We start from the raw sequence: 57,671 nt of genomic DNA on the forward strand, positions 1-57,671 counted from the left end.
GATGTAGTCGAGGTTCGCCACCAGGAACGGCGCCTGATCGGGATAGGCGCTGGGCCAATAGGGCACGATCCCGATGATGACGAATTCGACCAATTGGTCCTGCAGCACGGTCTGGACCGTATCCCCTTGCTTCAAATCGAACTTCTTGGCGATGTTCGACGAGATGAGCGCTCCCTCCGGCACTTTGCCCATCCATTCCAAATACCGGTAGGGGGACGTCGGATACATGTCCTTGCGAAGCCAGGCGACCCGGGCGAAATCGACGTTGTCGATGCCCATCACGATGCCTTGGCCAGCGGTTCTCCCCGATACCGTGATGCTCGTTCTCGCTTGCAGCACGCGGGCCGCATGCTCCACGCCGGGCAGCGTGCGGAAAATCTCGAACGGAGGCTCGCTGTAAATGATCCGCGACGGCGCGGGCCGGTTCGGCTGCCCGCCGCCTCCGCCGCTGCCGCCTCCGTTCCCTCCGTTCCCTCCTCCGTTGCCGCCGTTACCCCCGCCGTTACCGCCTCCGTTGCCGCTGCCTCCGCCTTGCTGCGGGGGCTGCTGCACTTCGGCCTGCCCTTCCCACACGGTTTTCACGACGACGTCGGAGCCGTACTTGTACAGGATCCGCTCCTCGGAGTTCAGACCGATCGTGCGGGCGGCGGACGAATTGTAGACGCCGAGGCCGAGCGTCAGGATCAGCAGGATCATGAGCGGATAATACGATTTCGCCGATCGGGACAGCTGGGTCAGGGTCAGGTAAAGAGGCACCGGCAGCAGCTGTTTCCAGATCAGGTTGAACAGCCTCAGCAGCAGCGGGAACAAGCGCAGGAACACGAGTCCTCCCGCGAAGATGCTCAGCGCCGGCACGAAAAACAGGAACGGCTGCACGTTGAGCTGGTCCGTCGTCATGCCGGTTTTGAACGAGACCATCTGGCGCTCGTTGAACAAATACCAGCCGTAGGCGGCCACGCCGACGAGCGCGATGTCGAGAAACCATTTCTGCCAGAAGGGCGTCTGCCCCGTTCTCGCGATTTTGCGTTTGTAGTCGACGATGGTCGTGCGGGTGAAAACGAGCGCCGGGATGACCGCAGCCAGAATCGCGACGATGACCGCGGCGAGTCCCGCGAGCGCTCCGTCCGTCGAGAAACCGACGGGGATCGCCTTCCGGTTCACGAACTCCAGGAATCCGTTCGCCGAGCCGATGCTCTTGGCCATGAACCAGCCGAGGAACGGACCGATCACCAAGGATACCGCGCCCAGAAGAATCCCTTCCAGGAGGAACAGCACGAAAATTTGCCGGGTGCTGGCACCGCGGCTGCGCAGGACCGCGATGTCGGACCGCTGTTTCTCCAGCGCCTGCCGGGAATTCATGGTAATGAAGTAAAACACCATGGCGATCATAGGCGCGGCCAAGGTGAACAGCAGCGTCTGCAGCTGGATGCTGCTGCGGCGGAATTCGCTCAGCATGTCGGCGAACGAAATCTCCAGCCGCGTATCGTTCGACCGTTTGTACACCTCGATGTCGATGCGGCTCAGCGTTCTGGCGAGCGGCGACAACTGGCTCGTCTTGATCTCGCGCAAATCGTACGCGGTGTACCATTTGACCGATTGGAGCGGAATGCCGCGTTTCTCCGCGAGGTCCTGAAGCAAGGCCGGCTCCGCGATGAACAGGTTGTTCATCAAAGCGTCCAGTCCTTGGTACCAGTAAGGGCTCGCGGGATTTTTGGGCTTGAAGGATCCGACGATCTGGACGCGCAGCGTCTCGTTCGAGCCGCCGTAGAGCGGGTACAGCAACACGTCGCCGACGTGCAGGTCGTTCCGGAACAGGGCTTCTTCCATCATGACGGCCTTGATCGTTCCGTCTGAGTCCGGATGGTCGGGATACCACTGGCCGCCCACCTGTTCCGCCTGCTCCTGCAGACCGGCAAACGAGGCGAGCGTCATTTTGCGGGTGCGGCTGGCGTCCACCTTCGTCGGGTCTTCCGGAATGACTTCCGTGCTGCGCAGCATCGCGCTCTTCTGGGAAGCTTCCGCAGGAAAGCCGATGTTCCGCGGAACGTCCGTTTGGATGTACTGCTCCGCGCTCCGGAAGGAAGTCCAATCCGTCTTGCCTCCGGTCGCCTGGTACGTAATGAGCAAAGCGCCTGCCGGCAAGCCTTCGCTGTTCTCCTTGAGCGATTGGCCGACGACCCGCTTGAGGGCGCCGTCGGCGTACATCGGAATGCTCGTCGTGAAGGCGACCGCCACGAGCAGCCCCGCCAGCGTGCTGAGCGTGAGCCAGCGGGTGTTCCACATTTTGCGGAAGAGAAACCGGATCAGCGCGTTCATCGATTAACGACCTACCACTTTCTGCCCCGGCGTCAGTCCTTGGAGGATTTCTGCGTCCGTGGACGTCTGCTGTCCGACCTCCACGTCGACCTCCCGCTTCGTGCCGTCGGCTTCGACGACTTGCACGTAGGTTCGGCCGCCGATCGAGCGCAGGGCCGATAGCGGTATGACGACCGCGTCCTTCCGGCGGTCCAGGATGACGGACACGGACAGCGGCGTTCCCCGCTGGACCGTCTTCGGCAGCTTCGGCACGTCCACGAGCAAATACTGGTCGAGCGTCGGCGGCGGGGTGCCGCCTCCGTTGCCGTTCCCGTTGCCATTGCCGTTCTCTTTTTCCACGGGAAGCTGTTTGATCTTGCCTTGCAGTTGCCCGACGTTGCCGATGTCGACCTGAACTTCCATGCCAAGCGCGACTTTCGCCAGATCGTCCTTCGACAGCGTGGCGGCTACGGTCAGCTTGCTTGGATCGGCGATGACGCAGATCGGATCGTATGCCTTGACCGATGCCCCCTCCTGCACCGAAACGGAGACGACGGTACCGTCGAACTCGGCGGTCAGCGTCGCCTTCGCGATATCCGCTTCCAGGTCGGCAAGCTGCTGGCGCTGCTCCTCGAACCCGAGCATCTGCGTTTCGAAATCGATCGGATCCATTTCATCCTTCTTGCGGAGCAAATCCTTGATCGTGAGCTCTTGCTTCTTCAGGGCCAGCTGCTGGGTCCTAAACTGTTTGCGCAGATCCTCGACATCCAGCTCGGCGATCGGCTGTCCCGCTTTCACTTGGTCGCCGGACTGTATGTACAACTTCTTGAGCCTTTTGTTGTCCAAGGTGAAATACATCGTTTTCTCTTTGGTCGACAGGACCCTCCCGGAGCCGGACACTTTGGTTTCCAGGGTCTTGGTCGTCACCTCGTACTCCGGCTTCTTGGAGATTTGGGGCAGCTGGATCGCCGACAAATCCTCCTCCTGCGGCTCGCTGGGCAGCAGTCCGCATCCGGCGATCGCCGTCGAAAGCATGAGGACCGCAAGCGTCCCCGCCGCTCGGCGTCCAGCCGATCCCCCCTTCAGCGTATCAGCCGCTTCCGACGAATACGCCGTCCACCATTTCATAGACATGGTCCGCTACCTCCATAATCGTTGGATCGTGTGTCGTCATGCAGATCGTGACGTTCTCTCTGGCCACGATCTCCCGGAAGACGTTCATGATTTGGGCCGCCATCTGGCTGTCCAATTCCGCCGTCGGCTCATCCGCGAGCAGCAGGCTGGGACGGTGGGCGATTGCCTTGGCGATCGCTACCCGCTGCTGCTCCCCGCCGGACAGCTCGAACGGACGGTGGTGCATCCGCTTGCCGAGGCCGACCAGCTCCAGGCAGGACGTAACCCTGGCCTTCCATTCCGAGCGGGAAACGCCTGCCATCCGGAGAGACAGCTCGACGTTCTCGTACGCGGACAACAACGGCAAGAGCGCGTAAGCTTGAAAAATGAATCCGATATCGCGCCGGCGCACCTCGGTCCGCCGGTCGTCATTCCATTCGTGGAACGGGCGGCCGCGAAAATGGATCGTCCCCTTCGTCGGGGTGTCGAGGCCTCCCATCAGGTTCATCAGCGTCGTTTTCCCGGAACCCGAGCGTCCCCGGAGCATGATCAATTGCTTCGGATACAGGTCCAGGTCGATCCCTTTAAGAACCCTCAGCTTCGCGCCTCCGACGTCGAAGGAACGCTCCACGCTCCGGACGGACAACAACGGTTCGTCCGCCGCCGCTTCCGGCCCCGTCTTCTCCTCCCGCGGTCCTGAGACCCCGTCCGCTTCGGGAGCCGGCCTGCGCCGCATCCAAGCGAGCATGGCTTTTCCTCCTCTAATAGGGAGTTTGATGGAGTCAAACTCTCACCGCTTCGGGGAGTTTGATGGAGTCAAACTCTCCCATTTCAGTGCTTTCAACAGTATAAGACGGGATATCCGAAGGAAAAGTTACGCCGATTATTAAGGCTTTATCATTTTTTTAAGAATCCGATTGACAAAATTCGCCGGATCAGCCGCATCCCCTTTATAAGAAGCGCCCTTTTTGTGTATGATGAAAGGATATAAAGTCAAATCATTCATTCTGAGGCAGGTTGATCGGTATGGAAACGAAGTCGTCCTCATCCAATTTCATCAAAACCGTTGTCGTCGAAGATTTGGCCGCCGGCCGAGTGAAGGAAGTGGTCACCCGCTTTCCCCCGGAGCCGAACGGCTATCTGCATATCGGGCACGCCAAATCGATTTGCCTGAACTTCGAGCTGGCCGACGAATTCAAGGGCCGCACGAACCTGCGGTTCGACGACACGAACCCCGTCAAGGAGGACGCCGAATACGTCGAATCGATCAAGAACGACGTCAAATGGCTCGGCTTCGAGTGGGACGGTCTCTTCTTCGCTTCCGACTATTTCGGGGAGATGTACGAGCGGGCCGAACTGCTCATTCGGAAAGGCTTGGCCTATGTGGACGACCAATCCGCCGACGAAATCCGCGACACGCGCGGAACGCTGACCGAACCGGGCAAGGCCAGCCCCTGGAGGAACCGCTCCGCGGAAGAGAACCTGGACCTGTTCCGGCGCATGAAGGAAGGCGGGTTTAAGGACGGGGAGAAGGTGCTGCGGGCCAAAATCGACATGGCTTCCCCGAACATCAACTTGCGCGACCCGGTCATTTACCGGATTCTGCACGCCCATCACCACAACACGGGCGACGAATGGTGCATTTACCCGATGTACGCGTATGCCCATCCGCTGGAGGACGCGATCGAAGGCGTCACCCATTCCATCTGCACGTTGGAATTCGAGGACCAACGCCCTTTCTACGATTGGGTGGTTCGCGAATGCGAGATGCCTTCCGTGCCGAGGCAATACGAATTCGCGCGGCTGAACCTGACCAATACGGTCATGAGCAAGCGGAAGCTTAAACAGCTCGTGGATGAGAAAGCCGTCGACGGCTGGGACGATCCGCGCATGCCGACGATATCCGGTCTCCGCCGCAAGGGCTACACGCCGGAAGCGATCCGCGCCTTCTGCCGCGAGCTCGGGGTGAACAAAAGCTACGGCGTCGTGGACGAGCGCATGCTCGAGCACTTCATCCGGGAAGACTTGAAAATGAAGGCGCCGCGGACGATGGCGGTCATCGACCCGCTGAAGGTCGTCATCACGAACTACCCCGAGGGCCAAACGGAATGGCTAGAAGCGGAGAACAATTCGGAAAACCCGGAGATGGGACACCGGCAAATCCCGTTCTCCCGGGAAATCTATATCGAGCGGGACGACTTCATGGAGAACCCGCCGGCCAAATATTTCCGGCTTTTCCCCGGCAATGAAGTGCGCCTGAAGCACGCCTACTTCATCAAATGCGAGGAAGTCGTCAAGGACGCCGAAGGCAACGTCGTCGAGCTCCGCTGCACGTATGATCCCGAAACGAAAAGCGGCAGCGGGTTCACGGGCCGCAAAGTGAAGGGAACGATCCATTGGGTCGACTCTTCCGGGGCCGTTCCGGCCGAATTCCGCCTCTACGAGCCCTTGATTACGGAAGGCGAAGAGGACGACGGCGGTTCGTTCCTCGAGAAGCTGAACCCGAACTCGCTTCAAGTACTGCAAGGTTTCGTCGAGCCGGGCATGAAGGACGCCTCCGGCGGAGACAAGTTCCAATTTTTCCGCCACGGCTATTTCAACGTCGACCCGAAGGACACCGCTCCGGGACGACTCGTGTTCAACCGGATCGTGTCGCTCAAAAGCTCTTTCGAGCTGTAATCCTTCCCAAACGGATTTGCGCTCCCGCTTCCGCAACCTTGCGGCAAGCGGGGGCGCCTGTTTTATCAATCGAATTCGCAGGCTCCGTTCATGTCGTCATGACTTGTCCGGGGATGATCAAGGGAGGATGGACGATGAAACGAGCGAACTGGACCCTCGCCGGAACGCTGTTGTTGCTGCTGACCGGCGGCTGCGGGTGGCCCGCCCCCGCCGCATCGCCGTCTGCGCCGAATCCGGCAACCGGCCCGGAAACCGCCGCCCCGACACCTACGCTCACGCAGCCGCCGTCACTGCCGGCCCACTCCCCTTCGCCGTCTCCTTCCCCTTCGTCTGCTCCCTCTCCATCGCGAACTTCGACCGATCAAGATCAGATCACAACCCGCGTGCGTTCGATGACGCTCGAAGAGAAGGTCGGGCAAATGATCCTTGCGGGCGTGGAGGGAACCGAGGTCGACGCGAACGCGAAAAAGATGATCGCGCAGGATCATGTCGGCGGGATCATCTTGTTCAAAGACAATATGTCGGGCGGACTCCGGCAATCCGTCCTTCTGCTTAACGGCCTGAAAGCGGCCAATGCCGGCAACCCGGCGCCCCTGTTCTTAAGCGTGGACCAGGAGGGCGGCCGGGTCAGCCGGCTGCCGAAGGAATTCGAACCGATGCCGGCGAACGCGGTTGTCGGGCGAACGGGAGACACCCGGCTCGCCGAACGCATGGGAGCCCTGATCGCCCGCCAGCTCCGGCTGCTCGGATTCAATGTGGATTTCGCTCCGGTGATGGACGTAAACAGCAACCCCGAAAATCCGGTGATCGGCGAGCGGTCGTTCGGAGCGACGCCGGCACTGGTCGCCAAGATGGGCACGGCGGAAATGAAGGGGATCCGCGAAGGCGGCGTCATCCCGGTGATCAAGCACTTTCCCGGTCACGGGGACACGTCCGTCGATTCCCACGTGGACCTGCCGGTCGTGCGCAAGACATCGGCCCAACTGGCCGACTTGGAATGGATTCCGTTCCGGAAAGCGATCGCTTCCGGGGCGGACGCGGTGATGGCGGCACACATCCTGTTCCCGATAATCGATCCCGACGCGCCCGCCTCGTTCTCCAAAGTGATCATCGGCGACCAGCTCCGCGGCAAGCTCGGCTTCGAAGGCGTCGTCATCACCGACGATCTCACGATGGGAGCCATTGTCAAAAACTACGGAATCGCGGAAGCCGCGGTCAAGTCGGTCGAGGCGGGCAGCGATATTCTTCTCGCGGCTCACGGATACGACACTGAACACAAGATCCGGGAAGCTGTGCTGGACGCCGTTCGCAGCGGCCGGATCCCGGTGTCGCGGATCGACGAGAGCGTGATTCGCATCCTCAAGCTCAAACAGCGCTACGCCTTGTCCGACCGAGCCGTCCCCGTCCCGAAGCTGTCCGATCTGCCGAACGCCGAAATCCGCCGCTGGCGCCAAGAGGTCGATGCCGCCTCGGGCAAGCAGGCGCCGTTCTAACTCCGCATGGCCAGCGCGTTTCCCGAAGCGTAGCGCCTCAGTCCGGCCCGGAAAAGCCCGATTCCCGCGGCTCCGAACAGCAAGGTCATCCCGATCGCCCCCGCGGCGAACGCCGGATCGAAATCGCGAAGCAGACCGATCGGCATGTAGCTGATGAATCCGGCGGGTACAATCGTGAAGAGCATCAGCTTGGCGAACCCGCGGAAGATGCCGGAGGGGTACGTCGTCAGCGCGAGGAAGATGTTGAACAGCTGCTGGGAGAGCCCCTCGGAGTTGCCGACGAAGAAGGCCGCGCTTCCCGCGGCGACCATCACCGCCATGAACAGCAAGCCGGCGATGAGGAGCCCGAGGACAAACAACATCGCGCCCCGAAGCGACAGATCCCCCGCCAGGAAATAAATGACGACGCCGAAAACGAAATCCCCGGCGGCGGTCACGGACATTCGGCTCGCCAGGACGTTCAGCAGCACGGGCTTCGGCTGCGCCAAATAGACGTCGAGCTGTCCGGAAGAGACGATGGACGCGATCCGGTGGAAATTGCCGAACAGCACGCTGGCCCAACCGAAACCTCCCGCGCTGATTCCCCACAGCATCATGACGTCCCGCAGCTCCCAGCCCTGCACCGCCGGAAAACGTTCGAAAAACAAGTGCCAGAAGAACAGCCAAATGAAATTGTTGAGGAACATCATGCCGGCGAGCAGCACGAAGCTGAGCCGGTATTCCATCGCCGACGCCAAATTGACTTTCCAACAAGTTAGCAGAAACCGGAGCGCGGCGCCGGCGGAATGGCCCAAGCCGGTCCGGCGTTCATCTTCCCGTAACGAGCCGCTTGCGCACTCAGCCCCCGTTGACATGCAGTTTTTTCACTCCTCTCCGGTATACCCAGATCACGGCAGCCGACAAACCGGCGATCCAGCCCGCCTGCGTGCCCAACTGCTTTAGCCAAACCGCCGTTTGAAAGTGGACCGCCGTTCCCGCGGGAAAATACAGTGCCGCCTGGAACGGCAGCCACGCGCATACGCGCTGCAGCCACTCGGGCATCAGGTCGATCGGCAGCAGCATGCCCCCGATCGTGAATTGCAGTTTCTGCATCACGAACTCCATTCCTCGGGTTTCTTCTACCCAGAAGGCCAATAAAGCCACGACGGCACTCAGCAAAAAAGCAACGGTGACCGCTCCCAAGCTCAGCGTAAGCAGCCCCATCCATCCGAGACCGAACGCGGGCGCTCCGACGGTCGACCAGGCGATCGTGCTCCCGACGGCGAGATGCACCGCGAAACGGAACAGCGCCTCGGCCATGTAGGAAGAATAATGATACCCGACGTAGGAAAGCGGCTTGGTCAGTTTGACCGCGATGTCCCCGCTCTTCACTTCCTCCTCGATTCTCGGGCCCAGCGGCGGCCCCGCCATCGTCAACGCTTCGGTAAACGCCAGGTACCATACGATTTGCTTCAGCGTGAATCCGGCGATCGTCCGGCTCGAATCCCCGTCATAGGCCGCTGTCCAGAGTTGAACGAAGACATACAAGATAAACAGAAGGAAGACGGAGCGAAGCAGAAAATCCGTCTTGTAAGCCAGCTGCTGGCGGACGGTGACCCGCGCGATCGCATGCAGCTTCAGGGCCGCTGCCGTCCATCGAAATCCTCTCTCATTCATCCCGCTTCCCCCGTTTCCTTCTTCATACCGTAAATGTGCTTGATGATTTCCTCCAGGTCGGGGTCTTCTACGGTTACATCCTCGAGCCCGAACCTTCCGATAAGCTGCCCCAGCACCTCGTCGATGGCCGTCCGCTTCAAGTCGACGGACAGCTGGTACCGGCGGCCTTCCGCACGGACGATCCGCGTGCCGGCGATCGGGGGAAGCCGGGCGGCGCCGTTGGACTCGGACAACGTCAACTTGACGGTTTTCCGGCTCAGCACCTCCCGTTTCACCTTCTCGACCGGTTCGTCCAGCAGCACCCCTCCGTGATGGATGACGACGGCCCGGGAACAAAGCGACTCGACATCCCCGGCATCGTGCGAGGTCAGGAAAACGGTCGTCCCTTCGCTACGGTTCCTTTCCCGGATCAGATCCCGGATTCTCGCCTTGACGACGGGGTCCAGGCCGATCGTCGGCTCATCCAGGAACAGCAGCTGGGGCCGATGCAGCATCGAGGCCGCGATCTCGCATCGCATCCGCTCCCCGAGGGACAATTTGCGGACCGGAGTATGCAAGTAGGGTCCGAGCTCGAAGCGGTCAATGAGATCGTCGCGTCTGGCGAGGTAGTCGCTGCGCCGCATTTCGTACACCCGGCTGATCAAATCGAACGTGTCCATCGGCGGCAAATGGTACCATAGCTGCGACTTCTGGCCGAACACGGCCCCGATCCGGAAAGCCAGCCGGTTGCGGTCTTTCCAGGGGACGATTCCCAAGACCTCGGCGTCTCCGGACGTCGGATGCAGGATGCCCGTGAGCATTTTGATCGTCGTCGATTTGCCCGCCCCGTTCGGACCGAGGAACGCGACGGTTTCGCCGTGCGCGACCGACAGATCGATCCCCCTGACCGCTTCCTTCTCTTCCCACGCCGGCTTCAGCAACGAGCGGAAACTGCCGGCCAGTCCCGGCTGCTTGCGTTTCACCCTGAACGTTTTGGTCAACCCGTTGGTGCGCAATGCGAACAATGCGATCTCCCCCTATTTTACGCTCTGCCAAGGTAAAGCAAAAAAGACCTCGCGGCGTTCGCGCCCGGTAAGGCGGAACTTGCCGAAGGTCTTTTATCCCTACGGTGTAGCAAGGCGATCGCCCTGCCGGTTTCGCTCGGTTCGTCCGGCGCTGGCCGCGCCCCCGTATCCCTAGAAACCCTTCCCTTTGATGTTACATATTACACCCGTGATTCCCGGATGGCAAGCATAAAATGACGCGCCGGGAATCTTCGCGGTTACCGGACCGTCACGTTCGTCGTTTCGCCCAGCACTTCGATTCGCCATTCCCCGGGAGCGTCGAAATGGAGCGTACCGCTGTAATGCGTAATCGGCTGCACCGTTCCGTAGGTGTCCCCTTTCCGGAAGGGAATGACGTACGTCCGTCCCTCATGCCGCGCGGGTGAAACCCGCACTTCGATCGTCTCCTTGTCCCCCCGTCCCGGCACGACCAGTACGGTCTCCGTAGCGCCGGCCGCCGCATCGTCCTTGGACAGGAGAAATTTGGCCGTCTTTGTATGGATATACTCGTCCTTGACGAAAACGACGAATCGGCCGAACGGCTTGCCGTTCAAAGCCACGTCGATCCGCCACAAGCCCTTGTTCGGAAAAGGAGCAAAGCTCGTTAACGCGTGGGCGTCCGCCCCGTAGATCGGCCCGTTCAGCGTCGTCTCGTTCAGCAAGAACCGTTTCCCCGTATCCCGGCTGACCGCCGTCGCCGTCAGACGCGTTCCCGGCACCGCAGAATCGCCCCAGACGTACCAGAACATTTTCGCCACCGGCTCCTTCGCATTCGCGACGAGATCATAAGGCTCCAAAAAAGCGATTTTCCCTTCGATGCCGATCAACCGTTCCGGATAAACGACGCGTCCGTCCCGGTCCCGCAAATCGAACTTCGAGGCGACGTTCCAATCTTGCGGGGACCGGGTCGGAGGAAACAAGCGTCCGAACCAGGATTCCGACTGTCCCGCGATCGCGGCTACGAATGGCATCGCGAGAAGGATGAGGACCGCCGCCAGGGCGATCGCCGCTCCGCGAATTCTCCGGTTTCTTACGCTCCTTCGTGCTTCGTCTGCCGCGGCTTGGCGCAAACGAGAGAGGATGCGTGAGGATGCGGACGCTTCCAGATCCCTTCTCGGAAACCGTTTGATGATTAAACCTGCCATGTCATCGTTCGAATTCTCCATGGCCGATGCTCCTTTCTTCTCGCAGGTACAGCTCGCGCACTTTGATCAGCGCCCGGTGCAAGGTGACGTTCACCCTGTTCCGGGTCCAGCCCAGGATCGCCGCCGTTTCTTCCGGTGAGAAATCCTGCATCACCCGCAGCAGCAGCACGTCCCGGTAGCTCGTTTTCAAACGGCGAATGACGCGGTAGACCCCTTCCGTGTCCTCCCTTTGAAAGACGATTTCCTCTGCCGAGCGTGAAACGTCCGTTTCGGACCGGATGCGGGCAGAGAGCAGGGTATGCCATTTTTTCTTTCTCGCCTCGTCCAAGGCGACTCGCCGGGCGATCGAGAAAAGCCATGTTTTCGGAGAGGCTCTCCCCTCGTAGCGATCCATTCCCTTAAGCGCCTTAACGAACACGTCCTGCACAAGATCCTCCACGTTCGACCGACCGAGATAATAGACGAGAAAATGGTGAACGTCCGAGCCGTACGCCAGAAACCACTCCTCGATTTTGTCGATTTTCCCCATCCGTTCCCCCCGCTTCGTTTCGATTATCTATGAGACGGAGAAATCGCATTTTGATTACAATTTTTTTCTGCATTCGCCAGGTTGGAGCATAAAAGAGGGAAAGGTTCCCTTTATTTTGTACCTGTGAGGAAGTAGAGCGCGATTAGATGGAAATGTGCGACTAAAATCGCTTCCGAAAAGGGTATCCGGGTGATTAAGAATTTTCCCGGTAATCCTGCTCCGGCAGCGGCCCCTTCCAAAGAAAAAGCCTTCCGCGTCACACCCGGCAAGGCGTCCGCGAAAGGCGGAGGTCAAAGCTGCCCTCAGCTTCGCTCTCGTTATCGTTGAAGATTGTTCAAGCGCAGAAACCGTTACCGGACCTCGACTTTCGTACGACGGTACAGTGTCGCCCCGAGGAGATACGCAAGACCGCCCCATAGGGCGAGAACCCCCGCGCCGAGCCAGAAGTCCGACGTTCCGAGCCCGCTTCCGTACACCATGCCGTCCCGCAAGCCTTCCACGAAGTACGTCAAGGGGAGGACGTTCGTCACCGGCTGCAGCCAGTCCGGCAGGCTGTTCGTCGGGAAGAAGATGCCCGAGATGAACATCATCAGGAAGCTGGCGATATTGGCTACGCCCATGTAGGCTTCCAGCGATTTGCTGAACGAGGAGATCAGGTATCCGATCGCGTTGAAAGCAAGACTCCCGATGAAGAAAGCGACGATCAGCGTCGGAACGTCGATGTGAAGATTCGCGCCGAACCCGAACACCCCGATCGCCGCCAAACAGCAAATCTGGAATACGCCGAGGGCGAACCGAACCAGCATGCTGGCGAGGCCCAACAAACCCATGCGGACGGGCGTCATCCGCAGCCGTTTCAGCAAACCCTTGCGGCGCATTTCGACCAGGTCGACCATGCCGAACAGTCCGCCTTGCGCGATGGCGAGCGCGATCATGCCTGTCATCAGGAAATCTACGTAGCTGAGATCTTCGCTGCCGGCCGTCACCGAGCTCATCTCGAACCGGAACGCGGGCTGCTGGACGCCGGCGGCGGCCAGGTTCGCTTGCGCGACGATCTGGTCGAGAATGCCGCGCAGCGCCTGAGACGTGGCATTCCCTTCGTTCTCGGTGTTGACGATCAGCTTCAGGGAGGATAAGGCGCCGTCCGCCGGCAGCACGACAACCCCGTCGACGTCTTTGTCTTTGATCCACGTGTCCGCCTGTTCGGCCGATACGGGTTCCTCCGATTTCCACTCGAATACCGGAACCTGCTTGAGCATCCCGAGAACGGAATCGGCCGCCTGGCTTTGCGCGGGCTTCACGACGGCGATTTTCGCTTTGAAATCTTTGTCGTTCCCTCCGCCGAATATCAGCATGAAAATCGACATCAGAATGATCGGAAAGAAAATGTTCCAAAACCAAACCTGTTTCTCGCGGAACATCATTTTGAGGTTCGCCGAAAACAGCTTTCCGAACGTTTTGCCAGCGTTCACGTCAGTCCCTCCATTCCTTGCCGGTAAAGGCGATGAACACGTCTTCGAGACTCATCTCGCGGATCGATACCTGCTCCACGCGGTATCCCCGCTCCTTGGTGAATCCGAACAACCCGTACAGCGTCTCCTCCGGCTGAACCGACCAGAGCGCGAGGGAAGTCCCCTCCCGCGACGTGCGGACGACGGTCGGCTCGTCCTGCGCGACCGCTTCCGCCGCGGCCGCCGCCTCTTCCCCGTCCAGGAAAGAGAGACGGACTTCGCGCTCGCGGGTCAGCCTGCCGATGAGAGCGGCCGGCGTATCCAACGTGACGACGCGGCCCTGATCGACGATGCAGACCCGATCGCTCAGCTTTTCGGCTTCTTCCATATAGTGCGTAGTGAGGATCGTCGTTTTGCCCATGGACTTCAAGTTCAGGACGATGTCCCAGATATTGCGCCGGGCTTGGGGATCCAGTCCCGTGGTCGGTTCGTCCAGAAAAACGATGTCCGGATCGTTGATCATGGCGAGTCCGATCGCCAGACGCTGCCGCTGGCCGCCGGAGAGCGATTTGACTCGTTTGTTCCGGTGATCCGCCAGATTGATCATGCTCAGCACTTCATCCGCAGGCCGCGACTTCGGGTAGAATGAAGCGAACAGCTCCAGGTTCTCTTCCACGGTCAGAAGATCGAACATGGCGCTGGATTGCGGCTGGACCCCAATCCGGCTTTTGATCCGCTCGGCGTCTTTGGCCCATGTCAGGCCGTCGATCGATATCGTTCCCGCGTCGGGAGAGAGCAAGCCTTCGATCATTTCCAAGGTCGTCGTCTTCCCCGCTCCGTTCGGTCCGATGATCGTGAACACTTCTCCCGCCTGCACCTCGAAGCTGATATCCGCGACGGCGGTAACGGAACCGAACGATTTGCGCAAACCGATCACTTCCAAAGTCGGCATCGTCTTCTCCCCTTCATTTTCCATTTCCAATTGTATTGTACCGGGAGTGTCAAGGGGGGACGACGGTCTGCGGCATGTTCCTCGTCTCGGTCTTGAGACGGAGAAAAGGCCGATAAACGACCGCGAACCCGTCCGCGCTGGGTGCGCCGGACGGGTTCGGAGGACGTTACCGTTTGCTGATGTAGGCGTTCGCGGCCCGGAGGCGTTCCTTCTCCAGCCGTTCTTGCTCGCGCATGCGGGCGATATCGCCCTTGATCCGGCCTGCGCAGGACAGGCACAGATGGCCGGATCGGATCGGAGCTTTACAGAGGTCGCACTGGTCCGACAGGTTGGGGTAATCGGCGATCCGGAGCTTGCCGCTGCGGATCCAGGAACGGATTTTCTCCGGTGGAACCGATACCGCTTCCGCCACCTCCGCGTTGCTGAACAGGCGGTTCCGAAGCATCGTCCGCTCGGTCGCTTGGAACAGACGGTCTTCCTCGGACGAGCAGTCGGCGCACAGGTTGCGCAGGTTTTTCTGAAAAACGTTGCCGCAAGACGGGCAGTGAGCGATTTTCAGTAGGTCTATAGACATAGGCGCAACCCTCTTTACGACTGGTTCTTATGCCTCGATTCTAGCACGAAAGTCGATCTCTTTACACCATACAATTTCCGATTTCGACGAAAAATGAGCCAAAAGACGCATACGATTTCAATCTCGCTGCCAAAGGAAAAGGTTGGTTTGGAAGGATACGGAAAAAGCGGCACCCGGACGTCGGAATCCGGATGCCGCTTCGTCAAGAGAATGGCGAGCGGGAGATTCGGGCTTACTCCCCGAAGGATTGCGGATCCCGGCGCCACGATTGGAGCAGTTCCACGTCCTTCTCCTGGATCTTGCCCATGGCCAACGCGGTTTCGATCAGCGCCGTGTAGTTCGACAGCGTATACAGCGGGATGTTCTCCGCTTGGAACGCCGCGGCCGCGTTCTCGAACTGATACGTGAAGATCGCCGCGACGCCCTGCACCCGACAGCCGGCATCGCGCACGGCTACGGCCGCCTTGAGAGAGCTGCCGCCCGTTGAAATCAGGTCCTCGATCAGCACCACTTTCTGTCCCGGCGCAAAATGGCCTTCGATCTGATTCGTCTTGCCGTGCCCTTTGGCTTTATCCCGTACATAGAGCATCGGTAAGTTCAGCTTCTGCGCGACCCAAGCCGCATGGGGAATTCCGCCCGTAGCGATGCCCGCGACCGCCTCGCAATCGGGAAACCGGCTGCGAATGACGGCGGCGAACCCTTCCGCGATCGTGTCCCGGACGGCGGGGTAGCTCATCGTCAATCGGTTGTCGCAATAGATCGGGGACTTGATCCCCGAAGTCCAGGTGAACGGCTCGCGGGGCCTCAGGCTGACGGCTCCGATTTCGAGCAGGTTTGTGGCGATCGTGCCGGCCAGCTGTCGCAAGTTGAGGTCGTTCGTGCTCATGCTCCGGTCATCTCCTTCAGAATGGTATCGAGCGCTTGCGCGGGATCGGCGGCTGACGTGATCGCTCTGCCGATGACGAGATAGTCGGTACCCATCCGGACCGCATCCCCCGGTGTGGCCACACGGGACTGGTCACCGAGGTCGGCGCCTTTCGGGCGAATGCCCGGCGTCACGGTCACGAAAGCAGATCCGCACGCCTGTTTGACCGAGACTACTTCGAGCGGCGAAGCAACGACGCCTTGCAGCCCCGCCTCCTTGGCCAGACGGGCATAGCGGACGACGGCTTCCTCCACGCTGCTTGCGATGCCGATTTCATCGCGCAGCACCGCTTCGCTCGTGCTCGTCAGTTGCGTCACCGCGATGACGATCGGCGCCTGACCGGCATCGCCTGCCTCTACCGCTTCCCGCACGCCGTCCATCGCGGCGCTCATCATGGCCTTGCCTCCCGCCGCATGAACGTTGAAGAGGTCGACGCCAAGGCGGGCGATGCTGCGAGCGCCTCCGCGCACCGTGTTGGGGATATCGTGCATTTTCAAATCGAGGAACACCCGGAATCCCCGGGACTTCAGCTCCCTGACGACGGAAGGACCCGCCGCGTAGAACAGCTCCATGCCGACCTTCATCCAACATCCCGCTCCCTGAAGCTGGGAAGCCAGCCGCAAAGCGGCATCGGCATCGGGCTTGTCCAGCGCGACCATGACCTTGGCCGCCGCCTCGTTTCGCGTGAATCCGGACACCTGCGAGCACCCCTTTTTGCGTCGGTAAAATGCCATATAGAAGCCCGCTCCTCCACATGGATCGGGAGGACCGGGCATTCTGAATCGGTTATGCCTGCTGGAACGCCGGCATCGGCGCGCTCGAGAAGCGGAGCGCCTGCAGCATGTTCAGCAGAGCGCGGACCGTGTCCAGCGACGTCAGGCAGACGACGCCGTTCTCGACCGCTTCGCGGCGGATGCGGAAACCGTCCCGCTCCGGCGTTTTGCCCTTCGTCAGCGTGTTGACGACGAATTGCGCCTGGCCCGTCCGGATGAGATCGACGATGTTCGGCGATCCTTCCGAAAGCTTGTTGACGCGGCGCACCTGCATGCCCGCCGCTTCGAGCGCGTCGGCGGTGCCGCCGGTCGCGATCAGCTTGTAGCCCAGACGGTAGAAGCCTTTGAGGATCTCGATCGCTTCTTCCTTGTCCTTGTCCGCAACCGTAGCGATGATGGCGCCGGACTGCGGGATTTTCATCCCGGAACCGATCAAGCCTTTGTACAGCGCCTTCGCATAATGGGTATCGCGGCCCATCACTTCGCCCGTCGATTTCATCTCCGGAGTCAGCGTCGGGTCGACCCGGCGCAGCTTGGCGAAGGAGAACACCGGCACTTTGACGGAGACGTATTCGTCTTCCGGCCACAAGCCCTCGGCGTAGCCGAGATCCGTCAGCTTCTTGCCGAGGATGGCCTGGGTCGCCAGATTCGCCATCGGCACGCTGGTGACTTTGGACAGGAACGGCACGGTGCGGGAAGACCGCGGGTTGACCTCGATCACGTATACCTTCTCGTTCCAGACGACGAACTGGATGTTGACCAATCCGACCGTCTTCAATTCCTTGGCGATCTTGATCGTGATATCGATCGCCTGCTGCTTCACGGATTCGGAGAGCGATTGCGGCGGATACACCGCGATGGAGTCTCCGGAGTGCACGCCCGCGCGCTCCACGTGCTCCATGATGCCCGGAATGAGCACCGTTTCGCCGTCGCAGATCGCGTCGACTTCGATCTCCTTGCCCAGCATGTACCGGTCGATCAGAACCGGATGCTCGGGGTTGATTTGCACCGCTTCCTTCATATAGGCAAGCAGTTCTTCGTCGGAGTACACGATTTCCATCGCCCGGCCGCCGAGTACGTACGAAGGACGGACGAGCACCGGGTAGCCGAGCTCCCGCGCCGTTCCGACCGCCTCTTCGACGGACGTGACGGTGCTGCCCTTCGGCTGCGCGATGTCCAGCTTGCGGAGCAGCGCTTCGAACTTCTTGCGGTCTTCCGCCTCGTCGATGCTTTCCAGCGACGTGCCGAGAATCCGGACGCCGGCGCGGGCGAGCGGAGCCGCGAGGTTGATCGCCGTCTGGCCGCCGAACTGGACGATGACGCCGATCGGCTGCTCCTGCTCGATGACGTTCATGACGTCTTCGAAGAAAAGCGGCTCGAAGTACAGCCGGTCCGACGTATTGAAGTCGGTCGACACCGTCTCCGGGTTGTTGTTGATGATGACCGCTTCATAACCGGCGGCCCGGATCGCCCAGACGGCATGCACGGTCGAATAGTCGAACTCGATGCCTTGGCCGATCCGGATCGGACCGGAGCCGAGCACGATGATTTTCTGCTTGTCGCTCGGAAGCACTTCGTTCTCGGTTTCGTAGGTCGAGTAGTAGTAAGGCGTCGTCGCTTCAAACTCGGCCGCGCACGTGTCGACCATTTTGTAAACCGGCCTTAAGCCTTGCTTTATGCGGTACTCGCGGATGTCGTTCTCCTCTGTCATGACGGCGGAAGCCCCTTGGCCTTCCTTGCGCAGCTCGGCGATCGCTCGGTCCGTGAAGCCGCATCGCTTGGCTTGATATAACGTCTCCGGCGTCAGGCCGGGCTCGCGGCGAATGACGTCCTCGAATTGGACGAGCCGCTCGATCTTGTCGAGGAACCACCAGTCGATGCGCGTGATGTCCTGGATCTGCTGCAGCGGCCAGCCGCGGCGGAACGCTTCGGCGACCAGGAACAGCCGCTCGTCGTCCGCTTTGGCGAGGCGGGAAGCCAGCGTCTCGTCGTCGATGTCGGCCGCGCCCTTGAGCAGCAGGCGGTGCACGCCGATTTCGAGCGAACGGACGGCTTTGTGGATCGACTCCTCGAACGTGCGGCCGATCGCCATCACTTCGCCGGTCGCTTTCATTTGCGTGCCGAGCTTGCGGTTGGCGGACGTGAATTTATCGAACGGCCAGCGCGGGATTTTCGTGACGATGTAATCCAGCGTCGGCTCGAAGCAGGCATACGTTTGGCCCGTAACCGGGTTGACGATTTCGTCCAGCGTGTAGCCTACCGCGATTTTGGCCGCCATTTTCGCGATCGGGTAGCCTGTCGCCTTGGAAGCGAGCGCGGAAGACCGGCTGACGCGCGGGTTGACCTCGATGACATAGTATTGATAGCTGTACGGGTCGAGAGCGAACTGGACGTTGCATCCGCCTTCGATGTTCAGCGCGCGGATGATCTTGAGCGATGCCGAGCGGAGCATTTGATACTCGCGGTCGGACAGCGTCTGGCTCGGCGCCACGACGATGCTGTCGCCGGTATGCACGCCGACCGGGTCGATATTCTCCATGTTGCAGACCACGATGCAGTTGTCGTTCGCGTCCCGCATGACCTCGTACTCGACTTCCTTCATGCCGGCGATCGATTTCTCGATCAGGCATTGGCCGATCGGGCTGTAACGGATCCCGTTGGCCACCGTCTCGCGAAGCTCCTCCTCGCTGCCGGCGATGCCTCCGCCCGTTCCGCCCAGCGTGTAAGCCGGACGCACGATCACCGGATAGCCGATTTCGTTCGCGAAACCGACCGCCTCTTCCACGGTCGTCACGATGACGCTCTCCGGAACCGGTTGGTCCAGCTCTCGCATGAGCTCCCGGAACAGGTCGCGGTCCTCGGCGCGTTCGATCGCGGTGAGCTGGGTGCCGAGCAGCTTCACGCCCTCCTGCTCCAGCACGCCGGCGCGGGCGAGCTCCACGGCCATGTTCAGGCCGGTTTGTCCGCCCAGCGTCGGCAGCAGGCCGTCCGGACGTTCCTGGCGGATGATCTGGGAAACGAACTCCAGGTTGATCGGCTCGATATACACTTTGTCGGCCATGTTCGTGTCGGTCATGATCGTGGCCGGATTGCTGTTGATGAGAACGACCTCCAGGCCTTCTTCCTTCAGCGCCTGGCAGGCTTGGGTTCCCGCGTAGTCGAATTCCGCGGCTTGGCCGATGACGATCGGACCGGAGCCGATGACGAGAATTTTTTTGAGGTCTTTATTTTTGGGCATATTCCAGTTCTCCTCTCCGCGTCTCCGCCAAAATCGCCTGGCGCGGCCGCTCGGGGTTATTGCGCTTGTGCTCGCGGATCATGTCCAGGAAGCGGTCGAACAGGTAGCTCGAATCGAACGGTCCGGGCGCGGCTTCGGGATGGTACTGCACCGAAAAAGCCGGGTACCGCTTGTGCTTCAGTCCTTCGATCGTTTTGTCGTTGTTGTTGACGTGAGTGACTTCCAGCTCCGTGCCCTTGACGGACTCTTCCTTGACCGTATAGCCGTGGTTCTGGGACGTGATGTAGCAGCGGCCGGAATCGAGCTCCTTGACCGGATGGTTGCCGCCGCGGTGTCCGAACTTCAGCTTGCCGGTGTCCGCTCCGCAAGCGAGCGCGAACAGCTGGTGGCCGAGGCAGATGCCGAAAATCGGATACTCTCCGATCAGCTGGCGGATCGTCTCCACCGCGTAAGGAACGTCCTTCGGATCCCCCGGGCCGTTGGACAGCTGGATGCCGTCGGGGTGCAGGCGGCGGATCTGGTCGGCCGTCGTGTCGTGGGGCACGACGACGACGTCGCAGCCGCGCTTGGTCAGCTCGCGCAGAATGCCGCTCTTCGCGCCGTAATCGATGAGCACGATCCGTTCTTTGGCGCCCGGGCTCGAGAACACGTGTTTCGTCGACGTGCGCGCGACCTGGTCGCGGAGGAGAGGCGTGACGCCGAGGCGTTCGCGCAGCTCTTCCACCCGTTCCGTCCCCGTTGTCAGCAGCCCTTTCATCGTGCCGTGATTGCGGAGAATTCTCGTCAGCATCCGCGTGTCAATGTCGCTGATGCCGATGATTCCGTATTCTTGGAACAGAGCATCGACGGAATATTCCGCGCGCCAGTTGCTGGGCACCGGCTCATGGCGGCGCACGACGAAGCCGTGGATGTTCGGAGCCACCGACTCGAAGTCGTCGCGGGTAATCCCGTAGTTGCCGATGAGCGGATAGGTCATGGTGACGATCTGGCCGCAGTACGAAGGGTCGGAGATGACCTCCTGATATCCGGTGATGCCCGTGTTGAACACTACTTCCCCGACCTTCGCGCCTTCCGCCCCGAATGCGAGCCCCGTGAACAGAGTACCGTCTTCCAACAACAATCTCGCTTGTTTTTGCATGTCGATTCACTCCCCTGGTTTAGCGGTTGATGCCGTTCTCTTCCGTCCAGACGACTTTGCCGTCCACCATGGTCAGCACCGGCCAGCCGTACAATTTCCATCCCGCGAACGGGGTGTTGCGTCCTTGGCTTAAGAAGGAATCGGGGTTAACCTCCTGCTCCTTCTCCAAATCGATCAAAGTCAGATCCGCCGGCGCTCCAACGTCGAGTTTGCCGTACGGCAGCCCGAACACCCGGGCCGGATCGGCCGTCATCCGCCGGAGCAGGAAATCCAGCGTCCAGCGCCCCGTGCGCACGAATTTCGTATAAAGAAGCGGGAAAGCCGTCTCGAAGCCATGGATGCCGAACGGCGCCTTGGCCAGCCCGCGGGCCTTCTCTTCCGCGCTGTGCGGCGCGTGGTCGGTGACGATCATGTCGATCGTGCCGTCCTCGAGCCCCCGGATGCAGGCTTCTACGTCACCGGGGGTACGGAGCGGCGGATTCATTTTCCAGTTGGCGTCCATCGAATCGGGAATGTCTTCGTCTGAGAGCACGAGATGGTGCGGACAGACTTCCGCGGTCACCTTGACGCCGACCGATTTGCCGAGCCGGATGAGCCGGACCGACTGCTCCGTGCTCACGTGGCACACATGGTAGTGAACGCCGGTCGTTTCGGCGAGCAGGATGTCCCGTCCGACGTGGATCGCTTCGGATTCGTTCGGAATGCCTTTCAACCCGTGCCGTTTCGCGAACGCTCCTTCCGTTACCGCCGCTCCCTCGACGAGCGAGTCGTCCTCGCAGTGGGCGATGACCGGCAAGCCGAGGGAAGCGGCCAGGGCCATCGCGTTTTTCATCATTTGCGCGTTCTGCACGCCGACCCCGTCGTCCGTGAAGCCGATCGCGCCGGCTTCCTTGAGTGCCTTGAAATCCGTCAGCTCGCGACCGAGCTCGTTCTTCGTGATCGCCGCGTACGGCAGCACCCGCACGACGCCCTCCGCCGCCGCCTTGTCCAGCACGAATTTCACCGTGTCCGGCGCGTCCGTCACCGGGCGCGTATTCGGCATCGGGGCGATCGTCGTGAATCCGCCCTTGGCCGCGGACTCGGTGCCGCTGCGGATCGTTTCCTTGTATTCGAAACCGGGTTCGCGCAGATGGACGTGCATGTCGATGAAACCCGGGGAAATCAGCTTACCTCCCGCGTCGATGACCTCGCAGCCCGACGTATCCGGGCGCTCCGCTGCACTAAGCCGCCTCGAGATTTTGCCGTCCGCGATATGGAAATGCTGCTGCTCTCTCGCACCGGTTTCCGGATGGACAACCGACGCGTTCAATATCCATGTTGCCATGCCAAGCCGAACCTCCAGACGTTTCGCTTCCGCCGTGCAATCGAATTCTCCAGGTGAGTGCTGTTAGTGAATTTTTATTCACCTTATTGTATACCTGAGAACCAGAATTGTCACGGTTTCAGAGACGAAATTCACAATTTTGTATAATCATTCACACTACCGACAATGTGTAACGTTTAGGATTCCGCCTCCGACGGATGCAAAATCTGCACGTTATCCCCCCCGTCGATCTCCCGCAGGGAGACGCGGATTTGCTCGTGGCGGGAGGTCGGCACGTTCTTGCCCACATAATCGGGGCGGATCGGCAGCTCCCGGTGTCCGCGGTCGACCAGCACCGCGAGCTGGATCGATTGGGGCCTACCCGAATCCATCAGCGCGTCGAGCGCAGCCCGAATCGTTCTTCCCGTGTAGAGGACATCGTCGAAGAGAATGATTCGCTTGTCCTTCGTCGAGAACGGAAGTTTGCAGGCGCGGTCTTCCGCATCGCCGCCGATTGCGGACGGCCCCTCTGGCCGGTCGTCGCGGTAGCGGGTGATGTCCAGCTCGCCTACGGCAACCGGGACTCCCTCGATTTCGAGAATCCGCTCGGCCACGCGTTTGGCCAAATAAATGCCGCGCGTCCGGATCCCTACGAGCACGCAGCCTTCGATGCCTTTGTTTTTCTCCACCATCTCGTGGGCAATGCGGGTTAAGGCCCGCCGGATGGCGGAATCGTCCATGATGACGCGGGGCTCCTGCATGTCGCGATCTCCTCTACAAGATTTCAATCCGAATCGGGAACCCGTGCCCGTGAAAATAAAAAAACCCTTGCGTCAGACGCAAGGGGGATTTCGGCGGAGTTATGCACCTTCGGACAGCGTTCGCCATCTGTCGCGTCGCCGGGACAGGGGATCGGTCCGAGGGGATACGTATCGCTGCGCCACCTTGCCAGTCTCACGGGACTGATTTAAAGGTACCGAATTCATTACAAGAATTATCCCATGACAGGCGTACGGTGTCAAGCCGTGTCACGGAACCGCGACTTAAAATTCGAATTCGACGTCGGTGAGGCGGCGTTTGATTTCCTCGATGACGCGCCGCTCTTCCGCTTCGCCTTGGGCGATGAAGGTGACCGAGAAGCGGACGAACCGCCCGGCGTCGTCCCACGGCACGGTAGAGATAAGCTTCTCGCGGATCAGGTATTGCGAGAAGTCTTCGGCGGTTTCGAACCGCTGGCCGCCTTTGATGCCTTTCGGCGCTTCCACGTAAAGGAAGAAGGAGCCTTTCGGCTTCTCCGCGCGGAAGCCGATTTCATTGAGCGCCGCGACCAGCAGGTTGTGGCGGCGGGAGTACTTCTCCGAGATCGCCTCTGTGATGGCCGGATGATCCAATCCGTACGCGGCCGCTTTCTGGATGGCGATAAACTGGCCGGAGTCGCTGTTGTCCTTAACGTCGCCGAACGCTTTGACGATCAGCGGGTTGCCGGCGATGAAGCCGATCCGCCAGCCGGTCATGTTGTAGGACTTGGAGAGCGAATGCAGCTCCACGCCCACGTCCTTCGCGCCCGGAACGGACAGGAAGCTGAACGGCTTCACGCCGTCATACGTAAGAGCCGCGTAAGGAGCGTCGTGCACGACGATCACTTGGTGCTTCTTCGCCCAATCGACGACCTTCGCGAAAAACTCGGGGGTCGCCGCAGCGCCCGTCGGGTTGTTCGGATAGTTGAGGTACAGCAGCTTGGCGCGGCGCGCAATGTCTTGCGGAATGGCGTCCAGGTCCGGCAGGAAGTTGTTCTCTTTCGTCAGCTTAACCGTGTACACTTCGCCGCCGTAATATTTCGTGTGCGTGCCCATGACCGGGTATCCCGGTACGGTCATGATCGTCACGTCGCCCGGGTTGATGAATACGGCGGGCAGCATTGCCAGCGCCGGTTTGGCGCCGATCGTGTGCAGCACTTCCGTAACCGGATCGATGCCGTCGACGTTGAACACGTTTTTGAGGTAGCGGGCAGCAGCTTCCTTGAACGCGGGGATGCCATTGTCGGCGTAGCCGCGGTTTTCCGGCTTCGCGGCTTCTTCCGCCAGCTTCGCGACGATTTGCGCGTCCGCCATCTCGTCCGGCTCGCCGACGCCCATGTCGATGAGCTCCACGTCCGGGTAGGCTTGCTTCGCGGCCGCTTTGGCCCGTTTGATTTTCTCGAATTTATAAATGTTGGTGTCTTTGCCGTAATTGCTGCCGCCGATGCGGTTCGCGAATTGCTCTTGGATGTAAGTTGATTGGTACGTTTCCACGCTCATGGATCCGACACTCCTTCTATTTGATCATGTCCCTAATATGCCTGAGCGCCAGGCGAACCGCCATGGATTTTTGTGCCGAACATTTGCAGAAAAACGCAATTGCTTACCTAGGGGAGGCTCGGTTTCGCGGAATCCTACCCGGTGGCGCAATTTAGTGTCCTTGGGGCGCTATTTCGGCGGTATCCCGACCAGAGGCGCAATTTAGTGTCCTTGGGGCGCTATTTCGGCGATATCCCGTACCGTTGCGCAATTTAGTGTCCTTGGGGCGCTATTTCGGCGATATCCCGACCAGAGGCACAATTTAGTGTCCCTGGGGCGCTATTTCGGCGATATCCCGTACCGTTGCGCAATTTAGTGTCCCTGGGGCGCTATTTCGGCGATATCCCGTACCGTTGCGCAATTTAGTGTCCCTGGGGCGCTATTTCGGCGATATCCCGTACCGTTGCGCAATTTAGTGTCCTTGGGGCGCTATTTCGGCGGGATCCCATACGTTGCGCAATTTAGTGTCCCTGGGGCGCTATTTCGGCGATATCCCGTACCGTTGCGCAATTTAGTGTCCCTGGAGCGCTATTTCGGCGGTATCCCGACCAGAGGCGCAATTTAGTGTCCTTGGGGCGCTATTTCGGCGGGAACCGCGCGCTCCGACCTCATCGCGTCCGCAGAACCGTAAGCGCATGCTCCATGTCCGCCGGGATCGGCCTGGTGAACTCCAGGTACTCGCCCGTGCGCGGATGATCGAAGCCAAGCACCGCGGCATGCAAGGCTTGTCCGTTCATGCCGAGCGTGCGTCCCGCCCTTCCGCCGTACACCGGATCGCCGACGAGCGGATAGCCGATGTACTTCATGTGGACGCGGATTTGATGGGTTCGCCCCGTCTCGAGCTTCAGCTCCAGGTACGTATAATCGTCAAACCGCTCCTCGACGGCGAAATGGGTAACGGCCCTTTTGCCGCCTTTTTCCGTCACGGTATAAAGCTTGCGGTCGTGCGGATCCCGCCCCAGCGGCGCGTCGATCGTGCCGCGGTCATGCGGAATGACGCCGTATACGAGCGCCTTGTACCGGCGGTTCACCGTGTGAGCTTTCAACTGCTCCGCGAGCGATGCGTGCGCGAGATCGTTCTTCGCGGCCATCAGCAGGCCGGACGTGTCTTTGTCGATGCGATGCACGATGCCGGGACGCATGACCCCGTTAATGCCGGAGAGATCCTTGCAATGGTACAGCAGGGCGTTCACGACGGTGCCTGACGGATGTCCGGCGGCCGGGTGGACGACCATGCCCCTCGGCTTGTTGATCACGACGACGTCGGCGTCCTCGTAGACGATCTCGAGCGGAATGTTCTCCGGAATCAGCTCGACCGGCTCCGGTTCGGGTATCACGACCGCGACATGGTCGCCTACCGCAACCTTCGCGTTCGGCTTCGTCGGCTGGCCGTTCAGGACGACCGCCCCGGTCCGGATCCATTCTTGCACCTGGGAACGGGAGACGGCGGGATCGGCCAGCTCTTCCGTCACGTGCTTATCCAGCCGCTCGCCGGCCTGCCCGGCGGACACCGTCCATTCGTATTGCCGTTCGTTGTCGTCCGGCGTGGCCGGATCCCACTGTTCAGACAGGCTGTTCTTCGGTGGATGATTCTCCGTTGCCATTCGGTTTGTTCTCCTGTTTGTACGACAGCAAGGAATCCAGAATCACCAGGGCGACGCCGACGCAAATGCCGGTGTCTGCCAGGTTAAAAATCGGAAACGTATAGCTGCCGAAATTGAATTGCAGAAAATCGACGACTTCCCCGTACAACGCGCGATCCAGGAAGTTGCCGACGGCGCCGCCGAGTATCATGCCCAGACCCGTCATAAGCAGACGGCTTCCCGTACCGTACGATCTTCTTAAATACCAGACGATGGCGGACACGACCACCAAGGTGATGACGAGGAAAAACCAGCGCTGCTCCTGCAGGATGCCGAACGCCGCGCCTCGGTTGCGGATGGAGGTCAGGATGAAAAAGTCGCCCAACACCTTGATCTGCTCGTTCAGTTCCATCGAATATTCGACGATCTTCTTGCTCGCGTAATCGACCAGGAACACGAGTACCGCAATCGCATAATAAGTCCAGAGGGGCCATACGCGTCTTTGCATGGGATATACCCGCCTTTTCTCCCGATTTTCCAACGTGCCCATTTTATCACATCGCCGGAACCAGCGTCCACGCAGGATGCAAAACCCGGCAGAAATGGCCGATCTTCACCTCGGCGGAGGTACGTAAAACGGGCTGCGGCTGAGAACAATAGGGATTAGGACGAAAGGAGTGGGCGTCATGAGCCTTCCGATAAACCAGGAGCGGATGCAAGAGCTAAGGCAGCGGCTGCTCCAGGAAAAGAAGGAGCTGGAGGAACGGGTAGGCCGGAACGACCATTATCAATTGTCTTCCGCGCTGCGGGATTCGATTGCCGAGCTGTCCGCTTACGACAACCACCCGGCCGACATCGGTTCCGAGACGTTTGAACGAGGCAAAGACCTCGCTTTGCTCGAACGGGAAGCATTCCGCCTCAAGCGCGTCGAAGCCGCCCTGGAGCGGATGGATACGGGAGAGTACGGCCGATGCAAGGAATGCGGAGCCTTCATCTCCCCCGAACGCCTTGATGCGATGCCGACGGCAGACCATTGCGCGGAACACGAGCCGAGGTCGGAAATCTCCGAACGCCGGCCGGTGGAGGAACAGTTTCTGCGGCGTCCGTTCGGTCGTCACAGCAAGGACGAGGAAGACGTAACAGGCTTCGACGGCGAGGACGCCTGGCAAATCGTCTCCTCCTGGGGCAACTCCAACAGTCCGGCCATGGCCGAGGACAACAATATCGAGGAATACGATTCCGTCCATATCGAAGCGGGAGAAAACGAAGGATTCGTCGAACCGCTCGAAAGCTTCCTGGCGACCGACATTACGGGCAAGCATGTCTCCGTCGTCCGCAACCGGCAATATTACCGCTACCTCGACGCGAACGAAGGCGACCACCTGCTGGAGCCCGACGAATATTACGATGACCGCTAAACGGTTTAATACGGGTTAATCTGCAGCTGCCGGTGAACGATGCGGACGATGTCGGCAATGTAATCCCCGACGATCGGCAGGTTCAGTTTCCCCAGGAGCTGCAGAATCCAAACGATCGTGGCCGCGAAAAACGTGAAGCCGAGCGCGATGCCCACGCCCCGGGACAAGCCCGAAAGGAAGTTCCGCCAAATCAATTGCCACGGTTTATGCGTCAATTCGACGTATTCCCGAAGCTGGGCTTTGTCCATGTCGAGCGCCAGGCGTTCGATCCGTTCGGACAGCAAGGCCAGCGTGCCCGTCAAGGCTCCAGTCTCGGAAGCTGGCGTTTGCGCAGGACCGTCGGGCGTATGCGTCCCCGGATTCGGCCGGAACGTCATTCGTCCCGGAATGGGTCCATGCTCCTTGCCGCTCGTCTCGCTCATCTCATTTCCGCTCCCTTCCGCCAAAAAACGAGCCCTCGCCGCGGCGGCCGACACCAGACGGCCGTTCTCCGGCGGACGGAGCTCGTTTTTCTCTCTTTGCCTATTCAGTTTGCGCCGAGACGCCGGGATTATCCCCCGGTGACGATCCGGATGCCGATCGTACGATCGCCCGCCTGCACGGGTTCCGTTTCTTCCGAACGGCCGAAGGAAAATTCGTTGACGAGTACGTTCTCCTTCAGCACGTGCGGGAACGCGCGAAGAGCGGCCTCCGTCTCGGCATCCACGTCCAATACCAAGTCTACGCGGAGCTCGATCGGCAAATTCATCTTTTTGCGGGTATCCTGCACCGCGCGGACCACTTCGCGGACGAGTCCCTCCTGCTCCAGCTCCGGCGTGATTTCCGTATTGAGAGCGACAGTCACGCCGCCTCCGGAAGCGGAAGCGAAGCCGGATTTGGCTTCTTTCTCCACGAGCAGTTCCTCCAGCGGCACCTCGAACGATTCGCCTTCCGGACTCGTGAACGAGAAAGCGCCGCGCCGCACGACGTCCCGCGATTCGTCCGCCGTCAGCGCCTTTAGCGCTTGCTGGATCGGGCCGACGTTTTTGCCGTATTTTTTGCCGCCGATTTTGAGGTTCAGCTTCAAGTGGAAGCGGACGAATCCGCTGTCGTCGGACACGAGCGAAATCCGCTTCACGTTGATCTCGTCCCGGATAATATCCTCGTAGCCGGCCAGATCGAAATCCCCGGAGAGCGAGACCAGCAATTCCGAAAGCGGCTGGCGGGTTTTGATGCCGGACTCGTTGCGGACGTTGCGGGCGAGTTCGACGACGGAGCGCACGGCCGCCATCTCGCGTTCCAACTCCCCGTCCATGGCCGAAGGGTCGGCCGTCGGGAAGTCCGCGAGATGGACGCTGCCTCCGCCTCCCAAATTGCCGTAGATGTCTTCCGCCACGAAAGGCGCGTACGGCGCAAGGAGCTGCGACAGCGTCAGCAGCGTTTCCCGCAGCGTCTGATAGGCGGCGATCTTGTCGTCCGTCAGCCCGCTGCCCCAGAAACGGTCGCGCGAACGGCGCACGTACCAGTTGGACAATTCATCCACGAAACCTTCAATCGCCTTCGCCGGGTTCAGGAAATCGTTGGCGTCCAAGCCTCTGCGGACTTCCGCGGCCAGCGTGTTCAGACGGGACAGGATCCAGCGGTCCAGCTTGCTGTCGGATACGCGTTTCGGATGCTCCTCCGCCCGGAATCCGTCGATGTCCGCGTACAGCGCATAGAACGCGTGCGTGTTGACTAGCGTGTCGATCACTTTGGACTTCGCTTCCGCCACGATCGTTTTGGAGAACCGTTTGCTGTTCCACGGCGCGCTGTCCGCGAGCAGCGCCCAGCGGAACGCGTCGGTGCCGAACTCTTCGATGATTTCCCACGGGTCGATGACGTTGCCCTTCGACTTGCTCATTTTCTGGCCGTTCTCGTCCAGCACGTGCCCCGTCGAAATGACCGATTTGTACGGCGCTTTGCCGTTATACAGCGTGGAGACGGCCAGCAGGCTGAAGAACCAGCCGCGCGTCTGGTCGATCCCTTCGCAGATGAAATCGGCCGGATATTGCTCCCGGAATTTGCTCTCGTCGCCGAACGGATGATGATATTGCGCGAAAGGCATCGAACCGCTGTCGAACCAGACGTCGATCACTTCCGGCGTCCGCTTCATCGTGCCTCCGCATTCGCACCGGAACGTCACGTCATCGACGTAAGGCTTGTGGAGCTCCAGATCTTCGGCTACCGTGCCGACAGCTAGAGAACGCATCTCCGCATGACTGTGCGGAGCCTTCTCCTTGCCGCAGCTTTCGCAAACCCAGACGTTCAGCGGCGTGCCCCAGTAGCGGTTGCGGCTGATGTTCCAATCGACGAGATCCTCGAGGAATTTGCCGAATCGTCCGTCGCGCAGATGTTCCGGGTACCAGGCGATCGTCTTGTTATTCGCGATCAGTTGGTCTTTCACGGCCGTCGTGCGGATGAACCAGCTCTCCGTCGCGTAGTAGAGCAGCGGCGATTTGCAGCGCCAGCAGAACGGATAGCTGTGCTCGTATTTCTCCTTATGGTACAGGAGTCCGCGCGCGGTCAAGCTCTTCACGATGTCGAGATCGCAATCCTTGACGAACCGGCCTGCGAAATCGGTCACTTCGTCGGTATACCGGCCCGCGTTGTTCACGACCATCAGCATCGGCAGGCCATGCTGGCGCGCCACGCGGTTGTCGTCCTCGCCGTGCGCCGGGGCAATGTGGACGATCCCCGTCCCGCTGGCATCGCTGACGTACTCGGCGTCGATGATGCGGAAGGCGCCCTCCAAATGGGCCGCGTAAGGAAATACCGGCTCATAAGTCAACCCGACCAGGTCGCGGCCGCGGACCGAACCCAGCGTCTCGTATTCGCCCTTCATCACTTTGTCCGCCAATGTCCCCGCCACGATGTACGTTTCGTCCCCCTGGCGGACGCGGACGTATTCGATGTCCGGGTGGACCGCAAGGCCGACGTTCGCCGGAAGCGTCCACGGCGTCGTCGTCCAGGCGAGCACGTATTCGCCGCTGCCTTGCAGGCGGAACTTGGCCGTCGCCGTCAAATCCTTGACGTCCTCGTAGCCTTGCGCGACTTCGTGGGAGCTGAGCGTCGTCTGGCAATCCGGGCAATACGGGCTGACCCGGTGCCCCCGGTACAGCAGTCCTTTGTCATGGATCGTCGCGAGAATGTGCCAGACGCTCTCGATATACTCGTTCTTCAGCGTAATGTATGGGTCGTCCAGATCGGTCCAATACGCGATCGCCTCGGTGAGCTCGCGCCATTGGCGTTCGTATTCGAAGACGCTCTCCTTGCACTTCTTCACGAACGGCTCGATGCCGTATTTCTCGATTTCCTGCTTGCCGGAGATGCCGAGCTGCTTCTCGACGCCGAGCTCGACCGGCAAGCCGTGCGTGTCCCAGCCCGCCTTGCGGATGACACGGTAGCCGGACATCGTTTTGTAGCGGCTGACGAAATCCTTGATCACGCGGCCCAGCACGTGCCCGATGTGGGGTTTGCCGTTCGCGGTCGGAGGACCCTCGTAGAATACGAAGTTCGGTTTGCCGTCCCGGTTGTCGATCGATTTCCGGAACGTATCCTCCCGATTCCACTGCTCCAGAATGCGGAGCTCGCGGGTTCTCGCTTTTTCTTTGACGTCGACTCGACGCATCGTTCATCATCCTTCCGTTTGGCGAAAATCAAGTAAAACGGCTACACCGTCCCATTCGGACGGTTAGACGTGTTATCGAGGTGATTCAGAAAAGCATCAAACTTCAATACTTTTATGAATCAAAAAAAAGCCCCATCCCTGTAAAGGGACGAGGCGCGCTCGCGGTACCACCCTTGTTCCGTCCCACCGCACGAGAAAGCGGCGGAGAGACGGCGCTTGCCGGCCGATTCGCGAATCGGCCCGCCCGGTAACGGCGGGCTTCCGGCTCCGTCTACTGATGCCCGCCGATTGGCGGCCACGTTCGAAGGGCGTCTCGGGGACGATCTTCGGCTGGGTCCGAACGTTGGCTCGCAGCGGCCGCCAACTCTCTGGGATCGGATTTCCGCGTACTGGTTCCCGTCTTCGACGTTAAACGCGTTTCAATATACTATTGTTATAAGGTTTGGCGCCGGCTTTGTCAAATCGGATATCGCGGTTCGCGCGATATCCCTCAATTGGCAATCTTGTTGCTGAAAAATGCCTCGAACCAATATGGCAGTACAGCGAAGTTATAACCCATAGACGTGGGGATCACGAGTAAGTGCTCTGCTTGCCCGATGGTTTGTTTGAATTTCCATCGGCTATTGCGAGCTGTACAACGGCGGAAGCGTCTTATCCTTCCAACGTATTTCCGGCAACGGGCTGCCGGACGTCCATGGAATGCCGTCTAGCCATCACCCAGGTCACCATCCCGCTTAAGACCGTTAGAAAGGAGAGCGCCAGCAAATAGGAGGAAATGCCGATCCAATCCAGACAAGCGCCGGTCGCCAGAAGCGCGAACTGGAACATGATCCGGTCCAGCATGCCTCGGAAGGAGAAAAATCGGCCTTGCGATTCTTTCGGCACCTTAATTTGGAAGAGTGTCGTCAACATCGGAAAGAAGAAGGCGACGGCGCAGCCGAACACGACGTAAGAGCCCAGCACCGCGACGCTGCTCTCGCTGAAGGACATTCCCGCGAAAGATACGGCGAACACGAACATGAACAGCGTGGAGCTCGTCACCAGGTTCCGCGCTCCGATCACGCGTTTCGCAAACAGGCCCGCGATTAAGATACTGGTGCCTTCCAGCGAATAGATCCAGCCCATCAGCTCCGGCTTGTGCTGGATTTCGCTGAACTTCAGGACAAGCAGATTGAAGCCGCCGAGAAACAACGTAATGACTCCGATGTTGATGAGCGCGATCAGGATGGACGGTTCCCTCCGGACCAGCGGAAACAATTCGGCGAACCGAATTTTCTCCCGCTTGTTCGAACTCGCGGACGGCACGGCTTGGGGAATCTTGAGCTGGGTCAGAAGCAGGAAGAGCATTGCGTATAAAACGAGCGACAGCGCGTACACCGTGTAGAGGTTCATCACGGATACCAATACGCCCGCGGCGGCGGTGCCGCCGATTCTCGCGATCGTCGAAACGTTGAAGAATACGCTGTTCGCCTTGAGCAGCTCGGAACCGGGCACGACGAAGGGCAGGGCCGCTTGGACGGTCGGCATGTAAACGGTGGCCGATACCTGCATGATCACGACCGACAACAGCATGAGCGCGACGGAACCGTACCACAAGGCCGCAAACATGACCACCGGCGCCAAACACCGCGCAAGTCCGGAGATCAGCATGATTTTTTTCTTGTCGTAGCGGTCGGCCCACACTCCGGCTTGCGGCGAAATCAGGACGCCGAGAAATAAACCGCACATCAGGATCAAGCTTTTGCCCAGATCGGACGGGACATGGCTTTTCAAAAATTGCAAGTTGGCCACGACGCTCGTCCATATTCCTCCGCCCTGGATGGCTTCCCCGATCATCATGACGAGGAATGACCGATTCCGGAATAACGAGTGATTCACGCTATCCACCCCATTCTTGGTATGAACCCGGGAACCCCGTAATCATAGCACGTACGTTCGCATAGGCCAATTCCATTCTCCCTAAAGTTTCAATAAAAAAGCTGTTTCGGCGCGGCGCTCCGCATCGAAACAGCTTTCGTTCCCTTCGCAATCTTCGTTTACGCTTCGATTTCCCGCGGCTCGCGGGTTTCGAGCGTTTCCCAGCCGTCCTTGCTCAGCAGGTCGAGCTGCGTCTCCACCAACGCCCGGAAACGGGCGCGGTAAATGGCCGCCTGCTTCTTCAGCTCCTCCACTTCGAGCGCGATTTTGCGCGACTTGGAGAGCGAGTCGTTGATGATGCGGTCGGCGTTCTTCTCCGCTTCCTTGACGATCAGCTGCGCTTCTTTCTTCGCGTTGTTCTTCAGTTCGTCCGCCGCTTCCTGGGCCACGATGATCGTTTTGCTGAGCGTCTCCTCGATGCTCGCAAAATGGCCCAGCTTCTCCTGGAGCGCCGAGACCTGGCTTTGCAGTTCTTTATTCTCGCGGATCATCGCCTCGTAGTCCTTGATGATCTGATCCAGGAACTCGTTGACTTCGTCTTCGTCATATCCCCGCAGCCGGCGGCTGAATTCTTTGTTATGGATGTCCAATGGCGACAATGGCATGGATTTGCCTCCTCGTTCGTAATTTCCGCTTAAGTCAATCCGTCTAATTGACTCAATTCGACGGGGGCGGCGAAAATCCTTCTGGCCATCCTACACAAATTTACCGATCCGGACACGGGTTCTGCCGCTTTTCGACACGCCTTCCACCTCAAGCACCTTGAACCGGCCGAAGCCTTTCATCGACACGACGTCCCCTGGACAGAGCGGCGCCCCCGGGTCCTCTTCGGTTTTCCAGTTGACCCGGCATCGTCCCGCCCGGATCGGTTCGACGATCTTGGTCCGGCTCAGCCGGAAGACGTCGCTCGCGATTCCGTCGAGGCGGAGAGACGCGACCGACACCGTCTGTTCTTCCAGCGCGGATTTCACTTCCCGCAAAGCCGGCAACGGGAGCAGGGAAACGGTGACGTCCACCCGGTGCGCCTGTTTCAGGTGCCCGATCAGGAAGTCGCCGATCTCCTCGGCGACAAGGGCGTGGCAGCCGTCTTCCCTCACATGAAGGTCCCCGATTTTGTCCCGTTTGATTCCGAGCCCCAGCAGGGCGCCGAGATAATCCCCGTGGTCGAGATCCGCGATACGCCGGTCGTCCGATGAAATCGCGAGAACGGCGATGCCCATGTCTTCCGCCTCGAGCGGTTTGTAATCCGGGGCGATGACGGCCCGCTTGCGCTCCGCGTCCGCGCTCCCTCCGTCCAAGCGGACGGCCGCGTCAGGATGACGGTTCGCGAGCGTAAATAAAATATGCGCCTGGCGGGGGTCGAGAAAATCGGTCCTCCTCGTCTCGTGACGTTCGGCGGCACGTTCGACCCATTCCCAGGCGCGGTCTACGAAAGCTTTCTCATCCGGATGGAAGTGTTCGTAAATGTCAAGGCGCGGCATTCGGCGTCATCCTTATCGAGTGAAAAATCCGACGATCGCTTTCAAGCCCAGCGCTACGAAGTTCAGGGCCAAGAGCGCAATGATCGGCGAGATGTCCAGCACGCCCCCGAGCGGCGGGATCAAACGGCGGAAAGGCCGCAAATACGGTTCGACAAGCTTGCCGAGAAATTCGCCCACGAAGCTTTCGCGAACGGCAGGCAGCCACGACATCAAGACATAAATCAAAACCATGTAGAAGTAAACCTGGTAGAGCAAATCAATGAAATCTGTAACGTCATTCAATCCGGAGTCACCTCATTTTCGAATATTCGGCTTCCTCCGAAAGCATTTCCGTGATGGTGCCCGATACTTCCACGGAGTCCGGAGTGCATAAGAATATGTCGGGCCCAAGCTTGGATATATGACCGCCCAGCGCATATACGGTTCCGCTGAGGAAATCAACGATCCTTATCGCCTGCTCGCGGCGGATTCTCTGCAGGTTGACCACGACGGAGCGGCGGCTTTTGAGATGGTCGGCGATTTCCTGGGCCTCTTCGTAGGTTCTCGGTTCGGTGAGCACCATACGGGCGGCTTTCTGGGAATGAATGCTGACCACGTTGGCCTTCCCTCCAATTTTACGCGTTTCGAAAGGGGAAGTTTCATATTCCTGATCTTCGTTCGCGTTCTGGTTCTGGCGCTCGCGTTCCCGCTCGATTTCCTCTTCCTCCTGCAAGCCGAAATAATGCAAGAAGCGGTTCATGACTCCCACGGTTATCCCTCCTTTAATAGGGAGTTTGACGGAGTCAAACTCTCTCCTCTTCGGGAGTTTGACGGAGTCAAACTCTCTCCTCTTCGGGAGTTTGACGGAATCAAACTCTCTCCTCTTCGGGAGTTTGACGGAGTCAAACTCCCGTCCTCGTGAATGTCCGACCCCGCAGCTCCCGGGGGAACGGATCAGTGCGCCCCCAAATCTTCTTTCCCGACGAGGACGGTTCCCAATCGCACCCAAGTGGCGCCTTCTTCCACGGCCACTTCGAAATCGTTCGACATGCCCATCGACAGCTCCGTCAGCGGAGCTTCGGCCAGCGCCGCCCGGTTCAGTTCGTCCCGAAGTTCCCTGAGGCCCCGGAAAACGGGCCGGGTGCGCTCCGGTTCGTCGTCGAAGGGCGCCATCGTCATCAGCCCGACCGGCTTGACGGCGGCGAGCGGCTTCAATTGCCGGATCAAATCGGGCACCTGCTCCGGCGAGAGTCCGTGCTTGCTCTCTTCGCCGGAAACGTTCACTTGGATCAGGCACGGCACGACGATTCCAAGTGCCTGGGCTTTCTTGTGGATCGCTTCGGCCAAGGAAATCCGGTCCAGCGAATGAATGTAGTCGAAACGTCCGACGACGTCCTTCACCTTATTGGTCTGCAGGGTTCCTATGTAATGAAATACGGCTTGTCCCTTCAGCGCTTCCCATTTGTCCCTGGCATCGGGCCAGCGGTTCTCCCCGATATGGCGCACTCCCGCTCTCACGGCCGCGGAAGCGGTCTCGGTCTTGACGTATTTCGTTACGGCAATCACCGTCAAATCTTCCCGCTTGCGCCCGGCTCGGGCGCAAGCGGCCGCGAGCCGGGTCTCTACGTCCCGCAGCCGGCTGTCCAGCGTCACGGCTCGCTCACCTCGTTTTCCTGCCCAACCAGCTCATCATGCGGCCGGTTTTCCCGTTCTCCGCCCGATGGGAGAAGAAAAGGTCCGTCCGGCAGCCCGTGCACCATGTTGACATTTCGATGCGGCTCGGCAATATTCCTGCTTTTATCATAAGGTGTCGGTTTAATTCTTTCAAGTCGAGCCTTGCCCGGCCGTTCTCCGTTACATCGAGCATGCGGCTGCCGCCCTCGATCTGCGTCACTCTGCCGATTACCGCTTCGTCCACTTCGTAGCAGCAAGGGCCGATCGAAGGACCGATCGCGCTCCGGAGATCGGCCGGATTCGTGCCGTATTGCTCCGCCATGCGGCGTACGGTATGGCCCGCGATGTCCGCGACGGTCCCCTTCCAACCGGCGTGCGCGAGGCCGATGGCTCCCGTGACGGGATCCAGAAAATACAGCGGAACGCAATCCGCGAAAAATTGCACGAGCATAATGCCGGGCTCGTCCGTGATCAGCGCGTCGGAATCCGCGATGGCGGACATGCGGTCCAGCCGTCCTCTCCCCGCATCTTCTTTGCGGACCGTATAAACGTGATGGCCATGTACCTGCTCGCCGCACGTAAAAGCCGCGAAATCCCATCCGAGCATTTCTGCGACGGCTTGCCGTCTCGTCGCCACGGCATCGGCGTCGTCCCCCACGTGAAGCGCCGTGTTCCCCGCTTGACGCGTCGTAAATCCCGCCGATATGCCGTCGTACCGCTTCCAATCCCTCAGCTCGAGAAAGGGGGTCTCCCCGGCCTCGCCCATAGGCGCAAACGGTTCCATTCCGCTTCACCTCCGCCCCCAGTGTACCATACCGGCGGCAGCTTCCGAAATGGAACGGCGGCCTATTTCATCGCCGGCCGAACTCGCGGATTTCAGCGGTTTGCCGCTTCGTTGTCCTCGGCCCGGTGCGGCTTCGCGTCGTCCAGGCGGACGAGCACCACGTCCGCTCCGATTTTGACGATGTTGCGCCACGGAATCACGACCTCGTTGCCCCCTCCAAGCATGCCGAAGAACCGGGTCGCGGCGGGCACGACGATCGAATCGATCCTCCCTTGCCGCAAATCCAGCTCCAAATCGCTGATTTGGCCCAGTTTCTTGCCGTCCACGATATTGATGACGTCCTTCGTCTGGAAATCGGATATTTTCACCCCGGGCGCCCCTTTCCTTCCGCGACTGCCTATCCTTATTTATATGAGCCGGGCCCGGAAAAAGTGTATCGGAAAGCGGCGGAAATGTTCTTTTCCCATTGGGCACGAGGATCGCGTAACCATTGGACATCGTATTTCGTCTATTCATGGGAAAAATGCGGAATGGAGCGTGAGTGTGCCATGGCGAATCGGACAAGGCAGCACCTAGGGCTGCTCGCCGCGGCCGTCCTTCTCTTGGCGGCTGCTTGCGGGAAAGACGGCCGGGTGCCCGAGGAAGCGGCGCCTGTCCGCTCGGCATCTCTTGCGGGTGAGTCCGAGTCGAAAGACGCGGGCCTTTCCGGAGTGCCGTCGGAACGGGCAACAAACGAACCGGTTCTGATCGCGGAAGGAACCGCGGAGCGTCCGGTCAACGGAGAGAGAGTAACGGTTCGCGTATGGATGGCAGGCGGCAAAGAAGTCACCGACCCTAGCCCTGGCCCAAGCGAAGGAACATTTCTACAAGGCAGATTTGAAGCGACGGCAGCCGGAGCAGACGGTACGGAATGGACCCGCTTCGGACTGAACGACGCCTTTGACGGCGAGGACATGAGCTTCCGCAAGGATTCGCCGTTTCCGATCTTCTTCGACGATTACAACGAGGATGGGAATCCGGATTTCACGATCGCCCAGTGGGGCGGCAGCAACGGGAATTTCTACGCGATGCTGTCGATCGGGCCGGACGGTATTTACCTCCTTGACCGGAATCTGTATTCTGCCGATCATCGCAGTTCCATCCGGTATCGCAAAGCCGGGCACCGTGCATTTATCAACGTTTATTACGACCAGGAAAAGGGGTACATGGATGTTGTCCATCGCTGGAAGGACGGTGCGTTCGTTCCGGATGCGCCGATCCAAGCCAAGAAAGTCCGTCCGGCTGGAATGGAGGACGGTGAACAGATGGAGACGCCGTCCCGAGCCGAATCACCAGCCGGGTGAATTGGGGACACGATTCCCGCCGATGGGGCGTAGGACGTGACTCTCGTGAACCAAGTAAAACCCGCGCCGACCTTTTCGGACGGATAGACGTTTTGTCGGAGGTGATTCAGAAAAGGATGTCGGATTTTATGCTTTCTAAATGACGCAAAAGAGCGGGCCACCCGGCCCGCCGTTTCATGACTTCACGTGTTTTTGCATTTGCTGGATCGCCGATTTCTCGAGCCTGGACACCTGTGCCTGCGAAATGCCGATTTCGTCGGCTACTTCCATCTGCGTTTTCCCTTCGAAAAACCGCATCGAGAGAATCATTTTCTCCCGGTCGTTCAGCTTGCGCATCGCTTCCCGAAGGGCGATCTCCTCGATCCATTGGATGTCCTTGTTCCGTTCGTCGCTGATCTGGTCCATGACGTAAATCGGATCGCCGCCATCGTGGTAAATCGGTTCGAACAACGAGACCGGATCCTGGATCGCGTCCAGCGCGAATACGATGTCTTCCTTCGGAACGCCCAGCACCTCGGAGATTTCCAAGATCGTCGGTTCCCTCGCGTGCTGGTTCGTCAGCTGGTCCCGGACTTGCAGCGCCTTATAGGCGATATCCCGCAGGCTGCGGGAAACCCGGATCGGATTGTTGTCACGCAAATAACGCCTGATTTCCCCGATGATCATCGGAACGGCGTAGGTGGAAAACCGGACGTTCTGGCCCAGATCGAAATTGTCGATGGCCTTCATGAGTCCGATGCAGCCGACCTGGAACAGATCGTCCACGTACTCGCCGCGGTTGTTGAACCGCTGGATCACGCTGAGGACCAGGCGCAAATTTCCGTTGACCAGCTTTTCCCGGGCTTCCCATTCTCCGCGGGTTTGCAGAGCGAGAAACAGTTCCCTCATTTCGGCGTTGGTCAGGACAGGCAGCTTTGAGGTGTCCACTCCACAAATCTCCACTTTGTTGCGGGTCAATGGCCATTCCTCCCGGGAGCAAACGTTACTGTAAAGTATCTCCGGGGAGGGGCTTTTTATTCCAGAACCTGACACGCGAAACGGAACGTTCGGCGCCGGTCACACCATTTTGTTGAACTCTTTGCGGAGCCGTTTAATGATGCGTTTTTCCAGCCTCGAAATGTAAGATTGCGAAATGCCGAGCAAATCGGCGACGTCCTTCTGCGTCTTCTCTTCCCCGTCGGCGAGGCCGAAGCGCAGCTCCATGATCGTCCTCTCCCGCTCGCTCAGCTTGTCGAGAGCCTTGTGCAGCAGCTTCCGGTCGACCTGCTCCTCGATATTCCGGTAGATCGTGTCGTTCTCCGTTCCGAGTACGTCCGACAGGAGCAGCTCGTTGCCGTCCCAGTCGATGTTGAGCGGCTCGTCGAACGACACTTCCGTCCTCGTCTTGCTGTTGCGGCGCAAATACATCAGAATCTCGTTCTCGATGCAGCGGGACGCATAGGTCGCCAGCTTGATTTTCTTTTCGGGATCGAACGTGTTGACGGCTTTGATCAGCCCGATGGCCCCGATCGAAACCAAATCCTCGATATGGATGCCCGTGTTTTCGAATTTGCGCGCGATATACACGACCAGGCGCAAATTTCTTTCGATCAGCATCGCGCGGATCGCGGCGTCTCCCGAAGAAAGCCGCTCCAGAAGATACTCCTCTTCCTCCCGGCTGAGAGGCGGAGGAAGCGCCTCGCTTCCTCCGATGTAATACACTTCCTCGCTCTTCCATCCCAACCATAACAACAGGCGGTAAAGCGACAATTGGGATATCAGCTTCCATTTGACGAGCATGGGCGGCATAACCTCCTGTCAGGCGGGCTGGGATGGGGCCGGCTTGGCGGCCCCGTTAGCAATCATGTCCGGGTGCAGGATCGCCCGGTAAGCGCCGTCGGGTGACAATGTGCCGCCGTCGAGACCGATCAGCAGCCGTTGAACGTGCAGCGGGGGATGTCCTTCCCGGCTCAACTGGACGCCGTCCGGTTTGAGCGCCAGCATCAAGCGGGTACTGCCGCCAACTCCCCGGTAAGGAACGAACCGAAGCCTGCCGATCCACGGAAATACGCCCGCTTCCGCTTCGTCCAGTTCGGCGGCGAGCCGGTCCGCGGGTTCCTGCTGCAGGCGTTCGCTCCAACCGGGCGGCAGCTTTTCCTTCCATACGGAGGCTTCCATGATCATCACCGGAATCCGGCTGATCGGATCGTAAAGCCGGTTTCCCGTATCCAGCAACGCGGGAATTTCCCATGTCTCTCCGTCCACCCGGACCTCGGCCTTCCACAGCAGAGCGTCCGTATCGGCTTGTCTCCTCCGGCTTTCCGACGCTCCATGGAACAGCCATATCGACAAAGCGAACGCAACCGCGAACAATCCGAGCTGCAAACGCCAATCGAGCACGAGGCCGCCGTCCGGGGTAAATGACATGCCGCTCCACGGGGTGCCGGCGGAACGCAGCAGCGTGCCGAGTCCGATGACGCCGCCCAACGTGACGAAATTGACCGCATAAAAAACGCCGAACGTCCGAATGAACGCGAGCGGGTTCCCGTATCCGAAGGAAAGAAGCACCATCAGAACCGAGACGAGCAATTTGGCGCCAAGCGAATACATATACGGAACGTCCGCCCAGAACAGGGCGGCGGCGTAAGCGGCTCCCAGCATGGCGGCGGAGACGACCCGCCATCTTCTCGGACGAAGGCGTCTGGCTTTGGCGGTGGCCAGGAGAACCGTTCCGTCGACAGCCAGGTTCGTGAGGAAGACGAGATCCACGTAGACAATCATGAACCCCCACCCTTTGTCCCCGATTCGGGAAGTACAAGCATGGCGCATACCTTCGTACGTCGGGCCGGGATGGAATTGAACCCAGTATAATCGCTTTCCCGGCCGATGTCTGTCAAACCTTGCCAGCCGATCCGGGGCTTATTTTGTAAGAAAAGGGCAATCAGCGTCCCCCTGCGCAAGGCGTTCGCGAAAAGTAGCAAAGCATGCACGACGGTGGGAAACGGATGCGGAATAGGGGATGTATATGCGGAAAGGTGGAAGGAAAGTACGGAAAATGGAGGTAGAATCTGAGGCGATTGCTCGAACGAAAGGTCTTTCGGTTGCAACCAGCACCGTCCGGAACGTTCGAAGCGCGTAATCCATTCATGAACAAGATAGACCGCTTGTGCGGTCCTGCTTTCTCAACATCCTTCGTAGTCGGGGATTTCGCAGAAATAACGTCTCCGGAAGTCACTACAGCGCTCGTAGTCCGGGATTTCGCAGAAATAACGTCTCCGGAAGTCACTACAGCCTTCGCAGCTCCGCAAGACACAACGATAAGTCGCAAAATCCGCTTCGCAAGACGAGCAGAACAGGAACGGGAGCGCCAGAACCGTAAACGGATCCCCCTCCCGCTTCCCCAAAACCGCTCCCCGGAAACTTATTAACTCGAATATGTCGAAAAACCGGACAGGATGATTCCCGTCCGGCCGCTGCATTCTTCCGTCGTCAAAGCGGTATTCCCTTAAACTCCCTCACCTGGTCTCGGATCCCGATTTCCACCGGCAGCCGCTCAATACTGGAGGCCCCGAAAAATCCGGCCACGCCCCGGGTGCGCGCCAAGACGTAACGCGCATCCTCCGGCTCCGAGATCGGTCCGCCGTGGCAGATGACGATCACGTCCGGATTCACGGCCTTGCCCGCGTCGTGAATCCGCTGCACGAGGTCGACCGACTCTTCCAGGGAGATCGCGGTGCCCGCCCCGATCGTACCCTTGGTCGTCAGCCCGACGTGAGCGACCAGCACGTCCGCGCCCGCCGCCGCCATTTTGCGCGCATCGTCCTCATTGAACACGTAAGGCGTCGTGAGCAGATCCAGCTCGTGCGCCTTGCGGATCATGTCCACTTCCAGGTCGTAGCCCATCCCGGTCTCTTCGAGATTTTGCCGGAAAACGCCGTCGCACAGCCCAACCGTCGGGAAATTCTGCACCCCGGAAAATCCCATCCTGCGCAAATCCGCCAGGAACACGTCCATCACCCGGAACGGGTCGGTCCCGCATACGCCCGCGAGCACCGGAGTGTCGCGGACGAGAGGCAGCACCTCCCCTCCCATCTCGACGACGATCCGGTTCGCATCCCCGTAAGGCATGAGACCGGCCAGCGAGCCGCGCCCCGCCATGCGGAACTTCCCGGAATTGTAAATGATGATGAGGTCCGCCCCGCCGGCTTCCGCGCTCTTGGCCGACAGGCCGGTTCCCGCTCCCGCGCCCACGATCGCTTGGCCGGATGCGATTTGCGCACGCAGCCTGCGAACGATTTCTTGCCGCGATATCGCCATGTTTTCTCTCCTCTCCTTCACAACGGCACGTCCGCCTGCCCGCGGAACAGCCCTATAAATTGCTCCGCGATCAAATCCGCGGTTTGCGGATCGTTCAAATCCTTATCCGCTACGATGAGCGGGATGTCCGGCCGCAGCGCGGACCGGATTCCTTCCAATAGTGCCGCCCGCTCGGCCGGGCCGTTGAACGGCTTGCCCGCCATGTCGAGGAGGGAGACTCCGCCTGCCGGAAACACGACGGCCATGCGTCCTTCGCCCGCGTTCAGCTTCTCCGCCAGCAGCCGGCCCAGCCGCGAATTTTCCTCTGCCGTCGTCCTCATCAAGGTCGTCGTCGGATTGTGCCTGTAGAAGAGACGACCTTCAAACTTCTCCGGCACGGTCTCGGGCGGGCCGAAATTGACCATGTCCATCGCGCCGACCGAGACGACTTGGGGAAGCCCTTTCGAACCGGCCGCTTCAAGACGCGCAGGACCGGCGCTGAAGATCCCTCCCACCAGTTCGTCGGCGAGCTCGGTCGTCGTCACGTCGACGACGCCTTCAAGAAATCCGCTGCGCACCAGCTCTTCCATTGCCATACCGCCGGTACCGGTCGCGTGGAACACCAGCAGCTCGAAGCCTTCCGCCTCCAGCCTCTCTTTGATCCTCATGACGCAGGGCGTCGTGACTCCGAACATCGTCATGCCGACCATACGCCGGCCTTCTTCTCCGGCAACCCCATCACCGGTCTTTCCGGCGCGTTTCCCGCCCTCCATCATACCCGCAAGCGCGAACGCGCCGTTGCGCAGAATCCGCGCGGACAGTCGGTTAAGCCCCGCGATATCGGCGACCGAATACATCATCGCCACGTCTTTGACGCCGACGTAGGGCCGCGTATTCCCGGAAGCCACCGTCGAGACGAGCAGTTTCGGCACGCCGATCGGCACCGCCTGCATGGCTGCGGCTCCGACCGTCGTTCCCGCCGTGCCGCCCATACCGAACACGCCGCCGACCTCTCCCGCCTGCAGCAAACGCTTCACGACATGTCCGATCCCGGCCGTCATCGCGGCTACCGCGGCTCCGCGGTCTCCGGCCTTACGAAGCGCCGCCAAATCCGCTCCGCCTGCCGCTGCTACTTCTTCGCTCTTCACATCGGGCGGAAACAGCGGTCCGCCCAACACGCCGGTGTCTATCGTCAGCGTCCGCACGCCCGCCTCATGCAAGCAATCGCGCACGTAGCGGAACTCTTCGCCCTTCGTATCCAGGGCGCCCACCAGAATGGCTTTGCTCATTCCCGGCCCCTCCTCGTCGTCTATTCCCCTACCGTCTGCCGGTCCGGAGCCGAATAAACGATGATCATCCGGCACGGCTCCCAACTCGTCGCAGTCGCGTTATGGGGCACGCCCCTCGGAATCCGCAGCATCATCCCCGGCTCCAAATGAAAGCTCTCGTCTCCAAGCGTATGATCGCATTCGCCCGAGAGAACGAAGATATACTCTTCGCAATTGGGGTGGTAATGCCGCGGATTCGATACGCCCGCATTCACGTACACCATGCCGAACGTCATCTCGCACTCCGGATCGATCTCCTGCCCGCACAGCCATTGAATCTTTCCCCAGTCCAAATTCAGCACGCGCTCTTGCTTCCTCAAATCCCCGATCGTCGCCATATGCGTTTCTAACTCCCTTCCCTTCAACTTTGGAATCCGGCTAGGCGTTCAGCACGGCCGCATGCCCGGGGGGCAACGTCCGCAGAGCTTCGAACAGCTTCAATATTTCCAATGAAGCTTCCAAGCCGCCTTTGACCGGCGCGCGACCCTCCAGCACGCTCTCGCAGAAGTGCAGCACTTCCTGCACGTAACCCAAGTAAAAGATATTTTTGTTCATCAGCTGGCCCAGCGAAAATTCGGGCTCCCAATACAGAGGCGCGGCCTCGTCGGGCACAAGGTAGCTGGCCGCTCTCCCGTAGGCGGGCCGTGCCGCCTTGCGGTAGTAAGTCACTTTCACGCCGTTCTCGACGACGACATTGCAGCCTTCTCCGACGACTTCCAGCCGTTCCAGGGGGCTGCTGCCCGCGATGCCGGCTGCGAAATGGACCGCCCCCGCAACGCCCGAAACGAATCGGACCGCAAGCGCGCTTCCGCCGTTCACGGGTTCCCAGTCGTAGCTGAACCGTTCGATTTTCCCGAAGAGGTAATAAAGAATCGAAGCGGGATGGAAGATGTGGTCCAGCAAATCCTCCACCTGCCGCAAATCCTGCCGCCTCTCCAACTCCGGCATCGTCATCGGATACCGCAAATAAAACGATGCGGGCCGGCCGAACTCCGGAGCATGGATGATTTCGTGCACCTTCTCCACGGAAGGGAAGAAGATTTTCTTCGTGCCGGTCATCACATAACGCTGCGCAGCGCGGCTTAGCGCCATCAGCTCGGCGATCTCCTTCGTGCTCGCGGCCGTCGGCTTCTCCATCCAGACGTGAACGCCCGCCCTCAGCGCTTCGCGGGCGATGGCCGTCGCCTGCACGCGGCCGTCCGGCTCGTACGCCGTGACGATGAACACCGCATCGAGCGTTTCTTTGTCCAGCATCTCCCGGTAATCCGAGTAGCTGCGTTCCGCCCCGAATTGCTTGGCGTAGACGGCCGCCCTGTCCTTGTTCACGTCGCATACCGCGACAAGCTCCACCGGCGCGTATTGAAACGTGGGGTAAACGTTCCGATAGGAATGTCCTCCCGCGCCGATGAACCCGACTCTCAACTTGCGTTCGTATTCGAAATTGTAGGTGATCAGTCCGCTGCCGGTACCGTTCATGCCCGTAACCTCCCTATTACCCTTTAACCCCCGACATCATGACGCCGCGGACGTAGTATTTTTGCAGGAACAGAAAAACCGTCAAAATCGGAAGCGAGCTGGCCGAAGCGGCCGCGACGATTTTCCCCCAATGCTTTTCTTGATCGGAAGTATAGGAGGAAATGACCGCCTGGACGACCTGCTTCGTGTCGTCGCTGATAATGATGAGCGGCCAGAGCAAGGAATCCCACTGGTGCGTGAACGTGATAATGCCCAGCGTGATCAAGGCCGGCACGGCGCCCGGCAGCACGATCCTCGTATAGATCCGCAGCCAGGACGAGCCGTCGATGCGGGCCGCGTCCAGGATGTCCCGGGGGATATCCGCGAAAAACTGCGTCAGCATGAAGATGCCGAATACCCACACGATGGAGGGCATAATCAGGCCTGCGAACGTGTTCAGCGCATGCATGTCCCGGATGATCAAATATTGCGGCACCATGACGACTTCCGGCGGGATCGCCAGCGTGGAGAGAAACACGACGAGCACCAGCCTTTTAAACGGAAACCTCAGCTTCGCGAACGCGAACGCCGCGGCCGAGTTGATCAGCAGCCCCGCCGCCGTAACCGTTCCCGCCATGATAAACGTGTTGATCATGTAGCGGGTGAACGGCTTCTCCGGATCGAGGAAGATGTCCTTGAAATTGGCCAGCGTCCAGTCGACCGGCAGGAACACCTTCCAGCTCAGCTCCGTGTACCGGAACATTTCCGACTCCGCCCGCAGCGAGCTCATGAACATCCAGTAAATCGGAAACAGCGTAACGACGGCGATAACCGAGAGCGCAGCGTAATGAACCGAATGCCGCAATACGCGCATGCGGATACCTCCTAATCTTCCGGGTCCGATCGGAACAACCGCAGTTGCACGACCGATATGGCGAGCACGATGATGAAATAAACGAAAGCGGCCGCCAACGCATAGCCCAGATCCATGTGGTGGAACGCCGTCTCGTAAATATGCTGCACGACCGTCCGCGTAGCTCCGGCCGGACCGCCCGCCGTCACGACGTATACCGGAATGAAGATCCTTAAAGCGTCCATCGTCGTGATGATCAGGACGAAAGCGATCGTTCTTCGCATGAGCGGCAGCGTGACGTGGACGAGTTTCCGAAACCGGCTCGCGCCGTCGACGTCCGCCGCTTCATAGTAGTCCCCGGGAATCTGTCCCAGCCCCGCCAGGAAAATGATCATGAAATACCCCGCGGCATGCCAGATGCCGAGCAGGATGATGCCGTACATCGCGATGCCCGGATCGGACAGGAAGTCGAGCCGCGGTCCGCCGAACGCGCGAAGAACGATGTTCAGCATGCCGTATTCGCTGTTGTAGATCAGGCGGAAAACGGCCGACGCGATGACGAAAGAAACGACGACGGGCAAGAAATAAACCGTCCGGAAAAAGCCGATGCCGGGCAATCTCCGCTGCACCAGCAGCGCCAAGGCGAACGCGATGACGGTCTGGACAGGGATAACGACGATGCCGAAAAAGAAGGAATGACCGAGCGAATGCCAGAATGGAGCGTCCTCCAGCAGCCTTGCGTAGTTGGCGAGGCCGACGAAATCGGCGCCCGGCCGGATCAGATTGCTGTCGCTGAAACTCAGGCAGAACGCCCGCAGCATCGGGTAAAACATGAACACGGCCAGCAGGATGAGGGACGGCGCTGTGAACAGCCACGCCGCCGCGATTTCCCGGTTCCGGTAACTGAAACGGTGCTGCATCCCCATCTGCCTACTTCACCTGAGCCAATGCCGTATCGATCTTTTTCACGGCTTTCTCCACCGCTTCGTCGACGCTGTGGTTGCCGATGCCGATTTCCTCGAACAGCTCGCGGATCGTTTCGCTGATGACCGGATACGCAGGCGTAACCGGACGCGGATGCGCATACTTCACGGACTGCCCCGCGAACACGTTCAGCGGGTACTGGTTCAGCTCGGGGATCGCGTCCACCGTGGACTGCCGCGCGGGCAAATTGCCCGTTCCCTTGTACCACTCCACGGCCCCGTCCACGCCGGTGACCCAGTTGATGAACATCCACGACTCCTTCGGATGCTTGGATTGCGAAGTAATCGCGAGGTTCCAGCTGCCCATCGGCGTCGCCTGCCTGGCGTTCTTCGGCAGCGGCATGATGTCGAAATCTTCGCCGAGCTTGAAATCGGGGTATTTGGATTTCAGGCTGTTCAGGTACCCCGGAGATTGGATGTCGATGGCCACTTTGCCGTTGGGCAGCGGATCCTGAGGCAGCTCCTTGGGCGATACCTTGTACTCGTTGAACAGCTTGCGGACGAATTCGAGCGCGCTCTTGGACTCGGACGAATCCAGGTAGCCGCGGGACGTTTTCCCGTCGGGACTGATGATTTCCCCGCCCGCCTGCCAAATCCAAGGCATCTCTCCGTACGGCGGCGCTTCTCCTCCGGTAAAGCCTTTGAAGATCGGATTCAACCCGTAAACCCCTTTGGCGGGATCTGTCAGCTTCTTCGCCGCGTCCAGCAGCTGTTCCCAAGCGAGCGGCTCATCCGGGTTCTTGGACGGGAGAGGAATGCCTTTCTCCTCGAACATTTTTTTGTTGTAGAAAAGCACGAGGCTGTGGTTCTGAAGCGGAGCCGCGTAAATATGGTCCTTGTAGGTGATGCTGCCCAGCACCGGCTTCAGGATGTCGTCCTTGTCGCCGTCCGCGTTCATGTACTCGTCAAGAGGAATGATCGCTTCCTGACTCGCGTACGAGGCGATCGTGGGCGCGTCGACCGCCATGATGTCCGGCGCGCTCTGCCCCGCCATGGCCGTGCGGATCTTCGTCTCGTATTGCTCGGCCGGAATGAGCTCGAGTTTTACCGTGATATGCGGATACTTCTTCTGGAACGAATCGATCAGCGCGCGGATCGTTTTCGTTTCATTGTCGTTCTCGTAACGCCAATGGGTGATTTCCACTTTCTCCGGCTCCGCGGAGGCGGACGGAGACGCCGAGGCCGGCGAAGAGGAGGAGGGTGCGGATGCTTGGGCGGACGGTTTCCCGCCGCTTCCGCCCCCGCAGCCGGCGATCAGCATGCAGAGGGCAAGAATGGCGGCAAGCGTGATTCTGTTTCTCGGATTGGCCTTCATTGTCGTTTCCCCTTTCGAATCGGATGGATTGCCTTTTCAGCGTAAGGGAACGGGTGAAGCCGGGGAATCCGCTGGCATCGGAAGTCCGCTTTAGAAATGATCGGTTTTTCGGAGGCGGTGCTGGGAAGGGCTTTCTCCGTAGCGTTTTTTGAATGCCGTGCTGAAATAGCTCGGATTGGCGTACCCGCAGAGCTCCCCGATTTCCGCCAGCGGAACGTCGGTTTGCAGCAGCAGCCTGGCCGCTTTGGCGAGACGCGCTTCGGCGATGTAGTCGCTGAAAGGTTGGCCCACATAGGTACGGAACAATTCCGAGAAATAGGAAGGGTTGTAGTGGTATCGTTCGGCCAGCAGCGTTAACGTAATGTCGCTGGCCAAGTTGTCGTCGATGAAGGCTTTGACCTCTTCGAACAATGGCTTGTCCTTGGTCTCGCCGGCTCGGGAGATACGTTCCATGATGAAGTCCGCGATGTTTTCCAGCCGCTCCCTCGCTTGAAGCCAACTGCCCGCGTTCCAGATCCAATCGGGCTGAAGCCACGTTCGCTGTTCCGGCGGCAAGGAAATTTCATGTTCCAGAGCCGCCGATTCCAGCGCTAAGCAGGCGTAGAAAACCGTGCGCGACAGCATGCGCGGAGAGTGCCGTTCGGCCGAAGCGAGCAGCGAATTCAGCCTGTCCATGAACGCCTCTTTCTTGCCGGTTTTCAACAAGTAGACGAGCTGCCGCTCCATCTCCGGCGTCATCAGCGATTCGACCGGTGCTTCGCAGGCCGGCGTACGTTCCTTCTCCTGCCTTTCGCTCCAATCAAGCAAAGCGGCAAGATACCCGTGCTTCCATTCCCGGAACCCCCGTACCGTCCTGCCGAAGCCGGCGGCCGTCCCGAACCCGAGGAAATGTTCGATCGTTTCCCGGATCCCGCGCACCCGATCCTGCATGCGGGTGTCGGCCGCTTCTCCGTCTTCGTCCGGCACGGAAACCGCCATTTGCATCAAATGGGGAAACGCGGGGTCGCGGAAGACAAGCGATTCCGTCTCCCCGCCGCCCGCAAGCTCCCGGCACAGCAGCTCGAACGGCAGCCGGTACGGCTTCCGGCCCGGATCGGTACCCATGTCGATAACCGCGAACCGCACTTCTCGGCCGTCCCAATCTTCCAAGCCGATCCTCCGCGCTTCTTCGAGAAACCCGCCCGGCGCGTCGACCGAGTCTTTGACGCAGAACAGCACGAACTGCTCGCGCAACGCAACCAGATTCCGGGAAAGCTGCCACTCCATGCGACGCTTATCTTTCAGGGCAGCACGCTCGCCGTCAAGATCGCGGACAGCCTTCCTCAAGGATTCGACGAGCTCCACCTGGACGACGGGCTTGAGCAAGTAATCCTTCGCCTGATGCCGCACCGCCGCTTTGGCGTATTGAAAATCGTCATATCCGGTCAGTACGATCAGCTTCGTATTCGGATAATGCCCGGAACAGGCTTGGAGAAATTCCACGCCGTTCATGAGCGGCATATGCATGTCCGTGATCACGAGGTCGAACGTATCCGCCTCCAAGAGGGCCATTGCTTCCTGACCGTTGGAAGCCTCCCCGCCCACGGCCAAACCGAGCTCCGGCCAGTCCACTTTCATCACGATGCCCCGCCGGATTTCCGGCTCGTCATCCACGATCAGCACGCGATACGGAGCCATCTTCCAACCTCCTTCCCGGCAACTTCAGGATGATGCGGGTCCCTTCCCCGACGCGGGATTCGATCGCTGCCGAGAAAGCTTCCCCGTAATAAAGCGAGCAGCGGGCCAGCACGTTTCGCAGACCGATCCGCCTCCCGGGCGCGTCCAGCACGCCGGTTCCTTGCGTGCGCCGTATATCCCAGGCGATTTCCTTGACCGCCGTTTCGGGCATGCCGCACCCGTTATCCTCGACTTCCAGGATTATGCCGTCCGTCTCCGGATCCTCCCGGCATCGGATCGCCACGACGGCGCTCTCTTGGCTGCCGGCGCTGTACTTCACCGCGTTTTCCACGATGGGCTGCAGCACGAATTTCAGAACCGGCCGGGGAATGACGGCAGGGTCCGCATCCACCTCGATCTGGAGACGATCGGAGAAACGCATCCGCAGAATGGAGACATAGTGTTCGATATACTTGATCTCCTCGCCCAATGCGATCTCGTCGCGCCGCGTATCCAGGGAGAAGCGAAGCATGCGGCCGAGCGATTCGATAACCCGGACGGCGTCCCGGCTCCGCTTTTGCAGGGTGAGGCTGCTGATTACTTCGAGCGTATTGTAGAGAAAATGGGGATTGATCTGCATGAGCAGCGCCTTGTATTCCGCGTCTTGTCGGCGCAGGTTCATCTCGAATTCCAGCTTGATATGTTCCTGGAGCTGGCCGACCATCGTCAGGAAGCTGTTCGCCGCGAAGCCGACTTCCGATTTGGACCGGGAAACCGGCCGCGCGATTTTCTCCGCCCGGGCGAAATCTCCCTTCTGGATTTGGCGCATTGCGAGCGTCAAGCGGCTGAGCGGTTTGACGATGCCGGAGGAGAGCGCCGCCGCCGCGACGACGGTAGCCGCCAGCAGGATCGCAAGAATGATCAGCATCGTGGTATTCAGATTCGTCAGCTTCCGGTACAGCTCGGCTTCCGGCACGAGCCCGACGAGAACCCAGTCCTTCACCTTCTGCGTGCGGTAGAAGAGGAACTTGTTTCCTTCGTCCGACTTCAGCAACGACATGCCGGAAACCTGCTTCCGCTTGCGCAGCTCGGGCAAGGCCCCGCGGATTTGCTCCAGCAGCTGCGGAGCGCCTTGGTCCAGCACGGGCTCGCCGTCCCAATCGAGCAAGAAGAACCGGCTGCTCGGGCCCGCTCCGATCTGCCCGAGAGGCGTTTGGAGGAGATCCGCCCGGAAATTGACCTTGAGCAGGCTGTCGGCTTTCTGGGGGTGGTACACGCCCAGCGGAAATACCAGGCTGATGATCGGAACGCCCTGCATGGCGGGGGATTGGTAAGGATCGTTGTGCACGGTGGCCCACTGCCGGCCCCGTTCCATGAAGTCCCGGTACCACGGGGCGCGGACGAAGCCGCCGTCGCGGAAAATCCGGTCTTGCGTGCCGATGGAAATCCCCTTGCGGTGAAACACCGATACGGAGGAAATAACGGAATAATTCGCGGCGGTTAAGGTGAGAAATTGGCGCATTTTCAAATCGGCCAGCATCTTTTCGTCTTCCGGCAAGCTGGCGTCCGCCCGGGCGGTCAGCCAGCTCTTCGTGGCCTCGCTGTTGAACACGAGATTGGCGAAATCCTCGATTTGCGTGACGACCGTCTGAACGGAGAAGGTATATTGATCCATCGACCCCTTTACGGCGTTCTCCAGCACGTCGCCGATCATGCCCCGCGCCTGGCGGGACATGACGAAATAAACCGCGAGAAAGGAGACGATCAGCAGCAAGGCAATCGTGAGGCCCAATCGGCTTCTCAGGGAGTATAACAGCGAAGTCCCCACCTTCCCGGTCTATGCTAGTCCCATTATACCATCCGTCGTTTTCGGGGCGTTTTCGCTATTTTCAGGTTCGCGCTTTTCATTTGATAGCCTGAGCAAGGCGTGAATGAAAAGTCAGCTCTCCATTCTTTTCTTGTATTCGGCCGGAGCCAGACCGAAGTGTTCCTTGAACAGCTGGGAGAAATGAACGCTGTTGTCGTAGCCGACATCTCCGGCGATTTCGTAAACTTTTTTGTGCGTTTGGAGCAGGAGCTCTCTTGCTTTGGACATTCGTATGGAGACAAGATAGTTCCAAATCGTATGGCCCGTCGCTTTCTTAAACAAGATCGCGATATAATTCCGGCTGACCATCGCCTCGTCCGCAAGCTCCTGCAGCGTGATTTTCTCGGCATAATGCCGATCGATATAGCGCTTCACGGCCTCCACCGCCTTGCGCGTCGGCTGGTCGCCGGCTGCCGCGCGCGTTTCGCACAACCGGCCAGCCCCTTCCTCCAGCCGGCGTACCGCGCAAAGCCGGTAATAGCTCCTCAGCTTTTCATGGGGAATCGTCACATCCCCAAGTCCCGAATCGATGCCTTCCTCCAGCTCGATTTCCAGCTTCTCTTTGCTCAGTTCTTCCTTGACGAGGCCGAGCCATTCCATGGCGAGCATGCTCAAATAATGATATTGCCCGCCGATCCAGCTTTCCAGCATTTCCAACGTGTCCACGACCAGCAAAGGCAACGTTTCGTATTGAGCCGTCCGGATTTGTCTGACCCAGCGTTCCAGCATGTCCATATGATGCGGCAGCCTCTTCAGCATGAGGCGCGAGGCGTAATCGAAACGCGATTCGCTCGACTTGCCGTGCGTTCGCAGAATGGCTTCATGAAGCGCTTCGCGGCTAACCGGCTTGAGCACGTAATCCGCCGCCCCCAGCTTCAAGCTTTGCTGCACGTAACCGAAATCGTCATAGCTGGATACGACGATGCAGGTGACCCAGGGATACTGGAGATTGATGCGGCGAATGAGCTCCAATCCGTCCATTTTGGGCATTCGAACGTCGGTGATGCACATATCCGCATAATATTGTCCAAGCCAATCCATCGCTTCTTCCCCGTTGGAGACGGTCCCGGATACAAGATGGATATCGGACAAATCTTCGATCACTTTGCTCAGGCTGGAACGGATGAGCGGCTCGTCGTCCACGATCAGAATTCGGTTCATCCGGCCCTGCCCTCCTCCATGTGCCGGCGTACGGCCGGGAATGTCAACGTAACGACGGCGCCCCTCGGTTCCGAATTGCCGACGGCGATCGCGGCGAGCCGGGGCAAATAATACATGTTAAGCCGATAGTTCACGTTTAAAATACCGACCTGCTTGATTTCCTCATAGTTTTCGGCCCGATTCTCCGCCCCCAGCTGCATCCGCAGCCGACGCAGGACCTCGGGCTTGAAGCCTTGGCCGTTATCTTGAATCCGGATCTGAACTTGCCCATCGCGGAGCTCGGCGCTTATCGAGATGTGAATGGATTCGCCTGCCGTCTCGATTCCGTGCTTGACCGCGTTCTCCACCATCGGCTGAAGCAGCGCTTTCAAGCAAAGCATCTCCTCGCACTGCTTTTCCATCCGAATCTCGAAGGTCAAAGCGTCTCGATACCGGATCCGGCATATTTTCAAATAGTCCAGCATATGGTTGATTTCTTCCTGCAGCGTAACGATCGTGTCCCGGTAATTGGAGGTGTATCTCAGCATATTGGACAAATTGACGGTCGTTTGTTCAATGTCCCGATGATCCGACAATATCGCCATGGAATGAATGGATTCGAGAGCGTTGTAAAGAAAATGCGAGTTGATTTGCGACTGCAGCGCCGAAAGCACCGCTTTTTGCTGCCGCATCTTCGATTCCGCCAGCTGCTGGACGTTCTCGTCCAGGTGCTCGAGCATCCGGTTAAACGATCGGCTGAGGTCGGTAAGCTCGTCATTGCCGTCAATCGGCAGCCGCCTGCTGAAGTCGCCAAGCTGCGTTCGTTTCATCATCCGGCGCAAACGCGTGATTCGCTTCGTAATCGGGGTCATGAACGCGTATACGAGCAAGAGGGCCAGAATCAGACCGGCGATGGCGATGGCGATCGTCACCGTCTTCACCCGCTCCACGCTGCCGGCCGCGGTTGGGTAGTCCACGACGGCGATCGATTTCCACTGCATATCCGGCAACGTTTCGAAGACGACCATTTCGCTCGTTCCCTCCACGAAAAACGAGCCGTTGCTTTGCCCCGCCATTCGAGCTTGCCAATCGGCCGGGAGCGACTGCGCGATTTTGGTTTCGTCGGGATGTACGATGATCTGGCCCTCTTGATCCGCGATCATGCTCACGGAATTCTGGCCCAGCTCTATCTCTTGCAAAATGGCTTGAACCGGCTCCAGGGAAACGTCCATTTTCAAATACCCGGCATCGTTGAATTTTCCGAACCGCTTGACCATGCTCATGACCAGATAGGCTTGCTTCTCTTGCTTTTCGTTTAAGTAATAGGGGTTCGTCACTACGCGCATGAGCACCTTGTCCGTCTTGTCGGCTTCCTTGATCCAAGGTTCAAGATCGAGGGAATATTCGTTCAGCAAAGAATAGCGGGTGGTGAAATGATATTCGTTGCCGCGATCCGACTTGAGCGTGATCGACATGATTTCGGGATGGCGGAAGACGAGGGGCAGAATATAGTTTCGCTGCATCCCGCTGCCGTCCGAACGGCCGTAATAATATTGATAGAAACCGAACTTGTTTTCCGGATCGAGCTTCAGCCATTCTTCGAATTCGCGGCTTGTCCCGAGCTGCAGGTAACCCTGCTCGTATTCCTGGTAATACCTTTCCAAATTGAGATTCGCCTGCTTCAAGATTTGCGAGCTGAACTTCACGATATCGGCTTTGACGGACTTGGAGATTTCCCGATAGGAGAACCAAGCGATCGAAGCGACGATCACGATGATGACGAGCGTAAAAGAAAGCATCAATTTCACCTTGAGCGATTGCCTGACCCGATTCATCATCCCGGATGCCCCCTCTTGTCTCTCATTGTAATCGGCGCCTGAATGGCAGGAAAGAGCATGAAGGAGATTCATGCTCTTTCCTGTTTCACGAATCGGGACTTCGTTACTTCCGGTTCTGGTTGTACCACTCCGTACGGGACTTGATCAACTCCGCTCCTCCTTGCGATTTCCATGCTTCGACGAACGATTGGTAATCCGCGGTCGACGCCTGGCCGAGGATGAGCTTGGCCGCGTTCTCCCGGAACATCGTAACCATGTTGTAGTCGTTCTCGATCGGCGGCATGCCGATCGTTTCGACTTTGAAGCCTTGCTCGTTCGCGATCTTGAACGCCGTATTGATTTTCAAGCTGGCTTGTTCGTCGTTCAGGCGAGCGTTCGACAACTCTTGATTGAAGCCATGGATCCGGAACAGATTGCGCAGCCACTTCAACTCTTCGTCATGGGCGTTGTCATACACCTTTTTGCCGCCTTCGACTTGATAGGTCTGCCCTTCGATGCCGAGCTCCGTGAAGACTTGGCCCTCTTCGCTGATCAGCCAGTCGAGTAGGCGCACGATCGCTTCCGGATCTTTCGCTTGACTCGTGACGGTAAACGTCTTCCCGACGGGGCTCCACCGCGTGCCGACCGGTCCATCGTATCCCGTCCCCTTCGGCGTGGGGATCGCCATCACGTTCGGTTTCGCGTCCGGAAGGCTCGCCGCCAGATCCTGCTGCCACTGCCAGGCCAGGTTGGGGGCGTGAGCCCACATGCCGACCAATCCGGATTTGATCTTCTGCTCCCAGACAGCCCTGTTGTTGGTCAGGAATTCGGAATCGAGCAGCTTCTCCTTGTACATCGTTTGGAGGTATTCCAGCCCTTTAACCATGTTGGGATGAACGTTGCCGAGAATGACCTCGTCGTTGTACAGCGTTTCGGAATAGAAGGAGCCTACCCCCCACATCCCGAAAATCGGTTCGCCCCAGGTGATGTTTTCGCGCATCGTGAACGGAATTTCGTCCTTCTTCTTGTTCCCGTTCGGGTCGCCGTCCCGGAAAGCCCTCATGACGTTCAGCAATTCGTCGGAGGTGGTCGGAACCTTGAGGTTCAACTTATCCAGCCAATCCTGGCGAATGAACAGGATTTGTCCTTCCGCCGTCTCGGTTGGCTGCGGTATGGAGTATATTTTCCCCTGCACGGTCACCGCGTCCCACGTAGCTTGCGGGATATATTTTCGCAAATTCGCTCCGTGCTTCTCGACCAAATCGTTAAGCGCAATGACTTTGCCGCCTTCGATCAGTTCCGGCTCCGGCCCGGACCAGCTCTGATAGACGTCGGGAAAATCGCCGGACGCGAATTTCAGCTTTAACGTTTCCTCGTATTTCGCATGCGGCAGGAACTCGATTTCCAGATCGGTGTTCGTTTTTTCCTCGATGTATTTCAGAAGCAGATCGTCTTTCTCCGGCACCTTGTCGTTCATATCCGACATGAAAATCTTGATGACGGCCGGATCCGGCTTGGCCGGTTCCGAAGCGGGAGGCGTTGCGGAGACGGTGGCCGAGGCCGTGTTTCCGCCGCTTGCCGCGGAGTTCTTCGCCTCCCCGCTGCCGGAACTGCATGCCGCCATCAGGGCGGCCAACAAAGCGATTGCTAAGAACGGGACCATCCGCTTACTCGTGTTCATTCCTGCTTCCCCCTATGAAATGGTTATGTGATATGGCTGGAAGCCATCGTTCACCGTACTTCGTCACTCTTTCACGGATCCGATCAAAGCGCCTTTCACGAAATGCTTCTGGATAAAGGGATAGATGGCCAAAACGGGAACGGTCGCCACCATGACCGTAGCCATCTGCAGCCCTTGGGGCGACATGCCGGTAGAAGCTTCGGTCACCTGGGACAGCATCTCGCTGACGTTGTTTTGCGCGACGATCGTGTACAGGTACAGCTGCAAGGGGCGCATGTCATGCTTGGTGATGAACAACAGCGCGCTGTAGTAATTGTTCCAATGCTGAACCGCATAGAACAGCATCAACGTGAACATGATGGGTTTGGAAAGCGGTACCGCGATATGCCAAACCATGCGGAATTCGGTCATGCCGTCCACCCTGGCCGCCTCGAACAGCTCTTCGGGAAGCGAGCGGAAGAAGGTCAGGCATAGGAGCAGGTTAAACGCGCTCACGGCCAGCGGGACGATTAAGGCCCATAGGGTGTTCAGCATGCCGAGCGATTTGACGACCAGATAGGTCGGAATGATCGGCGCGTAGAAAATCAGGGTGAACACGATGACGAACAAGACCACCCTGCGTCCTCTCAAATAGCTTTTCGAGAGCGGATACGCCGTCAAAACCGTCAAAACCATGTTGATCAGCGTGCCGACGGCAACCACGAACAACGTATTCTTGAACGATGTCCACACCATTTCGTTGCGGAATACGGCCATATAGTTGTCGAAATGAAAGCCGACGGGCCATAACCCGACCTCGGCATGGATGAGCGCGTTGTTCGAGCTGAACGAGC

At 59.3% G+C, this 57,671-nt stretch carries 50 protein-coding genes (2 of these 50 only partly in view); 4 read left to right on the forward strand and 46 right to left on the reverse strand.

What is annotated here, in order from left to right; genetic code table 11:
• The 3 genes in view from GE107_RS01675 to GE107_RS01685 are tightly spaced (at most 3 nt apart) and all read right to left on the reverse strand, a layout consistent with a single transcriptional unit that may run on beyond the window.
• On the reverse strand, positions 1-2,316 hold the 5' portion of the coding sequence (locus GE107_RS01675; protein WP_219637733.1) for an ABC transporter permease. Its footprint begins 594 nt before the window's first position; the window shows 2,316 of its 2,910 coding nt (coding positions 1-2,316); its start codon is at positions 2,314-2,316; the stop codon falls past the left edge of the window.
• Positions 2,317-2,319: 3 nt separating this feature from the next.
• On the reverse strand, positions 2,320-3,429 hold the full coding sequence (locus GE107_RS01680; RefSeq protein ID WP_370636209.1) for an efflux RND transporter periplasmic adaptor subunit: 1,110 nt from the start codon (positions 3,427-3,429) through the stop codon (positions 2,320-2,322).
• Positions 3,386-4,156: an ABC transporter ATP-binding protein gene (locus tag GE107_RS01685; protein WP_219637734.1), complete on the reverse strand. Its 771-nt coding sequence runs from the start codon at positions 4,154-4,156 to the stop codon at positions 3,386-3,388. Before GE107_RS01685 ends, GE107_RS01680 begins: the two co-directional genes overlap by 44 nt.
• A gap of 278 nt (positions 4,157-4,434) precedes the next feature.
• Between GE107_RS01685 and GE107_RS01690 the strand changes: the two genes are divergently transcribed.
• Positions 4,435-6,087, forward strand: coding sequence for a glutamine--tRNA ligase/YqeY domain fusion protein (locus GE107_RS01690; protein ID WP_219637735.1), 1,653 nt, complete (start codon positions 4,435-4,437; stop codon positions 6,085-6,087).
• A 134-nt stretch (positions 6,088-6,221) separates the two neighbouring features.
• Positions 6,222-7,580, forward strand: a complete 1,359-nt coding sequence (gene nagZ / locus GE107_RS01695; RefSeq protein WP_219637736.1) for a beta-N-acetylhexosaminidase — start codon at positions 6,222-6,224, stop codon at positions 7,578-7,580.
• On the opposite strand, the gene GE107_RS01700 is transcribed toward nagZ, so the two are convergent.
• The 17 genes from GE107_RS01700 to lspA form a co-directional block, all read right to left on the reverse strand.
• Positions 7,577-8,434 (reverse strand): ABC transporter permease, encoded by an 858-nt coding sequence (locus tag GE107_RS01700; protein ID WP_219637737.1) that lies wholly within the window; start codon positions 8,432-8,434, stop codon positions 7,577-7,579. The two genes, nagZ and GE107_RS01700, sit on opposite strands and share 4 nt — an antisense overlap.
• A complete protein-coding gene (locus GE107_RS01705) occupies positions 8,418-9,236 on the reverse strand; it encodes an ABC transporter permease (protein ID WP_219637738.1) in 819 nt (272 codons plus the stop codon). The genes GE107_RS01700 and GE107_RS01705 overlap by 17 nt, the downstream gene beginning before the upstream one ends.
• The gene (locus GE107_RS01710) at positions 9,233-10,240 is read right to left on the reverse strand and encodes an ABC transporter ATP-binding protein (RefSeq protein WP_219637739.1); all 1,008 of its coding nucleotides are present in this window, start codon (positions 10,238-10,240) and stop codon (positions 9,233-9,235) included. The genes GE107_RS01705 and GE107_RS01710 overlap by 4 nt, the downstream gene beginning before the upstream one ends.
• A 257-nt stretch (positions 10,241-10,497) precedes the next feature.
• Positions 10,498-11,445 (reverse strand): hypothetical protein, encoded by a 948-nt coding sequence (locus GE107_RS01715; RefSeq protein WP_219637740.1) that lies wholly within the window; start codon positions 11,443-11,445, stop codon positions 10,498-10,500.
• Positions 11,426-11,953 carry an RNA polymerase sigma factor gene (locus tag GE107_RS01720; protein ID WP_219637741.1) on the reverse strand — a complete coding sequence of 176 codons (528 nt, stop codon included), beginning with the start codon at positions 11,951-11,953 and terminating at the stop codon, positions 11,426-11,428. The genes GE107_RS01715 and GE107_RS01720 overlap by 20 nt, the downstream gene beginning before the upstream one ends.
• Before the next feature lie 350 nt (positions 11,954-12,303).
• Positions 12,304-13,425 carry an ABC transporter permease gene (locus GE107_RS01725; protein WP_370636210.1) on the reverse strand — a complete coding sequence of 374 codons (1,122 nt, stop codon included), beginning with the start codon at positions 13,423-13,425 and terminating at the stop codon, positions 12,304-12,306.
• A 1-nt stretch (position 13,426) separates the two neighbouring features.
• Positions 13,427-14,356, reverse strand: coding sequence for an ABC transporter ATP-binding protein (locus GE107_RS01730; RefSeq protein WP_219637742.1), 930 nt, complete (start codon positions 14,354-14,356; stop codon positions 13,427-13,429).
• A 166-nt stretch (positions 14,357-14,522) separates the two neighbouring features.
• Positions 14,523-14,930, reverse strand: a complete 408-nt coding sequence (locus tag GE107_RS01735; protein WP_219637743.1) for a hypothetical protein — start codon at positions 14,928-14,930, stop codon at positions 14,523-14,525.
• A gap of 232 nt (positions 14,931-15,162) precedes the next feature.
• Positions 15,163-15,816: an orotate phosphoribosyltransferase gene (pyrE, locus tag GE107_RS01740; protein WP_304516336.1), complete on the reverse strand. Its 654-nt coding sequence runs from the start codon at positions 15,814-15,816 to the stop codon at positions 15,163-15,165.
• Entirely contained in the window at positions 15,813-16,589 is a 777-nt protein-coding gene (gene pyrF, locus GE107_RS01745; protein WP_219637744.1) for an orotidine-5'-phosphate decarboxylase, read from the reverse strand. The genes pyrE and pyrF overlap by 4 nt, the downstream gene beginning before the upstream one ends.
• 52 nt (positions 16,590-16,641) lie before the next feature.
• The gene (gene carB / locus GE107_RS01750; protein WP_219637745.1) at positions 16,642-19,866 is read right to left on the reverse strand and encodes a carbamoyl-phosphate synthase large subunit; all 3,225 of its coding nucleotides are present in this window, start codon (positions 19,864-19,866) and stop codon (positions 16,642-16,644) included.
• The gene (carA, locus tag GE107_RS01755) at positions 19,853-21,004 is read right to left on the reverse strand and encodes a glutamine-hydrolyzing carbamoyl-phosphate synthase small subunit (protein WP_219637746.1); all 1,152 of its coding nucleotides are present in this window, start codon (positions 21,002-21,004) and stop codon (positions 19,853-19,855) included. Before carA ends, carB begins: the two co-directional genes overlap by 14 nt.
• Positions 21,005-21,023: 19 nt before the next feature.
• Positions 21,024-22,328 carry a dihydroorotase gene (locus tag GE107_RS01760; RefSeq protein WP_219637747.1) on the reverse strand — a complete coding sequence of 435 codons (1,305 nt, stop codon included), beginning with the start codon at positions 22,326-22,328 and terminating at the stop codon, positions 21,024-21,026.
• Positions 22,329-22,504: 176 nt separating this feature from the next.
• On the reverse strand, positions 22,505-23,068 hold the full coding sequence (gene pyrR / locus GE107_RS01765) for a bifunctional pyr operon transcriptional regulator/uracil phosphoribosyltransferase PyrR (protein ID WP_219637748.1): 564 nt from the start codon (positions 23,066-23,068) through the stop codon (positions 22,505-22,507).
• A 282-nt stretch (positions 23,069-23,350) separates the two neighbouring features.
• On the reverse strand, positions 23,351-24,604 hold the full coding sequence (locus GE107_RS01770; RefSeq protein WP_219637749.1) for an LL-diaminopimelate aminotransferase: 1,254 nt from the start codon (positions 24,602-24,604) through the stop codon (positions 23,351-23,353).
• 647 nt (positions 24,605-25,251) lie between these two features.
• On the reverse strand, positions 25,252-26,247 hold the full coding sequence (locus tag GE107_RS01775) for an RluA family pseudouridine synthase (RefSeq protein ID WP_219637750.1): 996 nt from the start codon (positions 26,245-26,247) through the stop codon (positions 25,252-25,254).
• Entirely contained in the window at positions 26,207-26,734 is a 528-nt protein-coding gene (gene lspA / locus GE107_RS01780) for a signal peptidase II (protein WP_219637751.1), read from the reverse strand. Before lspA ends, GE107_RS01775 begins: the two co-directional genes overlap by 41 nt.
• A 178-nt stretch (positions 26,735-26,912) precedes the next feature.
• Between lspA and GE107_RS01785 the strand changes: the two genes are divergently transcribed.
• Positions 26,913-27,644 (forward strand): TraR/DksA C4-type zinc finger protein, encoded by a 732-nt coding sequence (locus GE107_RS01785; RefSeq protein WP_219637752.1) that lies wholly within the window; start codon positions 26,913-26,915, stop codon positions 27,642-27,644.
• A gap of 5 nt (positions 27,645-27,649) precedes the next feature.
• On the opposite strand, the gene GE107_RS01790 is transcribed toward GE107_RS01785, so the two are convergent.
• The 10 genes from GE107_RS01790 to GE107_RS01835 form a co-directional block, all read right to left on the reverse strand.
• On the reverse strand, positions 27,650-28,021 hold the full coding sequence (locus tag GE107_RS01790) for a DUF5665 domain-containing protein (RefSeq protein ID WP_219638004.1): 372 nt from the start codon (positions 28,019-28,021) through the stop codon (positions 27,650-27,652).
• 173 nt (positions 28,022-28,194) lie between these two features.
• Positions 28,195-31,290, reverse strand: coding sequence for an isoleucine--tRNA ligase (gene ileS / locus GE107_RS01795; protein ID WP_219637753.1), 3,096 nt, complete (start codon positions 31,288-31,290; stop codon positions 28,195-28,197).
• Between the two features lie 651 nt (positions 31,291-31,941).
• Positions 31,942-33,168, reverse strand: a complete 1,227-nt coding sequence (locus GE107_RS01800; protein WP_370636211.1) for an MFS transporter — start codon at positions 33,166-33,168, stop codon at positions 31,942-31,944.
• A gap of 158 nt (positions 33,169-33,326) precedes the next feature.
• Positions 33,327-33,812: a DivIVA domain-containing protein gene (locus GE107_RS01805; protein ID WP_219637754.1), complete on the reverse strand. Its 486-nt coding sequence runs from the start codon at positions 33,810-33,812 to the stop codon at positions 33,327-33,329.
• 90 nt (positions 33,813-33,902) lie between these two features.
• Positions 33,903-34,688, reverse strand: coding sequence for a YlmH family RNA-binding protein (locus GE107_RS01810; RefSeq protein WP_219637755.1), 786 nt, complete (start codon positions 34,686-34,688; stop codon positions 33,903-33,905).
• A 12-nt stretch (positions 34,689-34,700) separates the two neighbouring features.
• Positions 34,701-34,970, reverse strand: coding sequence for a YggT family protein (locus GE107_RS01815; RefSeq protein WP_219637756.1), 270 nt, complete (start codon positions 34,968-34,970; stop codon positions 34,701-34,703).
• A 7-nt stretch (positions 34,971-34,977) separates the two neighbouring features.
• Complete coding sequence (locus tag GE107_RS01820) at positions 34,978-35,436, reverse strand: cell division protein SepF (protein WP_370636212.1); 459 nt, start codon at positions 35,434-35,436, stop codon at positions 34,978-34,980.
• Between the two features lie 185 nt (positions 35,437-35,621).
• Positions 35,622-36,320: a YggS family pyridoxal phosphate-dependent enzyme gene (locus tag GE107_RS01825; protein WP_219637757.1), complete on the reverse strand. Its 699-nt coding sequence runs from the start codon at positions 36,318-36,320 to the stop codon at positions 35,622-35,624.
• A 7-nt stretch (positions 36,321-36,327) separates the two neighbouring features.
• Complete coding sequence (pgeF, locus tag GE107_RS01830) at positions 36,328-37,125, reverse strand: peptidoglycan editing factor PgeF (protein ID WP_219637758.1); 798 nt, start codon at positions 37,123-37,125, stop codon at positions 36,328-36,330.
• Between the two features lie 92 nt (positions 37,126-37,217).
• Entirely contained in the window at positions 37,218-37,493 is a 276-nt protein-coding gene (locus GE107_RS01835) for a YlmC/YmxH family sporulation protein (RefSeq protein WP_219637759.1), read from the reverse strand.
• A gap of 180 nt (positions 37,494-37,673) precedes the next feature.
• On the opposite strand from GE107_RS01835, the gene GE107_RS01840 reads away from it, so the two are divergent.
• The gene (locus GE107_RS01840) at positions 37,674-38,468 is read left to right on the forward strand and encodes a hypothetical protein (RefSeq protein WP_219637760.1); all 795 of its coding nucleotides are present in this window, start codon (positions 37,674-37,676) and stop codon (positions 38,466-38,468) included.
• 174 nt (positions 38,469-38,642) lie between these two features.
• Here GE107_RS01840 and sigG read toward each other — a convergent pair whose 3' ends face one another.
• The 16 genes from sigG to GE107_RS01920 all read right to left on the reverse strand — a co-directional run.
• The gene (sigG, locus tag GE107_RS01845; protein WP_219637761.1) at positions 38,643-39,425 is read right to left on the reverse strand and encodes an RNA polymerase sporulation sigma factor SigG; all 783 of its coding nucleotides are present in this window, start codon (positions 39,423-39,425) and stop codon (positions 38,643-38,645) included.
• Between the two features lie 99 nt (positions 39,426-39,524).
• Entirely contained in the window at positions 39,525-40,247 is a 723-nt protein-coding gene (gene sigE / locus GE107_RS01850) for an RNA polymerase sporulation sigma factor SigE (protein ID WP_219637762.1), read from the reverse strand.
• An 18-nt stretch (positions 40,248-40,265) separates the two neighbouring features.
• Positions 40,266-41,228, reverse strand: a complete 963-nt coding sequence (locus GE107_RS01855; protein ID WP_219637763.1) for a sigma-E processing peptidase SpoIIGA — start codon at positions 41,226-41,228, stop codon at positions 40,266-40,268.
• A 708-nt stretch (positions 41,229-41,936) separates the two neighbouring features.
• Positions 41,937-42,764 (reverse strand): phosphoenolpyruvate hydrolase family protein, encoded by an 828-nt coding sequence (locus tag GE107_RS01860; protein ID WP_219637764.1) that lies wholly within the window; start codon positions 42,762-42,764, stop codon positions 41,937-41,939.
• 17 nt (positions 42,765-42,781) lie between these two features.
• Entirely contained in the window at positions 42,782-44,032 is a 1,251-nt protein-coding gene (locus GE107_RS01865) for a Tm-1-like ATP-binding domain-containing protein (RefSeq protein WP_219637765.1), read from the reverse strand.
• A gap of 20 nt (positions 44,033-44,052) precedes the next feature.
• On the reverse strand, positions 44,053-44,409 hold the full coding sequence (locus GE107_RS01870; RefSeq protein WP_219637766.1) for a cupin domain-containing protein: 357 nt from the start codon (positions 44,407-44,409) through the stop codon (positions 44,053-44,055).
• Between the two features lie 40 nt (positions 44,410-44,449).
• Complete coding sequence (locus GE107_RS01875; protein WP_219637767.1) at positions 44,450-45,547, reverse strand: Gfo/Idh/MocA family protein; 1,098 nt, start codon at positions 45,545-45,547, stop codon at positions 44,450-44,452.
• A gap of 16 nt (positions 45,548-45,563) precedes the next feature.
• Positions 45,564-46,400: a carbohydrate ABC transporter permease gene (locus tag GE107_RS01880; protein ID WP_219637768.1), complete on the reverse strand. Its 837-nt coding sequence runs from the start codon at positions 46,398-46,400 to the stop codon at positions 45,564-45,566.
• Positions 46,401-46,411: 11 nt separating this feature from the next.
• Entirely contained in the window at positions 46,412-47,305 is an 894-nt protein-coding gene (locus tag GE107_RS01885; RefSeq protein WP_219637769.1) for a carbohydrate ABC transporter permease, read from the reverse strand.
• A 4-nt stretch (positions 47,306-47,309) separates the two neighbouring features.
• Positions 47,310-48,677: an ABC transporter substrate-binding protein gene (locus GE107_RS01890; protein WP_219637770.1), complete on the reverse strand. Its 1,368-nt coding sequence runs from the start codon at positions 48,675-48,677 to the stop codon at positions 47,310-47,312.
• A gap of 90 nt (positions 48,678-48,767) precedes the next feature.
• A complete protein-coding gene (locus GE107_RS01895; RefSeq protein ID WP_219637771.1) occupies positions 48,768-50,354 on the reverse strand; it encodes a response regulator transcription factor in 1,587 nt (528 codons plus the stop codon).
• The gene (locus tag GE107_RS26955) at positions 50,323-52,161 is read right to left on the reverse strand and encodes a cache domain-containing sensor histidine kinase (RefSeq protein WP_219637772.1); all 1,839 of its coding nucleotides are present in this window, start codon (positions 52,159-52,161) and stop codon (positions 50,323-50,325) included. Before GE107_RS26955 ends, GE107_RS01895 begins: the two co-directional genes overlap by 32 nt.
• Positions 52,162-52,272: 111 nt before the next feature.
• On the reverse strand, positions 52,273-53,361 hold the full coding sequence (locus GE107_RS01905; protein WP_219637773.1) for a response regulator: 1,089 nt from the start codon (positions 53,359-53,361) through the stop codon (positions 52,273-52,275).
• Positions 53,358-55,178: a cache domain-containing sensor histidine kinase gene (locus tag GE107_RS01910; protein WP_219637774.1), complete on the reverse strand. Its 1,821-nt coding sequence runs from the start codon at positions 55,176-55,178 to the stop codon at positions 53,358-53,360. Before GE107_RS01910 ends, GE107_RS01905 begins: the two co-directional genes overlap by 4 nt.
• Positions 55,179-55,281: 103 nt before the next feature.
• On the reverse strand, positions 55,282-56,838 hold the full coding sequence (locus GE107_RS01915; RefSeq protein ID WP_219637775.1) for an extracellular solute-binding protein: 1,557 nt from the start codon (positions 56,836-56,838) through the stop codon (positions 55,282-55,284).
• A 63-nt stretch (positions 56,839-56,901) separates the two neighbouring features.
• A protein-coding gene (locus tag GE107_RS01920; protein ID WP_219637776.1) for a carbohydrate ABC transporter permease crosses the window boundary here: on the reverse strand, positions 56,902-57,671 show its 3' portion. 109 nt of this gene lie beyond the right edge of the window; 770 of the gene's 879 nt are visible here — the last part of the coding sequence; its start codon lies beyond the right edge, outside the window — the gene reads right to left on this strand; it ends in the stop codon at positions 56,902-56,904.

The organism is Cohnella sp. CFH 77786, from assembly GCF_019400745.1.
In the GTDB taxonomy this organism is placed as follows: Bacteria; Bacillota; Bacilli; order Paenibacillales; family Paenibacillaceae; genus Cohnella.

Bases quoted from the DNA above. Each gene is read 5' to 3' on its own strand.
- GE107_RS01680 (WP_370636209.1), bottom strand. From the start codon at position 3,429: ATGTCTATGAAATGGTGGACGGCGTATTCGTCGGAAGCGGCTGATACG.
- GE107_RS01685 (WP_219637734.1), bottom strand. From the start codon at position 4,156: ATGCTCGCTTGGATGCGGCGCAGGCCGGCTCCCGAAGCGGACGGGGTC.
- GE107_RS01690 (WP_219637735.1), top strand. From the start codon at position 4,435: ATGGAAACGAAGTCGTCCTCATCCAATTTCATCAAAACCGTTGTCGTC.
- nagZ (WP_219637736.1), top strand. From the start codon at position 6,222: ATGAAACGAGCGAACTGGACCCTCGCCGGAACGCTGTTGTTGCTGCTG.
- GE107_RS01700 (WP_219637737.1), bottom strand. From the start codon at position 8,434: ATGTCAACGGGGGCTGAGTGCGCAAGCGGCTCGTTACGGGAAGATGAA.
- GE107_RS01705 (WP_219637738.1), bottom strand. From the start codon at position 9,236: ATGAATGAGAGAGGATTTCGATGGACGGCAGCGGCCCTGAAGCTGCAT.
- GE107_RS01715 (WP_219637740.1), bottom strand. From the start codon at position 11,445: ATGGAGAATTCGAACGATGACATGGCAGGTTTAATCATCAAACGGTTT.
- GE107_RS01720 (WP_219637741.1), bottom strand. From the start codon at position 11,953: ATGGGGAAAATCGACAAAATCGAGGAGTGGTTTCTGGCGTACGGCTCG.
- GE107_RS01730 (WP_219637742.1), bottom strand. From the start codon at position 14,356: ATGCCGACTTTGGAAGTGATCGGTTTGCGCAAATCGTTCGGTTCCGTT.
- GE107_RS01735 (WP_219637743.1), bottom strand. From the start codon at position 14,930: ATGTCTATAGACCTACTGAAAATCGCTCACTGCCCGTCTTGCGGCAAC.
- pyrE (WP_304516336.1), bottom strand. From the start codon at position 15,816: ATGAGCACGAACGACCTCAACTTGCGACAGCTGGCCGGCACGATCGCC.
- pyrF (WP_219637744.1), bottom strand. From the start codon at position 16,589: ATGGCATTTTACCGACGCAAAAAGGGGTGCTCGCAGGTGTCCGGATTC.
- carB (WP_219637745.1), bottom strand. From the start codon at position 19,866: ATGCCCAAAAATAAAGACCTCAAAAAAATTCTCGTCATCGGCTCCGGT.
- carA (WP_219637746.1), bottom strand. From the start codon at position 21,004: ATGCAAAAACAAGCGAGATTGTTGTTGGAAGACGGTACTCTGTTCACG.
- GE107_RS01760 (WP_219637747.1), bottom strand. From the start codon at position 22,328: ATGGCAACATGGATATTGAACGCGTCGGTTGTCCATCCGGAAACCGGT.
- pyrR (WP_219637748.1), bottom strand. From the start codon at position 23,068: ATGCAGGAGCCCCGCGTCATCATGGACGATTCCGCCATCCGGCGGGCC.
- GE107_RS01770 (WP_219637749.1), bottom strand. From the start codon at position 24,604: ATGAGCGTGGAAACGTACCAATCAACTTACATCCAAGAGCAATTCGCG.
- GE107_RS01775 (WP_219637750.1), bottom strand. From the start codon at position 26,247: ATGGCAACGGAGAATCATCCACCGAAGAACAGCCTGTCTGAACAGTGG.
- lspA (WP_219637751.1), bottom strand. From the start codon at position 26,734: ATGCAAAGACGCGTATGGCCCCTCTGGACTTATTATGCGATTGCGGTA.
- GE107_RS01785 (WP_219637752.1), top strand. From the start codon at position 26,913: ATGAGCCTTCCGATAAACCAGGAGCGGATGCAAGAGCTAAGGCAGCGG.
- GE107_RS01790 (WP_219638004.1), bottom strand. From the start codon at position 28,021: ATGACGTTCCGGCCGAATCCGGGGACGCATACGCCCGACGGTCCTGCG.
- ileS (WP_219637753.1), bottom strand. From the start codon at position 31,290: ATGCGTCGAGTCGACGTCAAAGAAAAAGCGAGAACCCGCGAGCTCCGC.
- GE107_RS01805 (WP_219637754.1), bottom strand. From the start codon at position 33,812: ATGCCATTGTCGCCATTGGACATCCATAACAAAGAATTCAGCCGCCGG.
- GE107_RS01810 (WP_219637755.1), bottom strand. From the start codon at position 34,688: ATGCCGCGCCTTGACATTTACGAACACTTCCATCCGGATGAGAAAGCT.
- pgeF (WP_219637758.1), bottom strand. From the start codon at position 37,125: ATGGAACCGTTTGCGCCTATGGGCGAGGCCGGGGAGACCCCCTTTCTC.
- GE107_RS01840 (WP_219637760.1), top strand. From the start codon at position 37,674: ATGGCGAATCGGACAAGGCAGCACCTAGGGCTGCTCGCCGCGGCCGTC.
- sigE (WP_219637762.1), bottom strand. From the start codon at position 40,247: ATGCTCGTCAAATGGAAGCTGATATCCCAATTGTCGCTTTACCGCCTG.
- GE107_RS01855 (WP_219637763.1), bottom strand. From the start codon at position 41,228: ATGATTGTCTACGTGGATCTCGTCTTCCTCACGAACCTGGCTGTCGAC.
- GE107_RS01860 (WP_219637764.1), bottom strand. From the start codon at position 42,764: ATGGCGATATCGCGGCAAGAAATCGTTCGCAGGCTGCGTGCGCAAATC.
- GE107_RS01865 (WP_219637765.1), bottom strand. From the start codon at position 44,032: ATGAGCAAAGCCATTCTGGTGGGCGCCCTGGATACGAAGGGCGAAGAG.
- GE107_RS01870 (WP_219637766.1), bottom strand. From the start codon at position 44,409: ATGGCGACGATCGGGGATTTGAGGAAGCAAGAGCGCGTGCTGAATTTG.
- GE107_RS01875 (WP_219637767.1), bottom strand. From the start codon at position 45,547: ATGAACGGTACCGGCAGCGGACTGATCACCTACAATTTCGAATACGAA.
- GE107_RS01880 (WP_219637768.1), bottom strand. From the start codon at position 46,400: ATGCGCGTATTGCGGCATTCGGTTCATTACGCTGCGCTCTCGGTTATC.
- GE107_RS01885 (WP_219637769.1), bottom strand. From the start codon at position 47,305: ATGGGGATGCAGCACCGTTTCAGTTACCGGAACCGGGAAATCGCGGCG.
- GE107_RS01890 (WP_219637770.1), bottom strand. From the start codon at position 48,677: ATGAAGGCCAATCCGAGAAACAGAATCACGCTTGCCGCCATTCTTGCC.
- GE107_RS01895 (WP_219637771.1), bottom strand. From the start codon at position 50,354: ATGGCTCCGTATCGCGTGCTGATCGTGGATGACGAGCCGGAAATCCGG.
- GE107_RS01905 (WP_219637773.1), bottom strand. From the start codon at position 53,361: ATGAACCGAATTCTGATCGTGGACGACGAGCCGCTCATCCGTTCCAGC.
- GE107_RS01910 (WP_219637774.1), bottom strand. From the start codon at position 55,178: ATGATGAATCGGGTCAGGCAATCGCTCAAGGTGAAATTGATGCTTTCT.
- GE107_RS01915 (WP_219637775.1), bottom strand. From the start codon at position 56,838: ATGAACACGAGTAAGCGGATGGTCCCGTTCTTAGCAATCGCTTTGTTG.